Annotated in this window: 35 protein-coding genes; 16 read left to right on the top strand and 19 right to left on the bottom strand. The window is 65.4% G+C overall.

The window, feature by feature from the left end:
- Positions 1 to 254, top strand: a 254-nt coding sequence (locus tag Q1A85_RS21780; protein ID WP_299694848.1) for a sugar nucleotide-binding protein, incomplete at its 5' end; no start/stop codon positions are given.
- A complete protein-coding gene (gene rfbA / locus Q1A85_RS21775; RefSeq protein WP_299694845.1) occupies positions 251 to 1,123 on the top strand; it encodes a glucose-1-phosphate thymidylyltransferase RfbA in 873 nt (290 codons plus the stop codon). The genes Q1A85_RS21780 and rfbA, both read left to right, overlap by 4 nt.
- Before the next feature lie 22 nt (positions 1,124 to 1,145).
- Here the strand turns inward: rfbA and Q1A85_RS21770 are convergent, their stop codons facing one another.
- Positions 1,146 to 2,132, bottom strand: coding sequence for a ParB N-terminal domain-containing protein (locus tag Q1A85_RS21770; RefSeq protein ID WP_299694842.1), 987 nt, complete (start codon positions 2,130 to 2,132; stop codon positions 1,146 to 1,148).
- Between the two features lie 36 nt (positions 2,133 to 2,168).
- On the bottom strand, positions 2,169 to 3,563 hold the full coding sequence (locus tag Q1A85_RS21765; protein ID WP_299694839.1) for an AAA family ATPase: 1,395 nt from the start codon (positions 3,561 to 3,563) through the stop codon (positions 2,169 to 2,171).
- 419 nt (positions 3,564 to 3,982) lie between these two features.
- On the opposite strand from Q1A85_RS21765, the gene Q1A85_RS21760 reads away from it, so the two are divergent.
- Entirely contained in the window at positions 3,983 to 4,978 is a 996-nt protein-coding gene (locus Q1A85_RS21760; protein ID WP_299694836.1) for a replication initiator protein A, read from the top strand.
- Positions 4,979 to 5,048: 70 nt separating this feature from the next.
- Here Q1A85_RS21760 and glf read toward each other — a convergent pair whose 3' ends face one another.
- Positions 5,049 to 6,182: a UDP-galactopyranose mutase gene (gene glf, locus Q1A85_RS21755; RefSeq protein WP_299694833.1), complete on the bottom strand. Its 1,134-nt coding sequence runs from the start codon at positions 6,180 to 6,182 to the stop codon at positions 5,049 to 5,051.
- A 273-nt stretch (positions 6,183 to 6,455) separates the two neighbouring features.
- Here glf and Q1A85_RS21750 point away from each other — a divergent pair, with 273 nt between their 5' ends.
- The 3 genes from Q1A85_RS21750 (at position 6,456) to Q1A85_RS21740 (ending at position 10,196) form a co-directional block, all read left to right on the top strand.
- Positions 6,456 to 6,827 carry a hypothetical protein gene (locus Q1A85_RS21750; protein ID WP_299694830.1) on the top strand — a complete coding sequence of 124 codons (372 nt, stop codon included), beginning with the start codon at positions 6,456 to 6,458 and terminating at the stop codon, positions 6,825 to 6,827.
- A gap of 27 nt (positions 6,828 to 6,854) precedes the next feature.
- The gene (locus tag Q1A85_RS21745) at positions 6,855 to 9,194 is read left to right on the top strand and encodes a M10 family metallopeptidase (RefSeq protein WP_299694828.1); all 2,340 of its coding nucleotides are present in this window, start codon (positions 6,855 to 6,857) and stop codon (positions 9,192 to 9,194) included.
- Between the two features lie 114 nt (positions 9,195 to 9,308).
- Positions 9,309 to 10,196 carry a sulfotransferase gene (locus Q1A85_RS21740; RefSeq protein ID WP_299694826.1) on the top strand — a complete coding sequence of 296 codons (888 nt, stop codon included), beginning with the start codon at positions 9,309 to 9,311 and terminating at the stop codon, positions 10,194 to 10,196.
- Between the two features lie 13 nt (positions 10,197 to 10,209).
- Here the strand turns inward: Q1A85_RS21740 and Q1A85_RS21735 are convergent, their stop codons facing one another.
- From Q1A85_RS21735 to Q1A85_RS21695, 9 genes are all read right to left on the bottom strand, one after another.
- Complete coding sequence (locus Q1A85_RS21735) at positions 10,210 to 12,285, bottom strand: hypothetical protein (protein ID WP_299694824.1); 2,076 nt, start codon at positions 12,283 to 12,285, stop codon at positions 10,210 to 10,212.
- Positions 12,275 to 14,248 (bottom strand): hypothetical protein, encoded by a 1,974-nt coding sequence (locus Q1A85_RS21730; RefSeq protein WP_299694822.1) that lies wholly within the window; start codon positions 14,246 to 14,248, stop codon positions 12,275 to 12,277. Before Q1A85_RS21730 ends, Q1A85_RS21735 begins: the two co-directional genes overlap by 11 nt.
- Positions 14,249 to 14,261: 13 nt before the next feature.
- Positions 14,262 to 14,606: a nuclear transport factor 2 family protein gene (locus tag Q1A85_RS21725; protein WP_299694820.1), complete on the bottom strand. Its 345-nt coding sequence runs from the start codon at positions 14,604 to 14,606 to the stop codon at positions 14,262 to 14,264.
- A gap of 1 nt (position 14,607) precedes the next feature.
- The gene (locus Q1A85_RS21720; RefSeq protein ID WP_299694818.1) at positions 14,608 to 15,297 is read right to left on the bottom strand and encodes a hypothetical protein; all 690 of its coding nucleotides are present in this window, start codon (positions 15,295 to 15,297) and stop codon (positions 14,608 to 14,610) included.
- Positions 15,298 to 15,300: 3 nt separating this feature from the next.
- The gene (locus Q1A85_RS21715; protein ID WP_299694816.1) at positions 15,301 to 16,815 is read right to left on the bottom strand and encodes a glycosyltransferase family 2 protein; all 1,515 of its coding nucleotides are present in this window, start codon (positions 16,813 to 16,815) and stop codon (positions 15,301 to 15,303) included.
- A complete protein-coding gene (locus tag Q1A85_RS21710) occupies positions 16,812 to 17,438 on the bottom strand; it encodes an HAD family phosphatase (RefSeq protein WP_299694815.1) in 627 nt (208 codons plus the stop codon). Before Q1A85_RS21710 ends, Q1A85_RS21715 begins: the two co-directional genes overlap by 4 nt.
- Positions 17,435 to 18,091 (bottom strand): hypothetical protein, encoded by a 657-nt coding sequence (locus Q1A85_RS21705; RefSeq protein ID WP_299694813.1) that lies wholly within the window; start codon positions 18,089 to 18,091, stop codon positions 17,435 to 17,437. The genes Q1A85_RS21710 and Q1A85_RS21705 overlap by 4 nt, the downstream gene beginning before the upstream one ends.
- A 111-nt stretch (positions 18,092 to 18,202) precedes the next feature.
- Positions 18,203 to 18,925 (bottom strand): hypothetical protein, encoded by a 723-nt coding sequence (locus Q1A85_RS21700; RefSeq protein ID WP_299694811.1) that lies wholly within the window; start codon positions 18,923 to 18,925, stop codon positions 18,203 to 18,205.
- A gap of 61 nt (positions 18,926 to 18,986) precedes the next feature.
- The gene (locus Q1A85_RS21695) at positions 18,987 to 22,901 is read right to left on the bottom strand and encodes a glycosyltransferase (protein ID WP_299694810.1); all 3,915 of its coding nucleotides are present in this window, start codon (positions 22,899 to 22,901) and stop codon (positions 18,987 to 18,989) included.
- A 254-nt stretch (positions 22,902 to 23,155) separates the two neighbouring features.
- Here Q1A85_RS21695 and Q1A85_RS21690 point away from each other — a divergent pair, with 254 nt between their 5' ends.
- Both Q1A85_RS21690 and Q1A85_RS21685 read left to right on the top strand, forming a co-directional pair.
- A complete protein-coding gene (locus Q1A85_RS21690; RefSeq protein ID WP_299694799.1) occupies positions 23,156 to 24,595 on the top strand; it encodes a mannose-1-phosphate guanylyltransferase/mannose-6-phosphate isomerase in 1,440 nt (479 codons plus the stop codon).
- Positions 24,596 to 24,685: 90 nt separating this feature from the next.
- Entirely contained in the window at positions 24,686 to 25,510 is an 825-nt protein-coding gene (locus Q1A85_RS21685; protein ID WP_299694796.1) for a methyltransferase domain-containing protein, read from the top strand.
- Here the strand turns inward: Q1A85_RS21685 and Q1A85_RS21680 are convergent.
- Entirely contained in the window at positions 25,507 to 26,877 is a 1,371-nt protein-coding gene (locus Q1A85_RS21680) for a DUF2793 domain-containing protein (RefSeq protein ID WP_299694793.1), read from the bottom strand. The two genes, Q1A85_RS21685 and Q1A85_RS21680, sit on opposite strands and share 4 nt — an antisense overlap.
- Positions 26,878 to 27,287: 410 nt before the next feature.
- On the opposite strand from Q1A85_RS21680, the gene Q1A85_RS21675 reads away from it, so the two are divergent.
- From Q1A85_RS21675 to Q1A85_RS21665, 3 genes are all read left to right on the top strand, one after another.
- On the top strand, positions 27,288 to 29,933 hold the full coding sequence (locus tag Q1A85_RS21675; protein WP_299694790.1) for a calcium-binding protein: 2,646 nt from the start codon (positions 27,288 to 27,290) through the stop codon (positions 29,931 to 29,933).
- A gap of 178 nt (positions 29,934 to 30,111) precedes the next feature.
- Complete coding sequence (locus tag Q1A85_RS21670; RefSeq protein WP_299694787.1) at positions 30,112 to 31,578, top strand: hypothetical protein; 1,467 nt, start codon at positions 30,112 to 30,114, stop codon at positions 31,576 to 31,578.
- Positions 31,579 to 31,581: 3 nt separating this feature from the next.
- Positions 31,582 to 37,737, top strand: a complete 6,156-nt coding sequence (locus tag Q1A85_RS21665) for a glycosyltransferase (RefSeq protein ID WP_299694785.1) — start codon at positions 31,582 to 31,584, stop codon at positions 37,735 to 37,737.
- Positions 37,738 to 37,742: 5 nt separating this feature from the next.
- On the opposite strand, the gene Q1A85_RS21660 is transcribed toward Q1A85_RS21665, so the two are convergent.
- From Q1A85_RS21660 to Q1A85_RS21640, 5 genes are all read right to left on the bottom strand, one after another.
- Positions 37,743 to 38,651, bottom strand: a complete 909-nt coding sequence (locus Q1A85_RS21660; RefSeq protein WP_299694782.1) for a class I SAM-dependent methyltransferase — start codon at positions 38,649 to 38,651, stop codon at positions 37,743 to 37,745.
- Positions 38,648 to 40,084 (bottom strand): glycosyltransferase, encoded by a 1,437-nt coding sequence (locus Q1A85_RS21655; RefSeq protein ID WP_299694780.1) that lies wholly within the window; start codon positions 40,082 to 40,084, stop codon positions 38,648 to 38,650. Before Q1A85_RS21655 ends, Q1A85_RS21660 begins: the two co-directional genes overlap by 4 nt.
- 6 nt (positions 40,085 to 40,090) lie before the next feature.
- Complete coding sequence (locus Q1A85_RS21650) at positions 40,091 to 40,885, bottom strand: sulfotransferase (RefSeq protein WP_299694778.1); 795 nt, start codon at positions 40,883 to 40,885, stop codon at positions 40,091 to 40,093.
- 87 nt (positions 40,886 to 40,972) lie between these two features.
- Entirely contained in the window at positions 40,973 to 41,641 is a 669-nt protein-coding gene (locus tag Q1A85_RS21645) for an ABC transporter ATP-binding protein (RefSeq protein ID WP_299694776.1), read from the bottom strand.
- 22 nt (positions 41,642 to 41,663) lie between these two features.
- Positions 41,664 to 42,986, bottom strand: coding sequence for a sugar transporter (locus Q1A85_RS21640; RefSeq protein WP_299694774.1), 1,323 nt, complete (start codon positions 42,984 to 42,986; stop codon positions 41,664 to 41,666).
- 129 nt (positions 42,987 to 43,115) lie between these two features.
- On the opposite strand from Q1A85_RS21640, the gene Q1A85_RS21635 reads away from it, so the two are divergent.
- Entirely contained in the window at positions 43,116 to 43,937 is an 822-nt protein-coding gene (locus Q1A85_RS21635) for an ABC transporter permease (RefSeq protein WP_299694771.1), read from the top strand.
- 3 nt (positions 43,938 to 43,940) lie between these two features.
- Here Q1A85_RS21635 and Q1A85_RS21630 read toward each other — a convergent pair whose 3' ends face one another.
- Positions 43,941 to 44,945, bottom strand: coding sequence for a glycosyltransferase (locus Q1A85_RS21630; RefSeq protein ID WP_299694768.1), 1,005 nt, complete (start codon positions 44,943 to 44,945; stop codon positions 43,941 to 43,943).
- 111 nt (positions 44,946 to 45,056) lie between these two features.
- Between Q1A85_RS21630 and rfbC the strand changes: the two genes are divergently transcribed.
- The 4 genes from rfbC to rfbD all read left to right on the top strand — a co-directional run.
- A complete protein-coding gene (rfbC, locus tag Q1A85_RS21625; protein ID WP_299694765.1) occupies positions 45,057 to 45,617 on the top strand; it encodes a dTDP-4-dehydrorhamnose 3,5-epimerase in 561 nt (186 codons plus the stop codon).
- Complete coding sequence (gene rfbB / locus Q1A85_RS21620) at positions 45,614 to 46,654, top strand: dTDP-glucose 4,6-dehydratase (RefSeq protein ID WP_299694762.1); 1,041 nt, start codon at positions 45,614 to 45,616, stop codon at positions 46,652 to 46,654. Before rfbC ends, rfbB begins: the two co-directional genes overlap by 4 nt.
- Complete coding sequence (locus tag Q1A85_RS21615; protein ID WP_299694759.1) at positions 46,654 to 47,316, top strand: sulfotransferase family 2 domain-containing protein; 663 nt, start codon at positions 46,654 to 46,656, stop codon at positions 47,314 to 47,316. Before rfbB ends, Q1A85_RS21615 begins: the two co-directional genes overlap by 1 nt.
- Positions 47,313 to 47,981, top strand: a 669-nt coding sequence (rfbD, locus tag Q1A85_RS21610) for a dTDP-4-dehydrorhamnose reductase (RefSeq protein WP_299694756.1), incomplete at its 3' end; no start/stop codon positions are given. The genes Q1A85_RS21615 and rfbD, both read left to right, overlap by 4 nt.

Raw genomic sequence — 47,981 nt, 5'->3', positions numbered from 1 at the left:
GGGACGGGCAGGGGGGCGGCACCTATCACTATGCGGGCGCGCCTGTGACCTCGTGGGCCGGTTTCGCGCGCGAAACATTTGACCAAGCGGGCCGGGACGTGACCGTCACCGGCATTCCCACCGCAGACTACCCGACTCCGGCCACCCGCCCGCTTAACTCACGGCTCGATTGCAGCACGTTAGAGACTGATTTTGGCCTGAAACCTGCTGATTGGCAGGGTGATCTGGCCCGCATCCTGAAGGTAATCGCATGACCAAACGCAAAGGCATCATTCTGGCGGGCGGGTCGGGCACGCGGCTCTATCCGATCACCATGGGCGTGTCGAAACAGCTCTTGCCGATCTATGACAAGCCGATGATCTACTATCCGCTGTCGGTGCTGATGCTGGCGGGCATCCGCGAGATTTGCGTGATCACCACGCCGCAGGATCAGGACCAGTTCCAGCGCACGCTGGGGGACGGGGCGCAATGGGGGCTGTCGCTGACCTATGTGGTGCAGGCCAGCCCCGACGGGCTGGCGCAGGCCTATCTGCTGGCTGACGCGTTTCTGGACGGGGCGCCGTCCGCGATGGTGCTGGGCGACAACATCTTTTTCGGCCATGGCCTGCCTGACCGTCTGGCCGCCGCCGATGCGGTCGACACCGGCGGCACTGTGTTCGGCTACCGCGTGGCGGACCCCGAACGGTACGGCGTGGTCGATTTCGCGCCCGACGGCACGGTCAAGACCATCGTGGAAAAGCCGCCCGTGCCGCCCTCGAACTATGCAGTCACCGGGCTCTATTTCCTTGATGGCTCCGCGCCTGCGCGCGCGGCGGCCGTAACGCCGTCGGACCGGGGCGAGCTTGAGATTACGTCGCTGCTGGAGATGTATCTGGCCGATGGCCAACTGAACGTGCAGCAGATGGGGCGCGGCTATGCGTGGCTGGACACAGGCACCCACGCGTCCCTGCTGGATGCCGGGAATTTCGTGCGCACCCTGTCGGACCGGCAGGGCCAGCAGGTGGGCTGCCCCGAAGAGATCGCCTATGAGCAGGGGTGGATCGACGCCGCGCAACTGGCCGAACGCGCCGCCCTTTTCGCCAAGACGCAGTATGGGGCATATCTCAAGGGGCTACTGCCCTAGACGTTTCGCGCGCGAAACCTGCCTATGACGGGGGTTTGCGCAGATAGGCGAGGATCTGATCCCGCAGGGCAGGGGTCAGGGCCTTGCCGGAAATCTTCAGCCAATCGCCGTTGATATCCCATTCTGCTTGCACGCCTGCACGCACGTCCTTGGACATCAGCTGTGGGGGCATTTTGGCCTTGGTTTGGGTCTGTTTTGCGCTGTTCAGCGCCCGTGTCAGCGCCTCCTGCTCGGCTTCCGCGTTCTGCGGCATTGCCGCGCGCAGGGTCTGTCGCGCGCGGGTGACATAGCCTTTGTCCGCCTCCATCGCCGCCGCCATTTTCAGCCCCAGCCGTTCACCGATCAGATGCGGAAAGCGCAGATGCCCGTCAAAGGCCGCGACCAGCGGCAGGAAGGACCGGATTTTCGACCGCTTGGGCCGCGACGCGCTGGCAAAGAGGGTCAGCAGCGCCTCTTTGTCGGTGGCAAACACGCCCTGTTCCACCGCCTTGGCCGCGATGCGGGCGCGCTCAAAATAGCTCAGGCCCACGCGGATCTCGTTTTCCTCGACCATGGCCTGATAGGTTTCCGACGCCTCTTTGGGCGCGCGCAGCAGCGCCAGCACCATGCCGTCATGCTGCCCCTGTTCGGCCAGCCGCGCGATGGCCTGACAACGCCGCCAGCCCGAGATCAGGCCATATGCGCCCGGTTTAGTCTCTAATATTTCGATCGGTGTCTGTTGACCGCGGGCGGCGATGGAGGTCATCAGCGCCGCCATCTCCGCATCTTCGGCAATCACCCGGTCGCGCACAATGTGATCAAGGGCGATGTCAGCCACAGGCAGGGACAGCACCATGCGCCCCGTCGCGCGCGCCGCGCTGAGTTCACGGGTGACGTCGTGCAGCGCGGCGGTTGTGGCCGCATCAGAGGCCACATCGGCAATGGGCGCGCGGGACATCATGGATTTCGTCTCGGGGGCGGCCCCGAAGATTGCGGGGTTCGCAGGGCTGAGGCGTTTGCGTTTGGCCATGGGTCTCTCCTTTTGCGCCGCTCTGCGCGAAACGGGTTAACTCGCCTTTTCCAGAGCGTGCGTTGCGTCGCGCGCCCATGCACCGACCAGAAGCTGTTTGAACGCGGCATAGGTGGCGTCGAACGTCTCGCGCCCCCGCACATAGGTCTCGCGGTTAAAGTCGCGGTAATCGGCCTCGTAGATGCCCTGCACCTGCTCGCCGGCCTGTCCGATCAGGGCGGTGAAATCCTGCCGGTGCGGCGACAAAACAGACCCTAAATAGGCCTGCATGAGCGCGCCAAGCTCGGCCTGCTGGGTCCCGTCATAGCGGGTGATCACCGCGCGCACCGCGTCCCATTCGAACTGCAATCCCGCACGCCCCAGCGCGCGGGCGGCAATATTCTCGGCCTCTTCGATGGAGCCGAACGTGGCGTGCAACATGTCAAAGAACCGGCCCGTGCTGTCAAATTCCAGAAAGGACGCCCCAAGCGGCACCAGCAGGATATCGGCGGCCGACAGCCCGTTGATGGTGAGGTAGCCAAGGGCGGGCGGCGTGTCGAGAAACACGATGTCATAGGCGTCGAGCACGCCGTCGGCCTGTAGCGTTTCGGTCAGCGCGTCCCACAGTTTCCAGCCGCGCCCGGACATGCGCCAGACCGGGATCTGAAACTCGGCCCAGTAGAGGTTCAGCTGCGCACCGATCAGGTCGATATTGGGCCAGTGGGTGGCTTGGATAAGGTCCTGCGCCGTCACATCCAGCGCATCGGTCAGCGTGTCATCCAGCGGGGCAGGGGCCTCACCCCGGTCAAGGCGGCGCTGGTTTTCGCGGCGCAGGTGCCGGGCATAGTGGCGTGCCATCAGCGGAAAGACGGTCTGCCATTCATCGGTCACCTGCCCGCCAAAGATCGACGTCATGGAGCCTTGGCTGTCCAGATCAATCACCAGCACCTTGTAGCCATCCAGAGCGGCGGACATCGCCAGATGCGCCGCTGTGCTGGTCTTGCCCACGCCGCCCTTGAAATTCGCGACAGCCACCATTTTTGCGGGCAGGCCCTCGGGGCGGTAGGGCAGGTATTCCTTGGCCTTCGATCCCTCCTGCCCGAAATGCGCCTTGAGCCGCAGCACCTCGTCAAAGGTGAACCATTTGGCGCCGCCTTCGGTCTCGGAGGTGCCTTGCGGCAGGTCGGGGTTCTGTTTCAGCACGCGGCGGAAATGGCCCGTTGCCACCGGGATCAGGTAGCGGGTGATCTCCCATGTGGAAAAGCGGCGCAGGGTCCGGGCGGTGCCCTGTTCCATGCCACGGCTCGCCAGATCATCGCGCCCGCCCGCACAGGCCTGCGCGATCTCGGCAAAGGCCTGCGTGGTGGTGGGCGCGCCCAGCTGCGCCATCGCCGCCTCTGGATCGATGTTGAAATAGGGGGGAAGATCGGGTGAAGTGGCCTTGGGGGGCATGGGGCTGCTCTGCTCTTGGCACTTTGATGTGCGCGGTTTTTCCCAGACTACCATAAAAGTGCGCACATGGAAGGAAAGAGATTACACACACACTCTTTTCTAAGTAAATCAATGGCTTGCCTGTGTTCTGCGCGTGTTTTTCCGGGTGTTCGGATTGCACCTGTCCAAAATCCTGCTGAGTTAATTTTTGTTATTTATACGTTACGCAATCTGTGGGCTTCATCTAACACACTGAGAAATAAAAGGTTTTTTGCACTCTTTTGCAGACAGACGACTCTGATCCTCCGAAACACCGACTCTGAACCGCCGCTCAGGCGACTCTGATCCGCCGTCACTGTGCTGGACCGGGCCTGTGGATAACTCTAGGCTGAGTGTCACTGAAACCCCGAAAGAATCGGGGACAAGAACGAGCAGGCATAATGACAGACACGGCAGGGCTCTTGCCCGACCGCCATCCGATGGGCGATTTCTTCGTCTGTGATATCTTTGGGGCCGCGCCCAAGGATGATCTGGGGACGATGGAACATCCCATATTCTCGCTCTCGACCCGGCCGGATCGCCGGGTGCTGAGCTATTCGCATAACGGCACCCAAATCACCGTGACACCAAGCGTCCGGGGGCGGGCGACGATCCACGACAAGGACATCCTGATCTATTGCATCAGCCAGTTGGTGGCGGCGCTCAATGCAGGCCGCACCGTGTCGCGGCGGGTCACGCTCAAGGCGCATGATCTGCTGGTGGCCACCAACCGCGATACGGGCGGCGACAGCTATGCGCGCCTGCGCGAGGGGTTCGAGCGGCTGGCGGGCACGCGCATCACCACCAATATGGCGACCGGTGGCATCGAGACGACCAGCGGCTTTGGCCTGATTGAATCGTGGGAGATCCAGCGGCGGTCCAAGGGCGGGCGCATGGTGTCGGTGTCCGTGATGCTGTCGGAATGGCTGTTTCGCGCGGTGGAGGCGCGCGCTGTCCTCACGCTTTCCCGCGATTATTTCCGGCTGCGCAAACCGCTGGAGCGGCGGGTCTATGAGCTCAGCAGAAAACATTGCGGGCGGCAGCCGGCGTGGAAGGTGTCAGTGGCGACCCTGCACAAAAAGGCGGGCTCCGCCGCACCCGTGCGCGTGTTCCGCGCGGCCCTGCGGGCGATGATCGCGGCCAACCATCTGCCCGATTACGATCTGGAAGAAGCCCCCGGTGACATGCTGGTGGTGCGCCGCCGCACGGTGATCGAGGTGGACGCGCCGCGCCCCAGTGCCGACGCGCTGGAGGCGGCGCGGGGGCTGGCACCCGGTTGGGACGTCTATGCGCTGGAGGCCGACTGGCGCGCCTTCTGGGCCGAAACGGGCAAACAGCGCCTGACCTCGCCCGACAAGGCGTTTCTGGGCTGGGTCAAAACGCGGCCCAAACCCTGACGCAACGGCCCCCCGTCTCTGTCCCGAAAAAATCCCCCCCGGAGGGCCGATCCGCCAAGGGTGCCCCGGCCTACAGTGGCGCGTGCACAAAAGGCGGCGCAGACCCGCCCTTCAAGAACACCGCCGCCGTGTCCAGCGCCTCGCGGATGGTCACATCCATGTCGAGATAGCGATAGGTGCCCAGACGGCCCACAAAGGTCACGCCCTGCGCCTGTTCGGCCAGCGCCACATAGTCTCTAAGCAGGGCTTTTTCGCGCACTTGCCGGATCGGGTAATAGGGGATGTCCTCCGCTTCGCAGGCGCGGGAATATTCGCGGTAGAGCACCGAGCCGTCGTGATCCTCCCAGGGCGAAAAATGCTTGTGCTCGGTGATGCGGGTGTAAGGCACGTCCTCTTCACCGTAGTTCATCACCGCACAGCCCTGATAATCGCCCGCATAGGTGAAGCGCTCGAAATCCAGCGTCCGGTAGCCCAGCCGTCCCAGCCGGTGGCCAAACCAGCCATCAAGGGGGCCTGCATAGAACGTGTGGGCATAGTCGCCCACGGCATCCGGGGTCACGGGGCGCGACAGGTGCACGGTGATGGCGGGGTGGTCCAGCATCGCCTCGACCATCGCGGTATAGCCGTGTTCGGGCATCCCCTGAAACCGGTGGGCAAAATAGTTGTCGTCGTAGTTGAACCGCACCGGCAGCCGCTTGAGGATTGCGGCGGGCAGGTCTGCCGGGGACATCCCCCATTGCTTGACCGTGTAGCCGCGAAAGAACGCCTCATAGAGGTCCGGCCCCACAAAGCGCAGCGCCTGTTCCTCAAAGGTCTGCGGATCGGTGATGGAGGTGTCGGCCTGTGCCTCGATAAAGGCGCGGGCCTCGTCGGGGCGCAGGGTGCGCCCGTAAAACTGGTTGATCGTATGCAGGTTGATGGGCAGGGAAAACACCTGCCCGCGGGACGTGGTTTTGACCCGGTTCTTGTAGGGCTGAAAGTGCGCAAAGCGGTGCACGTAGTCCCAGACCTGCGCATCATCGGTGTGAAAGATATGCGGCCCATAGACATGGACCATCACGCCGGTGTCGGCATCGCGTTCGGTGTGGCAGTTGCCGGCCACATGCGCGCGCGCTTCGCAGACGGTCACGCGGTGCCCCGCTTCGGCCAGTTGCCGCGCGATTACCGCCCCCGAAAGCCCCGCGCCTATCACCAGAACTGTCATCACCCCGCCAGACTGCGCCGTTTTTGCCCCGGCGCGTTGTTGCCATCCAGATGTGACATGTGCGGCGGTCCGCGTGCAACTGGGTCGCGCCGTGGGGTCAAGCCACGGTAAAGCCACGTTTTTTGCACTTTGTTGCACCGATTTGACCAGCATGGTTCTGGTTAAGGGGGCTGTGAAATCGTAAGATAGCGGCAGGGTGAGTCCTTGTTGGTACGGTGGTGCAGGAGCATGTCGGTTGCAAAATCGCGGGGTTGGATACGGATATGCTGTCGCATGGGCGGCCTGTTTGCACTTGTGTGCGGGGTCCTCGTGATGGCCGCTGCCCCCTCCGCCGATGCCCGTCAGCGTGAATACCCGGTGGTGTCTGTCTGGTGCGACAGCGACCCGGCGATGTGCCGCGCGCTGGTGCAGGCGCTGGCCGAGACGGTCCCGGCGCGTATCTACCGCATCAACCCCAAACCCCGCCCGCCGCAGGCCTTTGACGTGCGTCTGGAACTGAGCCGCGATGGCGCAGCCCGACTGCACTGGCAGAACAACGGGGCCGGCGACATTGTCACCCGCGGTGCCCTGTCCAAGGCCGACCTTGCCCGCAAACTTGTCCAGTCCAGCCCGGCGTTGCCCGGTGCCATGGGCGCCCGACCCTGAGCCGTTTTGAAAGAGTAGGATATTTTCATGTGTACCATTTGCGCGATGACCCAGAATTTCGACACCACACGTCACGAGGATGGGGGGCCAATTTTCGAAGATGGGGTGGTTGTTCCCAACGGGGCGCTGATCCTCGAGGGTGCGGATGCCGCCGAAAGCTCTGCAACCACCTATTCGATGTCGGTGGGCGACACGTTTCAGGGCACCCTCGACAGCGCGTTTGACGAAGACTGGATCGCGGTGGACCTAGTTGCGGGCCAGTCCTACCAGATTTCGCTGAGCGGTATCGGTTCAGGAGAACTGAGCGACCCCTATCTCAGGGTCTTCAACGCCTCGAGTCAGCTTGTCACCTTCAACGATGACTATATTGGTCTGGATTCCCGGGTGACGCTGACGGCAACCTACACCGGCACTTACTATATCGAGGCTGATGCCTATTCGGCCGAGACCGGGACCTATTCGGTCGCGATTACCGAAAGCGCGCCGCCGCCGCCACCGCCACCGCCAGCGGGCACAACCGGCACAGTCGAAGAGATGGGCACGTTCCTTCTGGAAGGCACCCAAGGGTTCAGCCGGTCCTATGACACCTCTGTCTCGAACCAGATCACGGTCGACATTTCGGGCCTGACCGCCGCAGGCCAGCAACTGGCCCGCTGGGCCATGGACGCCTGGGAGATGGTTGCCAATATCGACTTTGTCATCCAGTTGGATGGTCAGGGCAACGAGATGATCACCGTCGATGACGAAGACAGCGGTGCCTTTGCCTATTATCCCAACAGCGGGTCGACCAGCATCGCGGATGGTGACAACACCAATGGTGTGGAGCTGAACGTCTCGCGCGCCTGGCTGGTCAATAGCGGCACCACGCTCGACAGCTATTCATTCCAGACCTACGTGCATGAATTCGGCCACGCGCTGGGGCTGCGGCATCAGGGCAATTACAATGGCACCGCCAGCTACCCGAGCGACGCCTATTTCACCAATGACAGCTGGCAGATGTCGGTGATGTCCTATTTCAGTCAGACCGAAAACACCTCGACCAACGCGTCCTTTGGCTATCTCGCCGGGCCGATGATGGTCGATATTTACGCCATTCAGGAACTTTATGGCGCACCGGGGTCAAGCGGTGTCACGGCGGGCAACACGACCTATGGCCGTGGCTCCAACTTGGGCAATTACCTTGACGAGATCTTCACGGCGCTGTCCACGAACAGCTCGACGACCAATGTCACCGGCAACCCCATGGCCTACACCATCTACGATCAGAGCGGCACGGACACGCTGGATCTGGGCTTTCTCGATATCTTTACCCCGGCGCGGGTCGACCTGAATGACGGCACGTTCTCGGATTTCGGTTCCCAGATCGGAATCCTCGGCATCGCCGTGGGTACGATCATCGAGAACCTCGAAACCGGGGCGGGCAATGACACCATCACCGGGAACGAGGCCAACAACAGGCTGACCTCCGGGGCGGGCAATGACCTGATCCTGTCCGGGGCGGGCAACGATACCACAAGCGGCGGGTCCGGCAACGACACGATCTATGGCGGCGGCGGCAACGACAATCTGTCCGTGTCCAGCGGCACCAACGAGGTGTTCGGCGGCGCGGGCAGCGACGCAATCACCGGCGGCACCGGCAATGACGTGCTGGGTGGCGGGTCCGGCAACGACACGATCAACGGCCTGTCCGGCAGTGATACGCTGTGGGGCTCGTCCGGCAATGACGACATCGATGGCGGCCTGAACAACGACCTGGTCGGCGCGGGCGCCAACCGGGACACCGTGGATGGCGGTCAGGGCAATGACACCCTTTATGGCGGGGGTGGTCAGGACATTGTCGACGGCGGCGACAACAACGACATCACGGGCGGCGGGTCCGGTGCCGATGTGGTGAACGGCGGTGGTGGCGACGACACGGTCTGGGGTCAGGGCGGCAATGACACCGTCTATGGTGGTCAGGGCAATGACGAAGTGTCGGGCGGCGGTCAGGGCGACCAGCTGTTCGGCCAGCAGGGCAATGACACGCTCAACGGCGGCTTTGGCAATGACACGCTGTCGGGCGGGGCGGACAATGACGTGCTGAACGGCAATTTCGGCAACGATGTGCTGACCGGTGGTCTGGGGGCCGATATCTTTGTCTTTGATGCGACGGGCACCAACACCGTCACCGATTTCGACATTGCCCAGGGCGACCGGCTGCGCCTGGACGATGCACTGTGGGGCGGTGGCCTGACCGCGGCTCAGGTGATCGACCAGTTCGCCGATGACAGCTCAGGCACGGTGGTCATCGCCGTGGGTGGCGCGACGATCACGCTGGAGGGTGTCAGCAGCGTGATCGGTCTGGACGGCGTGCTCGACATTATCTGATGCGAAACCCGCCTGCCGGCGGCGGGCTGGACGGGGGCCATTCCAAGGCTGGCCCCGGGGCGGCGGCTGCGCTATCCCCGGCGCTGTCGAGACAGAGCAAGTGGCAGGCCACGGATGACACAGACATTCCTTTTGGGTGTTGGCGCGCAAAAGGCCGGAACAACCTGGCTGTACCAGTATCTGCGCGGCCATCCCGACTGCGCGATGGGCCTGATCAAGGAACATGCAGTGCTGCAGGCGGCCTTGTCCGGCGCGGGCCTGTCGGGTCGTTTCCCGGCCAAGGCGGACGCGCTGATCGAGGCCTTGCAGGCCGCCAAGCGCGCAGAGGCGGAAGGCGGCGCGCCTGATGCCGAGGCGCAGGCCCGCCTGCTGGCGCTGATGGACAATATCGGCGGCGAGATCGACCTGTCCTGTTACCTGCGCCCCTTCGGGCGTCTTCTGGCGGCCCGGCCCGGGGCGCGGCTGACCGGGGATATCACTCCGGAATACTGCATGTTGTCGGCTGACCAGATGATCCGGGCGCGCAAGATGATTGAGACGGCGGGCTATGACCTCAAGGTAGTGTTCCTGATGCGCGATCCGCTGGAGCGGATCTATTCCGCGCTGCGCATGGCCGACCGCAACCGCCGCAACGCGGGCAAGCAGGTCCCCTTTCCCGCTGCCGAACGGTTCGACAATCAGGCCAGAGCGGACTGGGTCGAGGGGCGTACGCGCTACGAGACGATCCTGGAGGCGATCGATACGGCCTTTGACCCCGATCAGGTCTATCTGGGGTTCTACGAGACGTTCTTTACCGACGAGAGTCTGTCGGAGTTGCTGGCGTTTCTGGGCCTGTCGCACCATCCGGCGGATTTCTCGCATATGGCCAATGCATCCCCCGATGGCGGCGCCATTGCGGCGGACAAGATCGCGACGGTACGACGCTATTACGACGCGACCTACCGCGCCTGTGCGGCGCGCTTTGGCACTGCGTTCATATCGCGGATCTGGCCACACGCCTGAGCGCCGCCCAGCGTCACCCGGCGTTTTCCACATCTGCCCGTGCGGCGGCCAGCAGCCGTGTGTCGCTGGAATCAAAAGCCCGCCCCTCGAGGTCGTGTTCCAGCAGCGCCAGCACGGCAGCGGGTGTCAGCGCCTCGGGGTCGTACATCCGGCTCCAGCGCACCGGCATGTTGTCGATGCGCACCCCGTTGATCCACAGCGCGTGGCTGAGGTTCAGGTGTGGCTGCGGGGTCGCGGGCCAGTCGATCCAGCCCAGTGTGCCCGCCTCGACCGTGGTGTCCGCCGCACGGGCATAGATCCGCATCAGCGCGGGCGTGGCGATCCCCGCCTGATCTCCGATGACAAAGCCAAAGGTCGGATGCGGCCGGGCCGGAAAATCGGCAAAGAACGTGTTCTGTGTGGCGCTGGCATGGATCATGTTGCGCCAGTCAAAGGTCTGGTTGCGCGCCTCCAGCCCCTTGTCGGGGCGGATGCGCAGCACCGCGTCTACCTCAATGCCGGAGGCGTCCAGCATCGACTGGGCACCGCGGATCTTGTGGTACATTTTCTGCGGGTTGGAAAAGGCTGCAAAGGCGCCTGCTCCGTCATCCTCGATGCGCACGTGATCTTCGGGACAGTCATAGAATGCGGCCAGCTGGTGGGCTGTGACACAGTTTGCATCATCCAGTGCCGTCAGCCGTGGATAGCGGGCCTGCAACGCAAGAAAGCCCATGCTGTGGCCCACGTCCTGATAGGTCTTGAGGAACGAACCCCCGAACATGCGCCAAGCCTGTGCAGGGGTAGGGGCCTTGCGCCCGATCTTGCGCCACGTGTCCACAAAGATCACCGGTTCCACATCGCGCAGCAGGTGGTGCCGGATCAGCGGCCAAGCCTGGGTGTAGCCGCGCAGCTGGCCCGAGATGCAGACGCCGATCCGCGGGCGGCACTCCAGTGACAGGGCAGGGGCGGGTGGACGCTCCACGGGGGCGAGCACCGACAGCCCGGTGAGCCGGTCCGCCTCGGGGCGGCGCGCAAGATACCAGTCATACAACGCGGGTCTGACACTGCGCTGGCTCAGCACCAGTTGGTCCAGCACTTCGCAGGGCAGGTCGGCGGGGGCGGTGTCGGCATAGCGGTCAGGGATGGTGTCCACCCAGGCGTCCACAATCAGACGCAGCGCGGTGTTGGACTGGCCCTGATAGATCTTTTCCAGCGTCAGGATCACCTGTGGCGGGAACGCTGCCACCGCCCTGTCAAAGCTGCCGTCGATATAGAGCAGTTGCATCAGGTCGGTGGTGTCCGATGCGTGCAGCGTCCAGATCGCGTAGATTTCCGCCGGGGTGGCGGAGCTGATGGCGTCCAGCAGGGCCTGCGACGGGATGCCATCGCCCAGACCCAACTGCAGCCGCGTCAGCACCACGTTCCGGGTGGGCGGCAGGTCGTCCTGCACCGCCAGAGCCAGGGCCCGGTGCAGGGGCAGCAGGGCCGCATAGGCATGTCGGGCCGAAATATGGAGCAGCGCGTTCTTATGCGCAAATTCCATCCGTGCGCCCGGTGCGCTCGCGTGGGTCTGGGCCAGCGACAGGGCAAACAGGCGCTCAAGCCGGGGGTCGTCCCGGAACCGGTTGAGGAATTCCTGATCGTGCAGGGCGGCGGCGAGGTGGGCGTAGAATTTCGGGTGGCTGATCTGGCGGCCCCGCAGGTGCAGGCAGCCATCGGCGAACGGGCCAAAATGCTTGGCCCGGCGCAACACCTCGAGGGTCCAGACCGTGGTCGGCTTGTGGCCCTGCCCGCTGTCCCGCACCCGCTTGAGATAGGCCATGGCCAGATCGACCACGCGGGCCTGCTGTCCGTGTACGGCGGCGATGTGGCAGATCGGGGCCAGCTGGGCATCTCCGGGCGGCTGATCGGCATGGTCCAGCAGGTGCTGGACCGCCTCGGCCTGCTGGCCGTTCCCGGCCATCTGCCAAGCCGCCTGAACCACGTCTCCGGGCAGGTGGGAGGCGGCGGGCGCGCCGTTGTCCCCGGTTTCTGGCACCGTGGCCCCTGTTCGCTTGCGCAGGCCACGCACCATGCGTGCCAGCGTTGCGCGGGCCCGGCTAACCGGCATTCTTGATGTCGGCCTGCGCCGCGGCCAGCAACTGGGCGTCGGTGACATCCGGTGTGCGGTCCGCCATGTCCAGTTCCAGCAGCCCAAGCACGGCCTGCGCCGTCAGCGCCTCTGGGTCGAACATCTTGCCCCAGCGCACCGGCATCGTGTCGATGCGCACGCTGTTGATCCACAGCGCATGGCTGAGGTTGGCGTGGGCGCGGGGGGTGGCGGGCCAGTCGGACCAGCCCAGCTTGCCCGCCTCGACCGTGGTGTCCTCGGCCTGGGTATAGATATGCATCAGCTCCATCGTGGCGATGCCTGCCTGATCCCCGATCACAAAGCCCGAGGTGGGGTGCGTGCGGGCCGGGAAATCGGCAAAAAACACCCGGTCATTGTGGCTGGCATCGATCAACTGGTGCCAGTCAAAGGCGGGGGTCACGCCATCCAGGCTCTTGTCCGGGCGGATGCGCAGGGCGGCATCGACCTCGATGCCGGACGCCTCCAGCATGGCTTGGGCGCCACGGATCTTGTGATACATCTTGCGCGGGTTGGAATAGCCGGTGAACACGCCCGTCTCGTCGTCCTCAATGCGGATATGGTCGGGCGGGCAGCCATAGAAGGCGGCCAGCGTTTCCACGTCCACAGTGCTGGCATCGTCCAGCGCCGTCAGCGCCGGATAGCGCGCCTGCATCGCCTGAAAGCCCATGGCGTCGGCGGTCGACTGATAGGTCTTGAGAAAGGCACCCGAGAACATGCGCCAGGCCTGTGCGGGCGTCGGTGTCTTGCGCCCGATCTTGCGCCACGTGTCCACGAAAATCACCGGCTCCACATCCCCCAGAAGGTGGCGCATCACGGTGGGATGCGCCTGCGTGTAGCCGCGCAATTGCCCCGAGATGCAGACGCCCACGCGCGGCTTGCGGGTGAGCGACAGCGCCGGGGCGGGGAAGGTCACGCCGGGATTGAACAGCCGCAGATGGCCAAGCGCTTCGGCGTCGGGGCGGCGGGCCATGTACCAGTCGTGGATATCGGGACGGCGACCGCGGTGGATCAGCACCAGCTGGTCCAGCACATCCGTGGGCAGATCGGCGGGGGCCGTGTCCGCATAGCGGCGGGGGATGTGATCGACCCAGTCGCGCACAATCAGCCGCAAGGCGGTGTCGGGCAGCCCCGAAAAGATCTTTTCAAAGGTCAGCACCACATGCGGGGCCAGATCGCGGGCGGCGGTGTTGAAACTGCCCTCGATGTAGAACGGGCGCATCAGTTCGGCCATGCGCTCCTTGCGGATGGTCCAGACCGCGCACAGTTCCTGCGGGGTCACATCCACAAGGGCGCGCACCAGCGCGGCCCCGTCGATCCCCTCGCCCAGCCCCAGCTGCAGGCGCGCCAGAAACACGTTCTTGCTGTCGCTCAACTGGCCATCCACGGCAAGCATCAGCCGCCGGTGAATCGGGAACACCGCACTGTAAAGCTGCGGGGCGGAGGTAAAGGTGAACGCGTTCTTGAAGATGAATTCGGAGCGCACCTGATGGCCGCTGGCATGGGCCTGCTCGACCATCATGGCAAACAGCGTCTCCAGCCGCGGGTCCGTCTCGAAGGTGCGCAGAAAGGTCTCGTCATGCAGGGCCCCCGCCAGCATCACATAGAACAGCGGGATCGAAATCTGGTCCGGCGCAAAGGCAAGCGTGTGGGCCACAAAATCCTCGAACCGGCCCGCCTTGCGCAGAATTTCCAGCGCCCAGACATTGCAGTGGCGGTTTGCCCGGACCGGGGCCTGCCGGGTCAGATAGGCCTCGGCCAGCGGCAGGGCCCGCGCGTGCTGACCATGCACCGCCGACATGTGCAGGATCACCGACAGTTCGGGGTCCGCAGGCGAAGGTCCGACACGGGCAATCAGGCTCTCGACCGCTTCGGTCTGCCGCCCGGCCTGCGCTTCGGCCCAGGCCGCTCTGACGATGTCATTCCACGGGGTCATGTCACTCATTACGGTTTGACTTTCAACGGGCGCTGCGCGGGGTGAGATAGGCGTGCATCGTGGCCATCCGGTCAGCCCTCCAGCGGATCAGGTCGACACCGTCCAGAACGGTATCGCCAAGAGTAAGCGTGAAATGGATCACCGACATGTCGCCCTCCACCACGATGGAATGGGCCTGAAACGACAGGTCCGGATTGCCCTGAAACAGCCCGCCCACATAGTCCAGCACGGCCTGCTTTGGCGTCAGCGCCGTCACCTCCGGGTCGGTCAGCGCAAAATCATCGGCAAAGAACCCCGCCACCGCGTCCAGATCACAGGCGTCAAAGGCGGCCACATAGGTTTCGGTCAGGGCGCGCAGGTCGGGCATGTCAGGGCTCCATCTTGATGTCGGTGACGTTTTCAACGGGGGCGAGTGCGACGGTCTTACCCTGATCGCGCACCCCGTTGAACAGGGGGCAGACGAAAAAGAGATCGCGGAAGGTCTGGGTCTCGGCATGTTCCAGCCCATGGGCCAGCGCGCGCAGATAGGTGGGCGTATCGCGGAAAATATAGGTCCCGGCCGAGGCGTTGTCGGAAATCACGCGCTTTTCCGCGGCCTCGACAAACCGGCCCTGATCGTCCGTTGCCAGATAGCTGTAGGCCGGATTGTCCGACGGAAACGTCAGCGCGATGCCCCCCAGCCCCGGATCACCCGCCAGCGTCGCGGCGGGGTCCAGCGTCGCCTCATAAAGAATATCCGCCAGATCGACGATCAATGGCGCGGCAAAATCCGTGCCCAGCGGCAGCGCCGCCAGTGCCGACAGGGCCGCACCGCGTGTGTAGTGACTGAGAAAGGTGACCGTGGCGCCGGGATACCATTCTGCCAAAGGCCCGTCCGCAAAGGCGCGGGTCTCTGGCCGGTCCAGCAGCACAAAGCTGTAGGCGGTCACGTCCCGCGCCCAGACACGGGCGTCCAGCACATGGCGCAGGAGCGGCGCACCGTTCAAGGTCTGCAGCGCCTTGAGGCTGCCATCCCCCCGGATGAAATCCGGGCCCGCGAGGGGGACAATCACCCGCATGGGTCAGGGCGCATCGGCAGAGGCAGGTGCACCACGCGCGGCCAGAAAATCGCTCAGGTCGTCCGGTGTGCCCAGACCCGCCATGGCGTCCATCGGCACCTCGTAGACCCCGATGCGCGCCCCTGACCGGATCATGTAATTGTAGACCGGGCAGGTGTAGAATTCGCCATTCACCCGGTCATTCGCCGCCATCATATCCGCCGTGGCCGACACGAAATCGCGCCCCCGGCTGAACAGGTAAATGCCCACCGTCGCCAGATCGGAGATCGGCTTTTTCTCGGCCACTTCGGTGACCAATCCGGCCTCGTTAAGCTTGGCAAAGGACCATTTGGGGTCCTTGGTGGGGTCGCGGAACACAAGGATCGAGCCATCAAGGCCGCGCTCCAGACAGTCGGCCACGTAATCCGTCACGTCGAAATCCACCAGCTGATCGGAATTGGCCACCATCATCGGCTGGTCATTGTCGAACACGCGCCGCGCCAGCAGAACGGTGCAGGCGGTGCCTTCGGTCAGTTGCGCCACGGGTTGCGTGGCGACACCTTGGGCCTCAAAGCCGCGCACGATGTCGGGCTGCGCCTCCATATGGGCGGCGCGCAACAGCAGGGTCGCCCGCGCGCCCGTGGGCGTCACATTGTCGATCACATGGGTCAGCATCGGCTTGCCGTCCACGTCGATGAACGGTTTGGGCTTTTTCCAGCCCGCCTTGGCGAACCGGCTGCCTTCGCCTGCCGCCGGGATGATCACGTTGACCGCGCTGACCGAAGGCGGCCCATGCCGCAGGCTCGCGGCCAGATCGGTGCGTTCAAACGCGGCGATGCGTGCGGGCGCATAGAACGAATGATAGGCCCGCCCGTCGATGGGCGCGTGCATCACGTCACCGCCCGCCAGCAGCACCTCGTTGAGCGCGGACGAGATGAAGAACGTGCCATCCACATTCACATCATTGAGGATCGCGCGCTGTGCGGCCTCGATGAAATCGCGCGCGGTGCGGAAATAATACAGCCCCGCAATCGCGTGCCGCGATACCACCTTTTTCTCAAAGGTCTGGACCACCTGACCGGGGGTATCCTCGACCACGTAGGACCAGCGCGGGTGCACGGAATCAAAGGTGATCACCCCCGCGCGCGCGCCCGATTTCTCGAACCGCTCGATATGGCCCGCCAGATCCGTGTCAATAATCTGATCGCTGTTGGAGATGATCAGCGGCGCATCCAGATCCAGCGCATCAATGGCCAGCAGACACGAACACAAGGCACCGGACGTCTCGCCCAGACGTTCGACCATCTGCGCCCCCGGCCCTGCCGCCAGTTCCAGCGTCCGGTCCAGCGAGAACGACCGCGCCTCGTCCCGGTCCACAACAAAGGTAAAGGACGCGCCCGGAAACTGACGTTTGAGCTGTGTCACCACCAGTTCGGCCATGGGACGGCCCGCCACCTCGATCAGCGGCTTGGGGAAATAGAATTCCTCAATAGGGAAAAAGGCCGAACGGCCCGAAATAGGGACGAGTATCTGCATCATGCCGCCTCCACCTCTGCCACGCGCGCCTTGATCGCGTGATAGGTCACATCGTCCGGCACCCCGATCTTCATCAGGTGCCCGCCCGAGGCGATGGCCGCCTGAATGCCGTGATCATTGTCTTCGAGGATCAGGCATTCTTCGGGCTTCATGCCCAATGCGTCCATCGCCTTGAGGTACATTTCCGGGTCGGGCTTGCCCTTTGCCACGTCCTCATTCGACACCAGCATGTCGAGATAGGGATCAAGGGCCGACAGCTTCATCATGGTTTCCACCGACTGGCGGACCGAGTTGGAACAGACCGCAAGGCGGTAGCCTTCGGCCTTGAGTTTCGACAGCGCATATTGGTGGTTGAACACCGGCTTGCAGCGCATTGCGCTGATCTCGAGCGTGTAGTTTTGCTTGAGCGCGTTCATGAACCCGTGCAGCCCCTCCGGCAGGCCGCGCGCCGCACTCAGCATCTTGAGCTTTTCCCGCGTGGGTAGCCCGTCAAAGGTGGACAGGTGGCTTTCGCGGCTGATCGTATAGCCGAAATGCGCCAGCGCGCGGTTCAGCGCGTCATAGTGCCAGTCCTTGGCCTCGATCAGCACGCCGTCCATATCAAAGAGAATGGCCTTGATGGTCATGTGGATGTTCCAAACCTCTCAAACGCTGCCTGCGGCAGATCGGTACACAATTCAAAAAGCGGGTTTTCATGCAAGCCCGCGGCGGCGATCCCGTCCCAGAGCGGGGCGTGGTCGCGGCCATGCAATTCGGGCGAGACAAGCGCCGCGCGCAGGCCCCCGTCCATGACGTCCATGGCGCGGTCGATCTGGGGATAGTCGCCGTTGAAATTATCGACCCAGACGCCTGCCGCACGGGTGACAAAGGACGGCGTCGCCTCGTATTCGCTCAGGCGCGAATAGGCGGGAAAGCCGCGGCTCAGATATCCCAGCGCGTCCGGCACCGCCATGTCGAACGCATAGGCCTGATCCTGCGGCACACCCGCCGCGGCCATCACGGCAATCAGCATGTCCTGTAGCCCGTCCGCCTTGACGTTGAGCGCGAGCCTGCCGGTGTTGCCGGTGCGGATGACTTCGCCAAAGAACCACGCGGCATCCTTCAGCCCGTCTTGGTTGCGCGCAGGGTCATGGGAGACCATCAGCACACCGTCCAGATCACGAAAATCCGTCTCGATCCCAAAGCCCGCCTCAAGCGCACGGATCAGAGCGGCGGCACTGTTCTTGTCCGCAGGGTCAGACCACCAGCCGCGATGCGCAAGAATAGAAGAACGGTCCACGCGGTCGGCCTTTCCGGGCAGTCACAAACAGCCAGCACTGGCCGAGGCGGTTATGACCCAATCCCCCAACCGGAGCAAGGCGGGTCGGTGGGATGGACGGGGGCCTGCCACTCAGCCCAGCCGAGGCGCCAGCCCCAGCCGAGCATTGACCTGCGCCAGCAGCGCGATGTCATCGGTGTTGTGTTCGGTCAGCAGGGTCGCGAGATCGAGCGATATCTGTTCGCTGTCCGACTTGGTCGTATTGGCCCGCGCCATGGGAGGATCAAAGTCGGGAAAGGCGGGGGCCAACCGCGTCATCAGGGCCTCGCGGAAGGCGTCGAAATATTCGACCCGCCCGACCACTCCGTGGCCAAGCAGCGTGTTGAGCCCAGCCGTCGCGCGGAACAGTTCGCGCCCCGGCCCGGGGCGCAGCGTGGCCAGCCGGGCAACCTGAAAGTTGCGACATTGCCGGTCGTTGGGCCGAGCCAGACGCGCGCGCACATACCCGTCAAGGTCATGTTCCTTGGCCAGTTCCGCGCCCCATGTGTCGGCCTCCTGTTTGCGTTCGAACCGGTAGGCCGAGGCGATGCGTGCCAGCGGGTTGCGCAGCAGGATCACCGGGATGATCTCGACGCCCTCGACCTCTGGCAACGGCCCCACCATGGTGTGGCTGGAAAAGGCCAGCGCGTCAGGCGTGTCCGCGATCCATTCGGCAACCAGATCGGAATTGTTCTCGCCCGCCATGGAGAATTCCGCCGTGACCCACGCATCGCCCAGATGCGCCTTGAGCATCTGATCAAGCGAGGTGCCTGCGTTCTTGAACAGATGGTAGTGCAATACAACCGAGCGGTTCATTGTCGTTGTCTTTCCGTGCATCTATCGCCCCGCCCATCCCAAGGCAGGACCGTCGTCGGTATTACCCGCAATGGGCAAAAATTTCCACGGCCTCGAACGCGGTGCGCATCTGTTCGCGCCCCCGGTCGAACGAGAATTGCGTGGCGATCAGCTTGCGGCCCGCCTCAGACATCTCGGCCCACGCCGCATCGTCATCATAAAGCGTGGTGATCCCCTGCAACCATTCGGTGCCGGTTGTGGCGATCATGCAGTCCTGACCGTGGCGTAGCCCGATCCCTTCGGCGGCCATGGGGCTGAGCACGCAAGGGATGCCATGGGCGAGGGCCGCCAGCACCTTGCCCTTGATGCCTGCGCCCGACAGCAGCGGTGCAACGAACACCCGGTGCTTGCCATAGGCGTCGGCCACATCCTCGACAAAACCCACCGGATCGATCACGGGCGAGGCCAGCTTCTTGATCCGCTCGCCCATGCGCGATCCGTAGATGGTCAGCTGGATATCAGGGCGCTGCGCCTCGATGCGGTTCATCACGTTCTGGGCAAACCACTCGACCCCCTCGACATTGGGGTGATGGCGAAAGCCGCCCAGAAACGACAGGCCCGTGCGTCCCTTGAGCGGGGCCACATCCTCCGACAGGGCCTGCACCCACGGGCAGGGCATGACCTTGATCGCGCCTTCGGACTGGGCCTCGATGATGGCGTGTTCCTTGTCGTTGTAGGACAGCACCAGATCGACGCTGGCCATGGCGGCGAACTCTTCTTTCTGGACTTCGCGGGCGGCGACCTTCTGTGTTTCCTCGCCCTCGGCCACGGCCTTGCGCAGCAGGCGCAGGTAATGCAGGTCGGCATTGTTCATCAGGATGCGCGCTTCGGGGTTGATGGCGCGGATGCGGGGCACGTTGGCATTGGCCACGTGATAGCGTGTCACGTAGAACGCATCGAACTCGCGCCCGCGCGCTTTGAGGAAATCGTCGATGTTCTGGTAGAACGGCGCATAGATCACCTCGACCCCCATCGCGCCCAGCTCTTCGGTGTAGCTGCCGAAATAGGCGAGGTTCTCGGGCAGGAAGGTGACCTTGTAGCCCAGCGACTGCACCAGCTTGATCTCCTGCAGGGCCGCGTAGGAGCCTGCGTCCATGTCCGGTGTCGGCGTGGTATAGTCGATGAACAGCACCCGGCCCACGATGCCCCGATCCTTTTCCATATCCGCCAGCTCGGGGCGCGCGGTCTTGGTGAAGCCCGCGAAATCCTTGGCCCAGCGGCGCTTGAACTTGGGCCGGTTGACCTCCTGAAACCGCTTGAAGCCCGACGCAGTGTCAGTGCCGGAGGTCAGCCCCTCGTAGTGGTAGACGATCGAGGAGGGCACGAACCACGTGGTGTAGCCCGCCTCGCGCACCTTGAAGGAAAAATCGGTGTCCTCGAAATACATCGGCTCCAGATAGGCCGACAGGCCCCCCAGTTCGTCCCAGATACCGCGCGTGGTCATCATCGCGGCACCGCTGAGGTAATCGGCCTGCCGCGCATAACAGAACCGCGGATCCCACGGGTTCTGCCGGTTGCCGTAATTCCACGGGTCGCCCGACCCCCAGATGATGCCGCCCGCATCCTGCAACTGGCCGTCAGGGTACAGCAGCTTGGAGCCCACAAGGCCCACATTGTCGAACCGCTCGAATGCCTCGATCAGCGCATCAAGCCAGCCCACGGTGGGTTCGGTGTCATTGTTCAACAGCACCACATAGCGCCCCTCGGAGGCCGCCACGCCCGCGTTGCAGGCGCGGATGAACCGCTGCGCTTCGGCGTTGCGCACCACCGTGATGCCCGACACCAGCTTTTCGATCTCGGCGGTTTCGTCGGTGGAGGCATCGTCGACCAGAATCACCTCGAAACTGGCCTTGTTGGGGGCCAGCAGCAGCGCGGCCAGACAGGCATAGGTCACCTTGACCTTGTTGTGGGCCGGGATGACGATCGAGGCGTCGGGGTTTTCGACCTCCGGGAAATGCAGCGGCTTGAGCGACAGCCGGTCAAAGCCCGCCTCCAGCGCCTCGATGGCCTGTGGCAGCTGGGCCAGCAGGTCGGGCGCGCCGCCGCGGGTGATCTGTTCGCGCAGGGCGCGGAACCGGTAGGGCGACTGGTGGAACAGTTCGGCCGGGTAGGGGCCGCGGCCCTCGGCCTGCAGCACCGAGATCGGCGTGACCTGCCAGCGCGGCAGAATCCAGTTGGCCCAGTACACATGGGTGCCCGACGGGTCGCGGATTTCCATCCACGAATGGCGCCCCGTCAGTTGCGGCTGGGGCAGGTGCAGATAGGTCGCCCCTTCGTTGATGCTGGTGGCAAAGGCGGGCGCGCCGTTGACATAGACCATCGCCGGAAAGGCGCTGCTGGACTGGAACTGGAACGCGTGTCCCCAATCCTCGTTACAGGACAGGTGCGCGCCGGCCGGGTCGAACAGCACCGCCCGCGCAGTCCCGCTTTCGACGGTCAGCGGTGACGGGCTGCGCTGCATTTCGGGCGACAGGTCCGCCTTGTACCAGCAGGTCGGGTCCCCTTCGCCCAGCACAAAGGACACCGGCACCATCTGCTGGCCTGGAATCTGTGTTTTGATCGTGGGTGTGGCTACGAAATAGACCGGCGGTTCATCCGTGCTGGACAGCGCCGCGTCATGGGAAATCGACAGCACCACCGAACAGTCCTCGCGGATCTGGCCCAGCGGGAAATGCGCCACCTGATAGCCATTGGGGTTGTTGCCCCCCGCAAAGCCCGAGTTGAAGGGCTGTTCGAGATGCCGCGTGACCCCCTTGGCGGTGGTCACGGTGGCGACCAGACGGCCCCTTGCCCGGTGGCAGGCCAGATGCACGCTCAGGTCCACATGACCCTTGCCCGGCACCAGCGAGACCGGATCGCTGACCGGGATGGAGGCGCCCGTGATCCCATCCTTCGGGATCACCCGCAGCGTCTGCCAGCCCTCGACCTGCCATTCGCCCAGCTCGCCCAGTTGAAACGCGATCCCTTCGGGGCCTTCGGCCAGCACCGGCACCTGCACCGGCACGACCTCGCCGGGAGGCGGGCCCTCCAGCAGCTCAAAGCCCACAGTGGACTGGTCCACCCGCAGGATCAGGTCGGGCGCGGGTTTGACCGTCGCAACATAGACCGCACCGTCATAGAGACTGGCACTGGTCAGGGAGGGCTGGGCGGACTTGCGAAGCATCTTGGGAAACTTTCCGAAACTCGAGGACAAGGAGGGGGCCGGGGCGGCTTGCGGGTTCTGGGCCGGGTTGGGCGCGGTCACGGCATGTAGGGCGTCGTGCAGGGCGAGGATTTCAACGCGCTGCTCAGAGGGCAACTGCGCCAGGAGATTTTTCATGTGCTGTGTGGCGGTCGCCCCACTGTAGCCGCGCGAAGGCGGGTGGTGGACCCGGTGACGCATGTCGCGCACCGTGCGCCGCCCCAGCCGCTTGGCGATGTTGAGCGCGATCCAGTCAATGCCCCAGCCCAGATTGGCCTGCGTATAGTCGAACTGCGCCAACTGCTTGCACAGTTCGGGATGCAGGGCCCAGACCACGCCGTCAGTCTGCTGCACCGGCACCAGCCCGTCCGAAATCTGCGGCCCGGCCTGCACCCGTTCGGTGGGCCACGGGGTCCAGTCCAGATCCGGCCCCCACACGCCCATCCGGTCGTGCTGTTCAAAGGCGGCCGCGCAATGGTCCAGCAATTCGCTCCAGCGGTCGTGCACCACATCGGCCTGAATCTGCAGCATGATTTCGCCCGGTTCGAGACAGTCGAGCGAGCGGGCGAATTTGCGCCCGAAATACCACGACTGGGGCACCTGGATCCAGGTGCCGGGGCCGTCCTCGGCCACGCCGTCGGCATTGGAATAGATCACGCTCAGCCGGGGGCAGTGCGGGGCAAGGGCCTCGGCCAGCGCGCGGGTGTTGGTGGCCTGGCCTTCCCAGCCAATAAGCACGACATGCAGATGCGACATGGGGGACGGGCCTCACCCTCGAAAAACGGTCACCAGAACCAGAACACCAGCCCCCGCGGACCGGGGTCTTACACACAGGTCCCGCCGCAGTTGTGCAGCGGGATGTCTCCCTGCTCTAATCGAAGGGGCGCGGCAAGACAATGTGCCCGGTCCCGCGCGCGGCGCGCAAGCGCCCCAGATCAACCTTGTGACGGGCCGGGACACGGGCTAGGCACGGGGCCGTGCCTGCTGCCTGAACGGAGCTTGTTTGTATCGTGTCCAACCTCGTGTATCCCCTGTTGCTCTGTGGTGGGTCGGGGACCCGTCTGTGGCCCCTGTCGCGCAAATCCTACCCCAAGCAATTTGTCGACCTGATCGGCGATCAGAGCCTGTTTCAGGCCACGGCGCAGCGTTTGTGCGGAGACGGGTTTGCACAACCCGTGGTCGTCACCGGCAGCGATTTCCGCTTTGTGGTGCTGGAGCAGATGGCGGCGATCGAACAGATGCCTGCCGCCGTGCTGATTGAGCCTGCCGCGCGCAACACGGCGCCCGCGATTCTGGCCGGGGCGCTGCACCTTGCCCGGCAGGACCCCGAGGCGCTGGTCCTCGTGGCCCCGTCCGATCACGTCATCCCCGATGCGCGCGCGTTCCGCGATACCGTGGCCGCCGCCGCACCTGCTGCGCGCGCCGGGCGCATCGTGACCTTTGGCATCACGCCCGACCGGGCCGAGACAGGCTATGGCTGGCTGGCGCTGGAACAGGCCCCGGACCCCGCAGGCCCACAGGCCCTTCGGGGCTTTGTCGAAAAACCGCAGCGCGCCGCGGCGCAGGCCATGCTGGAAGATGGCCAGCACCTGTGGAACGCAGGCATTTTTCTGTTTTCCGCCGCCACGCTCATCGCCGCCTTTGAGGCCCATGATACCGCGATGCTGGAGGGCGTGCGCGCCGCGCTCGACGGGGCCGAGGCCGATCTGGCCTTTACCCGGCTCGCCCCTGCCCCCTGGGACGCGCTGGAGGACATCTCGATTGATTACGCGGTCATGGAAAGGGCGGACAATCTGTCGGTCATGCCCTTTGGCGGGCACTGGTCCGATCTGGGTGGCTGGGACGCGGTCTGGCGCGAGGCGGGCCCCGACGCGGATGGTGTCGTGACCGCAGGGCCCGCCACCGCACTGGGATGCCGCGACACCCTGCTGCGCGCCGAGGACACACGGCAGGAACTGGTCGGCATCGGGCTGCGGGACGTGATCGCCGTGGCCATGCCCGACGCCGTGCTTGTGGCCCACAAGGACCGCGCGCAAGAGGTCAAGACAGCGGTCGAGGCGCTCAGGGCCAAGGGCGCGGATCAGGCCACGACCCTGCCGCGCGACTACCGCCCGTGGGGTTGGTTCGAAAGCCTCGGGGTTGGCACCCGGTTTCAGGTCAAGCGCATCGTGGTGAACCCCGGCGCATCGCTCAGCCTGCAAAGCCACCGTTACCGCGCCGAACACTGGATCGTGGTCGAGGGCACGGCCCGCGTCACCATTGATGACACGGTCAGACTGGTGGAGGAAAACCAGTCCGTCTACGTGCCGCTGGGGGCGGTGCACCGAATGGAAAACCCCGGCGCACAGCCCATGGTGATGATCGAGGTGCAGACAGGTACATATCTGGGCGAAGATGACATCGTGCGTTACGAAGACATCTATGCCCGCGGGCAGGGTGCCAAGGGGTAGTGCGCCGGGGCAGACCCGGATTGAAAAAGCCCCTGCGCTCGGCTATGGCCGCAAAGGCCTGGTGGGGCCGGGGACAAGAAGGACACTCACATGCAGCGGCTCTCGGAAAGCAAGGTGAGCACGTGGGGTATGTCGGCAAACGAGACCCGCACGGCCAAGTACGAGTTTCTGTTAAAGGAGGCGCAGCGGCGCTTTCCCCCGGCCAAGTATCGCAACACCTCTGTTGCGCGGTTCATGGATTTTCTGTGCGCCGATGACGGCTACAAATATTCTCAGCACCTGCTGCGCTACATCACCACCTTCGGCGCCATCGCCCGGGTCAATCCCGAGATGCGCGGCCTGACCATTCTGGAGACCGGCGGGTCCTGCCCGATCCTCGATTTCCTGAATGGCGACAATGAATGCTACGCCACCGAAAGCGATCTGCGCCTCGAGATCGACGCGCCGGATGATTTCGCCGATGTGCTGTTCTCCTTCGAGGTGATCGAACACATCAAGGACCGTCCGGAAAAATCGTTCGACGATGTGGTGCTGTTCCGCGAAACCGGCATCCGCAGCTTTGTGAGCGAAATCCACCGGGTGCTGAAACCCGGCGGGCTCGCCTTTATCACCACGCCCAATGCGGCCTCGCTGAAGGTGCTGGAAAATCTGCTGTCACACGCCCCGCCGATGGTCTTCCGTCCGCATGTGCGTGAATACACCCGCCCCGAGCTTGAGGCGTTCTTTGCCGCCTTCGAACAGGTCGCCTATGAAAGCATGTTCAACTTCTTTTCCGTCGCGGGTGACCCGGCCAGACGGGTAAAGATCTTTGAGACATTGGAGGCCAGCACCGCGGATCGCGGCGATGACCACTTCTTTTGTTTTCGCAAACCGGGTCTGGCAGAAACGGAAACCGAAACCGAAACGGAGGCCTAGGCCGCCGCCGCGTCGGTGTCCTCCAGCCGGATATCGACCCAGCGACCTTCGGGGATGTCCACCGGATCGCCCCCGGCCCAGACGCCGTTGGCATCGTCCCAGATCACCGTTTCGGTCCAGACCGTCAACACCCCGGTGCCTGCGTCATGGGTGGTGGTGACAAAGACCAGCCGATTGCCATTGTGATCCTGCGGCACCTCGATCTGCCAGCCGGTGGTGGCCAGCGGGCCCACATCCGACAATGTGTAATGGCCCGTGCCCACCCGGGTGAATTGCGCGCCTACCGCGGTCACCGGTTCCTCGATCCCGTCATCTGACAGACGCACGATGGGCGAGGCCTGTTTGACGAACCCGTTGGCATCAACAGTGGTGTTGCCGCTGTCCCAGGCCTTGCGCCAGCTCTGCCAGCCGCCCGATGCCGCGCGGTAGCGGCGCTGGTACATGGCACCGTCCACCACGTTCCAGAACATCTGCACCCCGTCGCTGGGCCCGTAGCGGCTGACAAAAAGGTGGCCGAATTGCTGGCCCGTGGGAAAGGTGCCCGACGTGGTGCCACTGGTGCGGAACAGCCCCGTGGCCGTGGTCGTGGCATCGATGTCATCCAGAAGCGGCGGGGTAAGGGAGCCCAGCCCGTGCGCCCCGTTGACCAAGAGCCGGTCCGGGGTGGTGTCGGTGAGCCCCGACATCACCGCTGTGCCGGTGATCTGGCCGGTCACGCTCAGCCCTTCGGGGGCCTCCAGCTTGCCGGTGCCCGCATCCACACGCAGACCCGTGGCCCAGCTGGCGCCGTCGGCGGTCACCTTGATCTCGAAATCATCCGTGCCCGCAGTGCCCATCTCGGCCCGGCCCGAAAACCCGGTCTGGAACAGCAGGCTCGCTGTGTCGCCCGCGCCTGCCTTGTTGACCTTGAGCTGATGGCCCGCACCTGCATGGGTCAGCAGGCTGGCCTCTGCCGACACGGCCAGTGCGTTGACCGCGTCAAAATCCGTGCCGATGCCCACACCCTCAAGCTGGTTCAGCGCGCCTGCGGCGGGCAGGTCCCAGGCTGTGCCGGTCCAGATGCGCAAGGTGAAATCCGCACGGGACACCGCGCGCCAGCCATACTGCGGCGCAATAAAGCGCCAGCCGCCATTGTCCCAGGCCGCCAGTTGATCGGCCTGTCCGGCCCATGCGCCTGTGGGGGCGGCACCAAGCGCCCAGATATCGCCCTCGGTCACGATGCCCGGTGGGGTCTGCGCATCAAACCCCTCGACCACCATCTGCACCAGCAGATCCAGCTGTGCGATAGCCTCGTTATGGGTGACGTGTTTTTGCGCCTGTGAGGGTTGGATATAGGGCAAAGACAGCCGGGCAGAGACATCTTGCATCGCCAAATTCTCCTTGGGTGGGACAGGGCCGAATGGCCCGGGTCGCGGCTGCGGAAAGATGTTAAAAACGGGTTACCAAAGGGCAAAGAGGGCGTGCGGTGCTGTTGCGCCGGAGGCGCACATGGGGCCGCGCCGGAGGCGCACATGAGGCTGGGCCGGAGGCGCACGTGGGGCCACGCCGGAGGCGCACATGGGGCTGGGCCGGAGGCGCACGCGGGGCTGGGCCGGAGGCTCCGGCCACCTTGGGACCGTCTCCTAAAATCTTTCAAAAATCTGCCGGGAAAGCGCGAATTCTGCCTTGATTTCGCACAGCCTTTGCCGCGGCCGCCCGCCATCTGTGGCGTCACAAGAAATGGGGCGACGCAATGTACCTGCAACGGCAAGGTCATCTTTCAACAGGTCAGGATGCTTTGGACATCGACCTACGCGACATCACCATCGCCAATGTGGGCGGGGGCAATGTCCTCTATACGTCTACCGGATCCCAGGGCGGGCTGACCGCCTATGCGCTGGACGATGCGGGGGGCATGGCCTCGCTGCTCGACCAGCAGTATTTCAACGGCCAAAGCGCCGGTGCCGCCGCCGGTGTGGTCGAGGTGGTCAACGTGGGCGGCACTGACCAACTGGTCTTTGGCGGCACGCCTGATGACGACCTGATGAGCTTCGCGCTCGGCGGCAACGGCACCATCCAGACCCTGAACGAGATCGCCCCCCTGTCGGGGGCTGTCGGCCAGATCGGCAGCATGGCAATGGCCGATACATCGGGCGGTATTCGCTTTTATGTGGTCGACAGCGCCAGCGGCACCCTGTCGGTCCACAGCCTGCCCGGACACAGTGCAAACGGGGACGCAAACGGGCAGGACGGGGCTGGCCCCGATTTTCAGGCCACCGCGTTCTCCTTTGGCGCGGGTGCGCAGATCGAAACTGTCAAAATCGGCAACGCCACTTACCTGCTGGCCACCGATCAAGAGAACAACGCCGTCATCAGCTACCAGATTTCCGGCAGCACCGGTGCGCTGACCCAGGTCGGGGCCTCGGGGGCCGCGCAGGGCCTCGGCATCAGCGTGCCCACCGCGATGGAAACCGTGACCGCTTTTGGCGAGACATGGGTGGTGCTGGGCAGCGCCGGGTCCAGCTCGCTCAGCGTGATGCGGCTGGATGCCACCGGCGCGCTGACCCCCGTGGACCATATCCTCGACACGCTGCACACCCGGTTTGACGACGTCACCAGCCTTGCCGTGGCGCAGGACGGTGACCGGGTGTTCGTGGTGGCCGGGGGCAGCGATGACGGGCTCAGCGTCTTTACCATCGCGCCCGACGGACGGCTGATCCACCTGCAGACCATGGTGCATACGGCCGGGTCCGGCATGGAAAACGTGAACCAGCTCGCCGCGACCCTCAGCGGGGATAACATGCAGGTCTTTGCCAGCAGTGGCGTGACCGGCGGGCTGACCCAATTCAACATCGACCTCAGCGCCGTGACGGACACGCAGCAAGCCACCGCAAGCGTCCGCACGCTCACGGGCGGCGCAGGTCAGGACATGCTGGTCGGTTCGGACACCGGTATGGACACGCTCAATGGCGGGGCCGGGGACGACATCCTGATCGCCGGTGCGGCAGGAGCCCAGATGACCGGCGGCGCCGGGCTTGACCGGTTCGTGATCCATGCCGACGCCACCTTGACGGTGATCACCGATTTTACTGCCGGGGTGGACCAGATCGACATGTCTGATTTCCCGATGCTGCGCTCGGTGGGGCAGCTGACGATCATCCCCACCGCCACCGGTGCCCGCATCACGTTCCGCGACGCGGTGATCGAAGTGCAAAACGCAGCCGGCACCCCGCTGGATGCCGGCGATCTGTTTCCCGGCGGTTTTGTCGGGCCGGATCGGGTGCTGGTGCTGGACCCCAATGCAGGCGACGTGATCCTAGGAACAGGGGGCGGCGACGCTCTGCAGGGCACCGAGAACCAAGACACGATCCGCGGCTTTGACGGGAGCGACACGATCGAAGCGCTGTCCGGCGACGATCTGGTCGACGGTGGCGACAGCGACGACCTGATCTTTGGCGGCGCGGGCAATGACACGCTGGATGGCGAAGGCGGCAATGACGAGGTCTGGGGCGGGTCGGGCGACGATGTGGTGATCGGCGGCGCGGGCAATGACACGCTGGGCGGCGCGCGCGGCAACGACACGCTGCGGGCCGGTGACGGCAATGACGAGGCATGGGCCAGCGCCGACAATGACGAGGTCTGGGGCGGTGCGGGCGACGACACGCTGGGCGGCGGCACAGGAGACGATCTGGTCCAGGGCGAAACCGGCCATGATGTGCTCTGGGGCGGGCGCAACAACGACCTTGTCTATGGCGGTGACGGCAATGACGTTGTCGGCGGCGGGCCGGGTCAGGATCAGCTTTGGGGAGATCTGGGCAATGACACGTTCTGGGCCAATGCCGGCAACGACACGCTCTGGGGGGGTGCGGGCAACGATTTCATGGGCGCCGGGGCAGACAATGACCTGGTCTACGGCGAGGACGGCAATGACGAGCTGCACCTGGGTCGCGGCAACGACACCGGCTACGGCGGCAACGGCGCGGACACGCTGCTGGGCGTGAACGGCGACGACATGATCTGGGGTGGCACCGGCAATGACCTGCTCGAAGGCGGCACCGGGCAGGACCTGCTGTCGGGCGAGAGCGGCGACGACATGATTCTGGGTGGCGAGGACAACGACACGCTGAGCGGTGGCACAGGCCGCGACACGCTCTGGGGCGGCACTGGCAATGACGAGCTGTCCGGAGGGACCGGCGACGACACCCTTGTGGGCGAGGCCGGGGCCGACAGCTTTGTGTTCTATGCCAATCAGGGCGCGGACGTGATCCGCGACTTTGCCCCGGGAGAAGACATGATCGTCGTGGGCAGCGGTGCCAGCCGGTTCGAAAACCTCGCACTGTCACAGCAGGGCAGCGACGTGATCCTGCAATTGGGCAACGGCACGATCCGGCTCGAAGATGTGGAGATCGGCACGCTCGATGCGGGCGACTTCCTGTTCCTGTAGGATCGGGACTCTCGTTCAAATTTTACATAATACAGATTACCCAACTTATGTATATATCAGTCCGGCAGCATCCCACCGGCCCCGGCGTCACTGGCCCTGCGGTCTTCTTGTTGCACACCCCGCAGAATGCTAGAGCACGTTCCACAGACGAGTTACTTCCAAGAACTGGAGCCCAGGGGTGAGCGATCCTTTCGTCATCTGGACCATGCGCCGCACGGGTGGGACAACCTTCACCAGCTTGCTGACCACGCTTTCCGAGCATCCCGGCACCCAGCACGAGCCCTTCAACCCGGATCGCAAGTTCGGCCAGATCACCCGGGACTGGACCGACCACAAGGACCCCACCCGCCTGATGGACGGGTTGGACAAGGCGCTCGCGGATCGGCCCCTGATCAAACATTGTTACGAACTGGTTCCCGAGATGGTCAACATGGCCCTGATCAAGGCGGCCTCGGCGCGCGGCTACCGCCATATCGTGCTGGACCGCGGCGCCGAGGTGGACCGCATCATCTCGCTCGAACTGGCCAAGGTGACCGGGGCATGGGGTGCCCAAGAGGCCACCGGCATCTATACCGAGATCGCTCAGGGGCACCGCACGCTCGAACCGGTGGACATCGATCAGGCCTGCAACCACATGACCGCCTGTGCCGCCTTGCGGCGCTGGCTGGCCAGCCAGTTCGACGCAGCCCTGCACACGCCCCTGCTGGTCTATTTCGAAGAAATCTACGGCGATTTCGAAACCGGGCGCCGCACCATCGAAGAAGTACTGGCCTGTCTCGGGATCGTCCCCGACGATCACCCCCAATACGAGGCGCTGCTGATCGAGGCGCTGACCGAAAAGGCGCAGAACTCCCAGAGCATCGCAGGTGCAGTGCCCAACATGGACGCCCTGCGCACGCGGCTCGAACAGGTCTATGCCAGCGAGGGCTTTCGCTTTGAACAGGCCACCCGCAGCCATGTGCCCGCCCCTGCCGTCACGCCCGCGCCCACGCAGGACACCGCCCCGCAAAGCGGCCTGATCATCGACGTGGGCGCAGGGATGGGGGATGACGCCGCCTTTTATCTGGCCAAGGGATTCTCGGTCCTTGCCGTACCCCATGACGTCGAAGAGGCCGCCGCAATCAAGTTGCGCCTGTCGGACGAGATCACGGCGGGCCGGTTGCTGGTCACGCAGACTGACCTGTCGCCCACCGGCTCACCCCGCCCCCTCATCGACGAGGCGACCGCCAAATACGGCCTGCCCCATTACGTCAAGGTCGAGGCCCCGGGCGGCGAGCGCGATCTGGTGACCGGGATCACCGGCGATCATGGCCTGCCCGCGAACCTGTCCTTTCAGGTGAACGGAGACTGGGAACATATCCTGCTGCACATGGCAGAACTGGGGTATCAGAAATTCCAGATCGTCCGGCAGGGGGCCAAGCATCTGGATCCGCCACCGCATCCCGCCCGCGAAGGCCGGCATGTGCCGATGCGGTTCACGGCCGCCATGAGCGGCTGTTTCGGGCGCGAGCTGGCACCGGAAAACTGGATGGATCTCGACGCGTTTGTCCAGCATGTGGTCGTGGTCCAGACCCGCCGCGAAGAGGCGCGCGCCCTAGGCCAGAAACCCGGATGGCATGACATACACTGTCGTCTCCAGAGCTGAGCCGTGACCGCGCGCACCTCCCCGGACCCTGACGGGTCCGTTGCGGATACGCCGCTGATCTCCGTTATCGTTCCGATATACGATGTGGCCGATCACGTGGGGGCCTGCATCGCCAGCCTGCGCGCCCAGATTCACCGCGACTTCGAAGTGCTGATGATCGACGACGGCAGCCCCGATGACAGCGCCACCCGCGCGCAGGAGGCCGCAGGCGACGACCCCCGCTTTCGCCTGATCCGGCAGGACAATGCCGGGCTCTCGGCGGCGCGCAACCGCGGACTCGATGCCGCGCGCGGGGCCTATGTGGCCTTTGTGGACAGCGACGACACCCTGTGCCCGGATTTCCTGTCACTGATGCTGGCCGCGCTGACCGATCACCCGGACAGCCCCTGGGTGGCCTGCGCGATCCGCAACCGGTTCGCCGATGGGACCAGCACCCTGCATTCGGCGATCTGTGACGCACCGGACCCCACGCTGGCACCGGGCCGCCAGCAGTTTGTCTTCCGCAGCGCGACCGACATCATCCGGCACTATCCCTCGGCCTGGAACAAGCTGTACCGGCGCACCTTTGTCGGCGACCTGCGGTTTCCCGAAGGCACATGGTTCGAGGACCACGCCTTTTATCTGCACCTGGCCCTGCGCGCAGGCCACATCCTGCACCTGGCCGATCCACTCTACGAGCAAACCCGGGAACGGCCCGGCCAAATCACCGAAACCGACAGCGAGCGCATCTTTGAACAGCTGGCCGTGTTGGATGACATCCTGCCGCTGCTGACGGACGGTCCTCTGCCCGAAGGGCGCGCAGCGGCCGCCACTCTGGCCTGCCGCGTGCTGAGCGAGCGCAGCACAGCGCTTTATGATCCCGCCCGCCGGGCGCGTTTTGTGACCGCAGCGCGCGACACGCTGGCCGCACATGGAATCGACTACCAGCCCGACCCGGCACAGGGCATTCTGGCCAGCTGGGCGCTGGAACTGGACGGCACCCTGCCGCTCAGTGTGGTAATCCCGTGGGACGGGCGCGACAGCGGGCCACTGGCGGCCACGCTGGGCGCGCTCATGCGCCAGCGTGGGCCGGGGTTCGAGCTGCTGATCCTCTGCGACGATCCCGCCGGCATGGACCGCGCGCGCAAGGTGCTGGCGGCACAATGCCCCGGCTGGGTCGCCCCTTGGGCGTGGGTGCGGCACAGTTCCGGCAACAATCCCGGCACCGCGCGCGCCGCAGGGCTGGAGGCCGCCACGGGCCGCTTTGTCGCGTGGTGCGATGCAGGTGACCTGCCGGACCCCTGGGCGTTTCAGGACCGGGTCGAAGCATTGCTGACCACCGGGGCCGAGATGAGCCTGTCGGCGAGGCGCCACGGCACGCAAGCGGCAGTCCATGCCGGGTTCGAGCCGGATTACATCCCCGCGCACACGCATGTGCCCACCCCGTTCACCGCGCAAACGCGCCAGGCGCTGGCCGCGGATCTTGCCATATCGGGGGTCGTCTTTGACCGTGATTTTCTGGACACCCACGGGCTGCGCCCCGCTGCCTGTGGACGGCACGGGGAATGGGCGTTGGTCCTGGGCGCGCTGCTGCTGGCCGAGCGGGCCGTATACCTGCCCAAACCGGACATCACGATCAACCCCGATGCCGCCGCACGCGGAAGCCTGTCCCGGCCCTACCCGCTGCACCGGCTGGCGCGCGACCATGCCCGCCTCTGCGCGGCCATGCCAGCCATCGCCGTCTTTGCGCTGCCCCGTGGATGGGAACGGCGGCTGCTGGCGCGCGCGCTGCGGCTCTGGCTGCTGGAGGGACCAGCCCGGGGGCGCGTCGGGCACGCGCTGGCCCAAATGGGTGCCGCCGCCCTGATCGCGTGGCACGGCATGGGGCGGACCGGGCAGGCCTGGCCTGCGGGGTTTGACCCCCAGATCGGCCCGAAATTCGCCCGGCTCTTTGACAGCGCGGGCCTGATGCGTCTGGTCCTGCCGCGCGAACGCGCCCGACTGGCCGCAGGCGGCACATTGCCAGGAGAAAGCCGCGCCCGCCCGCTTGCTCTGCACGATCTCTATCCCGATCAGCGCGTCCACGCCTTTCCGCTGACCCGCCCCGGCACAGGCGGTGACATGGCGGGCACCGGTCGCAAAACAGGTCCCGAAACAGGCGCGGCGCTGGCCCGCTTTCTGGTCAGCTTCGAGGCCACGTCCTTTGCCAACATCTCGTTCTATTCGGGCGACGAAAAGAGCGTCCCGCTCCATATCAGCCTGCGTCAGGACGCAGGCCTTGTCAGCTGCAACGACACACGCCCCGACGGGCTGTGGCGCCGCGAACGGCACCGGGCCTGCCCCCTGCCCCGCACCGGCGTGGAACTGGCAATTGAAATCGCGCCAGCCCGCAACCGGCAGGCTGTCCGCCTGTGGCTGGACGGCGCCCTGTTCTGGGCGCTGGACACCCGGTCGCTGCGCCACCGGGGCGGGCTGACACGGCTGAACCAGATCACCCATTTCGCGCTCGAAGGTGGGTTGACCCCGCTGGACCTGCGCCCTGATGCCTCCGCGCCGGGGCTCGTTCTGGACGGGCGACTGCAGCTGCGCCTGCCGGGCGAGGTCCAGCCCGGCGCCCGGCTGTATATCGACGGCACCGACACACCGCTGGACCGGCTGTCCATGGGGCTGGCCCCGGACCAACCGGGCCAGCGCGCCAGCCTGCCCGCCCGCGCCTGGGCCGGGCGGGCTCCGGCACAGGCGGTGGTCCTGCGCTACGAGGCACCGGGACAGGCGGACCAGACCCTGTCCCTGACCCGCGAGGCGCTGGCGGCACGCGTTGCCACCTTGCTGCGCCACGGCTTGCCCATGGGCGACGCCGACCTGATCCTGCAGGTCATCGAACATGTGGCGCTGGCCGAGCTGACCCCCTATCTCGACATTGGCGCACGGGCCGAACTGGCCCGGCTCACCCAGCGCTTTGCGCTCGAGGCGTTGCTGCCGGACGTCACCCGCGCGCCCATGCACCAGGCCGATCCGTTTGGGGCTCTGATGACCGATCTTGTCGCCCGCGCCCGGCGGATGGGTACCGGAGCGGCGCGCGCCACGGATCTGCCCGCCGACCCGGCTGCCGCGCGGCACATCCTGCGGGTGCTGGTCGAAACCGCGACCCACCCCGGAGACATCGAGGCACTGTACGACACGGCGCAGGGCGCAGACCTGCTGCCACACCCAGTCACAGGTGCCGTCACAGGCCAGAACATCTGGGCTCTGTCCGCCGATCTGCCCTTTTTGTGGCTGGCCGGACGCGAAGCCGAACTGCTGGACAGCCTGCGCCAGGTTACCGGCCCCGGACCGGGCTGGCGGGTCACCCCGGCTTTGGCCTGGATCGGTGCCCGTGCGCAGGCGGGCGATCCACGCATCAGCGCCCAAGGGCGCGCAGCCGTATTGGATCACCTGCTGGACTGGCTGACACGCGAGGCGCAGGCGTATTGGGGCCGCACCCCATGTCATGTACTCACGGCCTGGGCTGCGGGCCTTGTACCCGACCTTGACCGTCTGCCCGCGCCACAGGCGGCCCGTGCGCTGGATACGCTCATCGCCGCCTATGCGCTCAGCCGGGCATTTTGGGAACAGCCTGTGTTAGAGACACATACCGCTCATCTGCCGTCCCGCCTTGGCCTCGCGCGGGCCGCCTTTGCCCGGCTTGAGACGGCAACGGACCCACAGGACCGGGCCGCGGCGCTGACACAGCTGGAACAGCTTGGCGCCGCTGACATCTCCCGGGCGCGGGTCGAATATCTGGGGCCCGCCGGCGTGCCCGTCACCGATGGCGCGGCCCTGACCCCGGAACAGCTGCTGCCCGCAGCCGCCTCCGGCCCCCATGGCGCGGCTCTGGCGGCCCTGCGCCACATGGCCGCGCCCGGCACCGCCCCCGCCACACATGAAACGGCAGACATGGTCGCCGACACGCTGCGCGTGATGACCCCGGAACAGCAGGCCGGGCCGCATGGCGCCCTGCAACGCCACGTGCACCGCCGGATCGCTGCGCTGCTGGCCGGCGCGGACACGGACACCGACGCCCTGCCCGCCCTGTTGGCAGACCTCGCACGGCTGAACCTCGAGAGCGCGCACTACCTTGGCCTCGGGCTGGCCATGACCCTCCTGCCCGCGCTGCCGGATGCAACAGCCCGGCGCGCCGTCGCGGACTGGCTTGCCGCGCAGGACAGAACCGACCCCGCTGATCCCCGGCAAGAGGCGGCCTATTGGCGCCGCCGCGCCCCCGCTGTGCGCATGGGGCTGACGCGGCTGGCCGCGTCCGGCCTGCCGGAGGCAGGCGACGTGCTGGCGCGCTACACCCGTCTGCCTGCAGGCACCACCGACACCGCCGCCTCCGCCCGCACCCTGCCGCCCCTGCCCGCCCTGCCGCCTGCCGACCCGCCAAACAGCCTGCGCCCGCCGCATCCGCTCAATGATGTGATTGTCACGGTGTTCTCCTGCCATCCCTATCTGGAAGACCGCATCCCGGCGCTGCGCGACAGCTGGCTGTCGGACCTTGCGGCCATGGGCATCCCGTATGTGATCGTGGTGGGCAATGGTGACGGGCGGCTTGACGGGGATGTGCTGCATGTGGACGCCCCCGACGACTACGAAGGCCTGCCAGCCAAGACACTGGCCACCATCGACTGGGTGCGGCGCAACACGGCCCACGCCCATATGTTCAAGATCGACGACGACTGTCTGGTGGACGCGCAGAACCTCTTTGGCGATCTGTCCTGGCGCGGATGCGACTACATGGGCCGCAAGCTATACCGCGCACCAGGCCAGATGGACCGCACGTGGCATCAGGCCAAGGCCTCCTCCGAGCGCGGCAGGCTGGAGCTCGACAAATCGCCCGAACCCTCGACCTATGCTGATGGCGGATCAGGCTACGTGCTGTCCCGCGATGCAATGGACGCCGCCCTCACCGCCGCCGACAGCCCCGAGGGCCGCGCCCTGATCCAGGCCTCCTTCATGGAGGACAAGCTGCTGGGCGATCTTCTCAATCTGGGCGGCATATTCCTGTCCACGCCTGGCTATATCACCTCGATCCGGCGGCGCAGCTTTTCCGAAGCCATGCCGGTGGCCTACTGGAACGCAGGCTTTTACCCCTCGCGCGCCGCCCCCACCCAGCAGGTCCATCTCGACACCCATCTGGGCCACGACGCCGTGCGCGCGCTGCGCGACACCACACAGCTGGAACCGTCCAAGATCTGGCCCAGTTTCCAGCCCCCGCGCCTTGGCTACCAGTCCAACGCGCTGGAGCTGATCAGCGCGCCGGACACCGTGACCCGTGCCCGCGACGCAGAGGTGGCCGTAGTGGCCGTCATGCGCAACGAACGCTTCATGCTGCCGCAGTTTCTGGCCCATTACCGGGCCCTGGGCGTCGACAGCTTTCTGATTGCCGACAACCTGTCCGATGACGGCACCCGCGAATACCTCGCGGCACAGCCCGATGTGGCGCTGTTTTCGGTCGATACAGATTACAAGCTGTCGCAATACGGCGTGGCCTGGCAGCAGGCGATGCTGGCGGCCTTCCGGGTTGGGCGCTGGTCGCTGGTGGCGGACGCGGACGAGCTGTTGGTCTGGCAGGCAGAACAGACCCAAACATTGACCGATTTGCTGCAAAGCACCGACTTTGACGGGGCCGAGGCTGCCCGGATCTTTATGCTGGACATGTACCCGCAGGGACCGCTGGAACAGGCAACATTCGACGGCGTGTCACCCTTTGCGCAGGCGGGTTTTGCCGACCGGGTGCCGTTTGCGGAAAATCCGCTGACGCGCGGGCCGTTCTCGGACCAGACACTGTGGACCTCGGCGCTGCGCCACCGGCTGATCCCTGGCACGCGGCCTGACCTGTTTGCCGCGCAAAAGGTGGCGCTGCTGAAGTACCAGCCGTGGATGCGCCTGTCGGCGGGGCTGCATTTTGTCACCGGACCACGCCGGGCCGCCCGCGACCTGTTCTTTGGCCATTTCAAGTACAATGCCGACTTCTACCGCAAGGCCCAGGACGAGGTGGCGCGCAAGCAGCATTGGGGTGATGCTCAGGAGTACCGCAAATACCTTGCGCTGAGCTCCGAAGGGCGCGCAGTGATCTACGACCCCGACCTGTCCCTGCCCTGGGCCGACGTGCCTTTTGTCCGGGCGCGGCTCGGCGGCTGAAGCGGCTAGGCGCGTCCCAGCCGGGCGCGCAGCCCCCGCAGCGGCGGGGCAACCCGGGCCGCGGCCCGTGCCTGTGCATCGCAGAACCGGGCATGGCCGATCTCGAAATTGCGGGCCACCTCGCCCGGATAATGCGCGCGCAACCGCTCCGCGATCTGCGCCACCAATGCAGGCTCCAGCGGATCCGTCAGGGTCCAGGGCAGCAACAGCCCCCGCGACAGTTCCCGCCCCTGCCGCCCAAGCGCCTCGCGCCGCCACATCAGGAACACGTTGTCCGCCGCGCTGCGGCTGGGGGTGCGCACGTCGGCCACCCCAAGGCCCAGATCCGACGCCACCGCGCGCTGCGCCGGGGCCAGTTGATCAAACAGCAGCTTGGGCCCGACCCCCACCGGGTTGTCGGCATTGCGGTACAGCTGCAGGTCGTGATGCACGACCGGCGCACGCGGCGCCAGCAACGGCAACAGCAGCAGCGTGTCCAGCAGCGGCCAGGGGTGCTGGTGACTGGCGTCGATGAACGCCATGCCCGCCGCGTCCCGCGCCACGTCCTGCGCCACCGCCAGCGCCGTCACTCCGGATGTCAGCTGCACCCGCCCGGCCTCGGCCCCTGCCACCTCCGGCACGAGGTCGCCCACCGCGCGGGTCTCGTCGAACCACAGCACATCGCGCAGATCATAGGACCGGACCGTGCCCGCAATGCCATGATGCCCCTGCATCACGGCAAGGGCCGCCGTCGACAGCCCCGTCGCCGTGCCGATCTCGAGGATTAGCGCAGGCCGCGCCGCCGCGATGCACATGTTCAGAAACCCAAGGTCACTGCCATCAACCGCAAAATGGTCTTCGGACCACAACGCCGCCAGCTGCGCGTCCAGCGTGGGCGGCAGCGTGTAGCCGCCGGGATCAAGGCTGTCCTTCATGGGTGATAATGCCTTTCCAGTTCAGCCACGTGCTGCGCCATGGTCACCGGTGCCCGCGCACACCGCCAATAGGCGTCCATGTCGATCTCTCCGGCCACCAGCGCCGCCAGCCGCGCCCGAAAGGCCGCGCCGTCGCCCGCAGCAAACACCATCGCATCACAGCCCGCCAGTTCCTGCGCCCCCCCCCTGTCGGAGCAAAGCAGCGGAATGTGCCGGCTGTGCATCTCGATGGCCACCTGCGGCAGGTTGTCGGCCCAGAGTGGCGGCACCAGCCCCACATCCACATCCCCCAGCAACCCATCCAGCCCGGCATGGGTGTAGCCGTCATGCCAGTCCAGCGCGGCAAGGCGCGGGCGCAGCGCCTCGAGGCGGGTCATCGCAGCCTCCTCACCCCTGCGCGCGGCCACCACCAGATGCAGCTGTCCCAGCAGCGCATCCGGTGCGGCCTCAAGCGCGTCCAGCAGGAAAAAGAACCCCTTGTCCCGGCGCATATAGCCCAGATAGGCGATGCGCAGGGGGCCGGGCGGCAGGGGGCGCGGCGCGCTCTGCGCCCAGATCTCGGCCTGCGCTGTGCCGATATAACAGGTCCGGGCCAGATCAGGCTCTAACCCGTAGGAAAGTGCGATGTCCCGCACCGCATCCGACACACATAAAACCACATCACAACCCGCATTCATCGCCCCGACCATGGCGCTGCGCCGCGCGGCATAGGCACCGGCCTGCGACACAGGCGGGGCCTGCGCCGGGCTGGGCCGGAGCGCGCGCAACAGCGCCAGACCGCGTCGGCCCAGCCCCATCACCACCCTGAACACCCCGTCATAGACCCGCGTGCCCGGCTCCAGACCTGCGCATTTCAACCGGTAGGACAGCCCCCCCGCCAGCCGCACAGACCGCGGCGCGGGGCGCACGGTCAGGCAGGTCTCGCAGGCGGCACCACCCTCGAAGTCGGTACAGTGGGCGCGCTCCTGCCGCCACAGGTTCACCTGCGGGCAGAACGGGTAATAGTTGTGCAGCGACATGACCACCCGAGTGCCCGGGAACCGGTCCCCAAGGCGCAGCACTCCGGCAGGCAGCCCCTCGAGATTGTTGAAATGCACCACGTCGAACGGCCCCTGCCGGGCCACAAAATCAAAGAACACCGCCTCGGTGGCGGGGTGGGTGACCTGCGCGGGATCGCCAAAGCTGACATGGGCAGGCGCCATGACCCCGGAATTCACGATCTCGAAGCGGCGCGCGCGGTCCCGGTCCGGCCCGTGGCGCATCTGTTCCCAGCGGGGCGGACCGGGCCGCAGGTCATAGGACGTGCCCGAAGCCAGAAACACCGTGTCATCACCGGGGCGCGCGGCCATCAGGTTGCGCTGGTACAGGCTCACGCCCCCACCCCGGCCCTCGGCATCCAGATAGTCGACCCAATTGACAAAAAGCACGCGCACGGGGCGTCACAGCTCCTCGCCAAGCCAGTCTTTGCGACCAATCTGGGTAAAGTAGTGGGCAATGGGCCCCGGCGTCGTGAACCGGTCGATGACCCGGTTGGCCCCTTGCTTGACCAGCGGGCTCACCATCCTTGAATCAGGCTCTACACCGAGGAATTCGCACAGTTTGTTTGGTGTCTCCGGGGCAAAGAGCGTGCGGTATTCCAGCGTCAGCACCTGTTGCGGCAGGGTGTCCAGCCACTGCGCGGTCAGAAAATCGGTGGTGGCGAATTCATGCCAGCGCTGGGAAATCTGGCGCGGGCGCGCCTCGATCTTCTGAGTCACGTGGGCGTCAACCTTGGTCTGGGCCCACCGCTGGGACTGCGCGGCCTTGAACAGCGAGGCGATCTGCGCCAGCCGGTTCTCGCGCCAGACGTAGATGATGCGCAGCTCCGGGTCCTCGGCCAGTGCGCGCAGCACGGTGATATTGTGGCCCAGCATGAACTTGAACCCACCTTGCGCCACACCACGCGCATCCGCAGCGGCAAAGACCCCCGCAAGATGCGCCAGCGGGTCGCTATCGCGGGCCAGCACCACCTCGGCACTGTCGTCCTGGGACTTTACATCAACCACGGCGCGCGGGTTGAACTGTTCGCCGGTGCAGGCAATGTCCCGGTGCGCGTCCAGCAGCATCATCAGGTAAGTGGTGCCCGACCGCGGCAGGCCCATGACCACGAACCGGCCCATGGGCACGCCCGGATCACGCTGGCGCTTGCCACCCAGCAGGGGCAGCTTTGCCACGAGATTGCTTGCGCGCACCATATCCTGCTCTCCTGTTGCGTTCCACGACCATGCCGACCCACGGGGTTATCCCTGCCCTGACCGGCCAAGACAACCCGACATCTGACCCTACCCCCTGGACAGACGGCTCACGTTGTCCAGATGCACCTCAATGGCATCGTTGATGTCGTCCAGATAGCTGAGCTTGCCTTGATGCAGCACGATGCCCGCATCGCAGAAATTGCGCATCTGGCCCATCTCGTGGCTGACCAGAATGGCGCTGGACCGCTCCATGCGGGACAGAAACAGGTTCTGGCTCTTCTTGCGGAATGCCGCATCGCCCACCGCCGTCACCTCGTCGATCAGGTAGGTGTCAAACTGCACCCCCATGGAGGTGCCAAAGGTCAGCCGCGATTTCATGCCCGACGAGTAGGTGCGCACGGGCGCGTTGAAATGTGGCCCAAGCTCGGCGAAATCCTCGACAAAGGCCACCAGAGCCTCGGTGTCCACGCCGTAAATCCGCGCGATGAAACGCACGTTCTGCGCCCCCGTCAGATCCGGGTGAAACGACCCGGCAAAGCCCACCGGCCAAGAGATCGACCCATCCGACACCACCCGCCCGCTGTCGGCATGCATCGTCCCCGCGATGATCTGCATCAGCGTGGTCTTGCCCGCCCCGTTGAGCCCGAACAGCCCCAGCGACCGCCCCGTGGGCAGCGTGGTGTTGAGATTATCGATCACCACCTTGCGCTGGCCCCGGACCCAGAAACTCTTGGTCAGGTTCTCAAAGCGGATCATGCCACGCGCGCCCCTGCCCGGCTCAGCCGCGGTCGCGGATCGAATAGAAGATCAGACAGCCCACCGCCCAGCTCAGCAGCGCAAACAGCGCCGCCAGCCCCAGGATCACATCCCGCTGCGGGTATTCCGCCGTCTCGGCCAGCGTCGGGCGGATATAGGTGGCCAGATACCGGCTTTGGCGGATGACATCATCGCGCGCCAGGTCCATCGCCGCCAGCGAGGCGCGGTAATTTTCCTCGGCAAACTCGCGCTCCACCACCAGCCCCTCGAATTCGGAGATCAGCGACGGGTAATCCTGCCCGTCCACCGCACCTTCCTCGCCGCGGGCCACGGCGATGCGCTCGCGGGCAAGCCGGTCGCGGATCACCTCGATGCGCCGGTCGGCCTGCACCAGACGCGGATCGCCAGAACTGGTGGTTTCCGACAGCAGGTCCATCTCGATCAGCGCCTGCGCCAATTGCTGCTGAAGGTTGTTCATCACCCCCATGCGGCCCTGGATATCGGCCTCGGGGTCCACGATCTGCGTGCGCGAGCGGAACGAGGTCAGCGCCTGCCGCGCCGCCGACAGACGCGCCACCGCCTCTTCGAGATCGGACCGGGCAAAGCGCATAGCGTCTTCGCGCGCCTGCGCGTTGAGTTCGTTGATCATGTCCTGGCTGCGCGCCACGATTTCGGTGGCGATCGCCTGCGCCATGTCGCGGTCAAAGGCACGCACCCGCACCTCCAGCAGGCCGGCCCCCTGATCATGCGACACCCGCACGATGCGTTCCCAGTATTCCGCCAGATCCTCGATCGCGGCCCCGGGCCGCAGGGCAAAGACCGGGTCGGCCTCCCACCGCGCGCTGTAATGGCCACGAATATCAAGATCTGCGTCGACGCGGCGGACCAGCGCCTGCGAGCGGATGAATTCATACAGGATTTCCGTGTCGCCTGCCGCGGACCCGCCGGTCAACGCGGCCAGCCCACCCAGCAGTTCCGACGCGCCCTGCCGTTCTTCCTGGCGCACGGTAAAGCCCGCGGTCGAGCCGTATTGATCCTCTGCCACCTGCCACAGATAGAGCGCGGTCAGCAGGACTGGCACGATGACAAAAATGCCAAAGGACAGGATCAGCCCCCAGTGACGCCCGTGCATCCGTGCGGCGGGCACCGGCGGGGCGTTGGGGGCGGCGGCCTCGGCCTCTGCCGGTGCAGGGGATGCCTGCGCCGGGGTCGTATCGGCGGTCTGTGGCGCGGCCTGCGCGCCACCGCCGTCCAGCTCCGTCAAGAGACGGATCGCATTGCCCTTGGCCGGGCGCACGAACAGCGGGGTTTTCTTTTTGGTGCCAGACGCCGTCTTGTCGCTCATGTCTCGTCCAAGCCTCTGATCCTCGTCCCGTCACCGTTCTGGGCTTTTGCGGGCACCCAAGCAAGAGGGTTCCTTTTTTCCAGATGTAACATATGCTTGGTTTAACACACCTGTCACGAGCCCAGCAGCATGTCGGACATATCCGCACCGGTTTCCGCCCTGCATCGACCCGGCAAGGGGGTGAACCGGTCCTTTCCCACCTTCCGCGCCGTGATGGCGCTGGTCCTGCGCGAGATGGCCACGCGCTATGGCCGCTCGCCGGGGGGGTATCTGTGGGCCATCGTCGAACCGCTGGGCATGATCCTGGTGCTGGCGGCCGCGTTTTACCTGCTGGTCCGGGTGCCGCCGCTGGGCAACAACTTCATCCTGTTCTTCGCCACCGGCCTGCTGCCGTTCCAGCTGTATATGAACCTGTCCAACAACGTGGCGCGGGCCATGAACTTTTCGCGGGCCCTGCTGTTCTACCCGGCCGTGACATGGCTTGATGCGGTGCTGGCACGGGTCATCCTGACCGTGCTCACGGATGTGCTGGTGATGCTGATCCTGTTCATCCTGTTTGTGGCGGCCACGGATGTGACCCTGTTTCTGGACATCCAACCCATCATCACCGCCATCGGGCTGGCCACCGTGCTGGGGGTCGGCGTGGGACTGTGCAACTGCGTGATGTTCGGGTTCTTTCCGATCTGGCTGAACGTCTGGGGCATTGCGAACCGGCCGATGATCTTCATCTCGGGCATCCTGTTTCTCTATGAACACATGCCCGAAAGCATCCAGGTCTATTTGTGGTACAATCCGGTGATCCACGTCACCGGCCTGATGCGCGCGGGCTTTTATCCCACCTACGAGGCCGATTACGCCTCGCCGCTCTATGTGCTGAGCGTGTCCGGCGTCCTGATCTTTCTCGGGGTGCTGCTGATGGGCCGGTTCCACCGCGAAATCCTCAACCGCTAGGGTCTAGGGGGTGTCGCGCTCCGGCTCGGCGGCCCAGGCCCGCACCTGGTCAAAGGACACGTCCGTGCGCGCCCGCGCCCCGTCCCACACCGCCCGCAGCACCAGCCTGACAAAGACCCCCCGCGCGCCCTTGTAATGGTGTACCTTGGCCAGCCACTTGAGCGCCGCAGCAGGTCCCGCCAGCACGAACCACGGGCCTGCGCACAGCCGGTAGACCATCAGCAGGTTGCGGTAGTGGTAGTAGCATTTCCACAAGGGCGTGAACCGCGCATCCCCATCCGTCATCGTGGTAAAGGCGTGCTCAAACCGCAGGTTAGGGTCGAAAAGGATGCGCCCGCCCCGCGCCGTCAACCCCAGCGTATACAGAACATCGTCCCCGTAGATGAACAGGCTGCCATCGGGAAATCCAGCCCGCGCCACACCCGCGCGCGAGATGAAAAAGCCCACAAAGGACGTCCCGTCAATGCTGCAGGGCGTGTCGCTGGCATAATCCTCAGGACCCAGGTGGAACCCGTCCCGCCGCCGCGTGCGCAGTGTCCGCCACAGCACGTCCCGGCGCCAGAACGGATTGCGCGAGGGCCGGTTCATGTCACAGATCCGCCCGTCGGGATGATAGACCGCCGCCGCCCAGGCCTCGGCGCCGGTACGATCCGTCCCGTGAAAGGCCGCAAGCGCCCCCGGATCGGGCCGCGCATCATCGTCCATCACCACCAGCCAGTCGGGGTCATAGGTGGCCACGGCGTGGCGCATACCCTGCTCGAACCCCCCTGCCCCGCCGGTGTTCTGCGCGCTGTGCCGCACGTCCAGGCGCGGGTCCCCGAGGCGTGCCAGCCAGTCCCCGGTGCCATCGGTGCTGGCATTGTCCAGCACCACGATCCGCGCCAGATGCGCGGGCGCGGTTTCAAGCAGCCGCGCCAGCGTCACCTGCAACGCCGCCAACCGGTTGTGGGTCACCACAACCGCAACAAGGCCGCAGGGGGTGGGGGATATCTTGGGAGCATCGGTCATTCTATGGCCCTCAGTCCACAATTGGCCCCCCGTGTCAAACCCGGGCGCGCCTTTGTCATGGCCATTCGCAGGTGTGGGTGGCAGAACCTTTGGCAACAAGGAGTCACGCCCATGCAGATCGACACCACGCCGCTCGCCGGCCTGACGATCCTCACGCCCCGCCGCTTTGGTGACGATCGCGGGTTCTTCAGCGAAAGCTGGAATGCGCAGGTGATGGCCGAGGCGGGGCTGCACTATGACTTTGTGCAGGACAATCATTCGCTCTCGGCCCGGCGCGGCACCTTGCGCGGCCTGCACTACCAGTCGCCGCCCCACGCGCAGGCCAAGCTGGTGCGCTGCGGGCGCGGGGCGCTGTGGGATGTGGCGGTGGATGCGCGCGCAGGCTCACCCACCTACGGGCAATGGTTCGGGCTCGAACTGAGCTTTGAGAACGGCAAACAGCTGATGATCCCGGCGGGGTTTCTGCACGGCTTTGTCACGCTGACCGACGACGTGGAGGTGGTCTATAAATGCACCGACTTCTACGCCCCCGATTGTGACGGGGCCGTCGCATGGGACAGCTGCGGCATCGACTGGCCGCTCGGGGGCGATCCGGTCCTGTCGGCCAAGGACGCCGCCGCCCCGCGTTTCGCAGCATGGGACAGCCCGTTCCCCGCAGGGGATGCCGCATGAAGCTGCTGGTGACAGGGGGGGCCGGGTTCATCGGGTCGGCGGTGGTGCGGCTGGCCATTCGGCGCGGCCATGCGGTTGTGAACCTTGATGCGCTGACCTACGCCGCCTGTCTGGACAATGTGGCGTCCGTCGCGGACGCGCCCGGATATACGTTCGTGCAGGGTGATATCCGCGATTCCGCCTTGTTAGAGACTGTTTTTGCCGACCACAAACCCGATGCCGTCATGCATCTGGCGGCGGAATCCCACGTGGACCGGTCCATTGACGGGCCCGGCGCCTTTATCGACACCAACGTGATGGGCACCTATGCCCTGCTTGAGGCCGCGCGCACCTATTGGGAGGGGTGCGGCCGCCCCGACACGTTCCGCTTTCACCACATCTCGACGGATGAGGTGTTCGGGTCACTGGGCGAGACGGGTATGTTCACGGAAACGACCCCTTACGACCCGCGCAGCCCCTATTCGGCCTCCAAGGCCGCGAGCGACCATCTGGTGCGCGCATGGCACCACACCTACGGCCTGCCCGTGGTGCTGACCAACTGTTCCAACAATTATGGCCCCTACCATTTCCCGGAAAAGCTGATCCCGGTGATCATCCTGAACGCGCTGGCCCAAAAGCCGCTGCCGATCTATGGCGACGGCTCCAACGTGCGCGACTGGCTTTATGTGGAGGATCACGCCGACGCGCTCTTGTGCGTGCTGGAAAAGGGCGCGCTGGGGGAAAGCTACAACATTGGCGGCGAAAACGAGCGGACCAATCTGGAACTGGTGCAGACGCTCTGCGCAATCCTCGACGCAAAACGCCCCCTCAACGACGGATCCTATGCGGATCTGATCACCTTTGTCACCGACCGGCCCGGACATGACGCGCGCTATGCGATCGACCCCACCCGCATCCGCGACGAGTTGGGCTGGCGCCCGTCCGTCACGGTCGAGGAAGGGCTGGAACGCACCGTGGACTGGTATCTCGACAATGCCGACTGGTGGCGCGCCCTACAGGCCCGCGACGGGGTGGGCAAACGGCTGGGGACCGGCTGATGCCTGTCGTCCGCGCGCGCGATAAGTGGCTCTATTTCGCCCACGTGCCCAAATGTGCGGGCACGGCCATCGAACGCTATCTGGAGACCCGCTTTGGCCCGCTGGGCCTGCGCGATCCCAGCTACGGCTTTCGCGACCCGGCAGAGGCCTGGAGCCTCACACCGCCCCAGCACATGCCCGAGGCGGTGCGCCGCGAGTTGCTGCCCGATGCGCTGTTTGACGGGATATTCGCCACCGTGCGCCACCCGGTGACGCGCCTGCGCTCGGCCTTTCTGTTCCAGCGCGATGTGGGCCACGCCCTGCCCCCAAAAATGTCGTTTCAGCGCTGGGTCGAAACGGTGCCGCGCAGCGTGGCGCTTGGGCCCTACACCCTGCACGGGCACCTGCGCCCGATGGTCGAATTTGTGCCCGAGAACGCAGAGGTGTTCCGCATGGAGGATGGGCTGGATGCCGTGGTGGGGTGGATCGACGCCGTGACCGGCCTTGAGGACGGCCCGCGCGAGATTGCGCCCGCCAATGTGCTGGCAGACCGCATCGGTGACACGCCCGAAGCGGTGCATCTGACGCCGCGGGTTCTGGACACGGTGGCCATGCTTTATGCGGCGGATTTCGAACGCTTCGGCTATCCGAAAAACCCAAAGGACATGGAGGGGGCCACATGATCCTCGTCTTTGGCCGCACCGGGCAGGTGGCGCGATCACTGGCCGACCTCGCAGCCCCGCGCGAGATGGTGATGCTGGGCCGGGATCAGGCGGACCTGTCTGACCCCGCCACCTGTGCCGCGCAAATCCTGCGCCATGCCCCGTCCGTGGTGATCAACGCCGCCGCCTACACCGCCGTGGACCGCGCCGAAGAAGAAGAAGACCAGGCCCTCACCATCAACGGCCACGCGCCGGGGGCGATGGCGCAACTGTGCGCGGGCGAGGGCATCCCGTTTCTGCACATCTCGACCGATTACGTGTTCGCCGGGACCGGGGAGACCCCGCATCAGCCCGGCGACCCCGTTGACCCGCAAAACGCCTATGGCCGCACCAAGCGGGCCGGAGAGGACGCCGTGCGCGCCGCTGGTGGGCCCCATGCGATCCTGCGCACCTCGTGGGTGTTTTCGGAATATGGCGCGAATTTCGTGCGTACCATGCTGCGGCTGAGCGAGACACGCGATGCCCTTACCGTGGTCGATGACCAGATCGGCGGGCCGACACCCGCGCGGGGCATCGCCAGCGCCCTGCTGACCATGGCCGATGCCATGCGGGACGGGCAGGGGGGCGGCACCTATCACTATGCGGGCGCGCCTGTGACCTCGTGGGCCGGTTTCGCGCGCGAAACA

It is taken from the genome of uncultured Tateyamaria sp., assembly GCF_947503385.1.
Lineage (GTDB): Bacteria > Pseudomonadota > Alphaproteobacteria > Rhodobacterales > Rhodobacteraceae > Tateyamaria.
This window is presented reverse-complemented; position numbering and strand designations above follow the sequence as displayed.

Excerpts from the sequence above, each read along its gene's own strand:
- Q1A85_RS21660 (WP_299694782.1), bottom strand. The coding sequence starts at position 38,651 with ATGAAGGACAGCCTTGATCCCGGCGGCTACACGCTGCCGCCCACGCTG.
- Q1A85_RS21685 (WP_299694796.1), top strand. The coding sequence starts at position 24,686 with ATGCAGCGGCTCTCGGAAAGCAAGGTGAGCACGTGGGGTATGTCGGCA.
- Q1A85_RS21715 (WP_299694816.1), bottom strand. The coding sequence starts at position 16,815 with ATGATGCAGATACTCGTCCCTATTTCGGGCCGTTCGGCCTTTTTCCCT.
- Q1A85_RS21695 (WP_299694810.1), bottom strand. The coding sequence starts at position 22,901 with ATGTCGCATCTGCATGTCGTGCTTATTGGCTGGGAAGGCCAGGCCACC.
- Q1A85_RS21750 (WP_299694830.1), top strand. The coding sequence starts at position 6,456 with ATGGGCGGCCTGTTTGCACTTGTGTGCGGGGTCCTCGTGATGGCCGCT.
- rfbA (WP_299694845.1), top strand. The coding sequence starts at position 251 with ATGACCAAACGCAAAGGCATCATTCTGGCGGGCGGGTCGGGCACGCGG.
- Q1A85_RS21735 (WP_299694824.1), bottom strand. The coding sequence starts at position 12,285 with ATGCCGGTTAGCCGGGCCCGCGCAACGCTGGCACGCATGGTGCGTGGC.
- Q1A85_RS21745 (WP_299694828.1), top strand. The coding sequence starts at position 6,855 with ATGTGTACCATTTGCGCGATGACCCAGAATTTCGACACCACACGTCAC.
- Q1A85_RS21640 (WP_299694774.1), bottom strand. The coding sequence starts at position 42,986 with ATGAGCGACAAGACGGCGTCTGGCACCAAAAAGAAAACCCCGCTGTTC.
- Q1A85_RS21765 (WP_299694839.1), bottom strand. The coding sequence starts at position 3,563 with ATGCCCCCCAAGGCCACTTCACCCGATCTTCCCCCCTATTTCAACATC.
- Q1A85_RS21635 (WP_299694771.1), top strand. The coding sequence starts at position 43,116 with ATGTCGGACATATCCGCACCGGTTTCCGCCCTGCATCGACCCGGCAAG.
- Q1A85_RS21650 (WP_299694778.1), bottom strand. The coding sequence starts at position 40,885 with ATGGTGCGCGCAAGCAATCTCGTGGCAAAGCTGCCCCTGCTGGGTGGC.
- Q1A85_RS21700 (WP_299694811.1), bottom strand. The coding sequence starts at position 18,925 with ATGAACCGCTCGGTTGTATTGCACTACCATCTGTTCAAGAACGCAGGC.
- Q1A85_RS21710 (WP_299694815.1), bottom strand. The coding sequence starts at position 17,438 with ATGACCATCAAGGCCATTCTCTTTGATATGGACGGCGTGCTGATCGAG.
- rfbB (WP_299694762.1), top strand. The coding sequence starts at position 45,614 with ATGAAGCTGCTGGTGACAGGGGGGGCCGGGTTCATCGGGTCGGCGGTG.
- Q1A85_RS21630 (WP_299694768.1), bottom strand. The coding sequence starts at position 44,945 with ATGACCGATGCTCCCAAGATATCCCCCACCCCCTGCGGCCTTGTTGCG.
- Q1A85_RS21725 (WP_299694820.1), bottom strand. The coding sequence starts at position 14,606 with ATGCCCGACCTGCGCGCCCTGACCGAAACCTATGTGGCCGCCTTTGAC.
- Q1A85_RS21770 (WP_299694842.1), bottom strand. The coding sequence starts at position 2,132 with ATGGCCAAACGCAAACGCCTCAGCCCTGCGAACCCCGCAATCTTCGGG.
- Q1A85_RS21615 (WP_299694759.1), top strand. The coding sequence starts at position 46,654 with ATGCCTGTCGTCCGCGCGCGCGATAAGTGGCTCTATTTCGCCCACGTG.
- rfbC (WP_299694765.1), top strand. The coding sequence starts at position 45,057 with ATGCAGATCGACACCACGCCGCTCGCCGGCCTGACGATCCTCACGCCC.
- Q1A85_RS21730 (WP_299694822.1), bottom strand. The coding sequence starts at position 14,248 with ATGAGTGACATGACCCCGTGGAATGACATCGTCAGAGCGGCCTGGGCC.
- Q1A85_RS21760 (WP_299694836.1), top strand. The coding sequence starts at position 3,983 with ATGACAGACACGGCAGGGCTCTTGCCCGACCGCCATCCGATGGGCGAT.
- glf (WP_299694833.1), bottom strand. The coding sequence starts at position 6,182 with ATGACAGTTCTGGTGATAGGCGCGGGGCTTTCGGGGGCGGTAATCGCG.
- Q1A85_RS21720 (WP_299694818.1), bottom strand. The coding sequence starts at position 15,297 with ATGCGGGTGATTGTCCCCCTCGCGGGCCCGGATTTCATCCGGGGGGAT.
- Q1A85_RS21740 (WP_299694826.1), top strand. The coding sequence starts at position 9,309 with ATGACACAGACATTCCTTTTGGGTGTTGGCGCGCAAAAGGCCGGAACA.
- Q1A85_RS21680 (WP_299694793.1), bottom strand. The coding sequence starts at position 26,877 with ATGCAAGATGTCTCTGCCCGGCTGTCTTTGCCCTATATCCAACCCTCA.
- Q1A85_RS21645 (WP_299694776.1), bottom strand. The coding sequence starts at position 41,641 with ATGATCCGCTTTGAGAACCTGACCAAGAGTTTCTGGGTCCGGGGCCAG.